57 protein-coding genes and 1 riboswitch (2 of these 58 only partly in view) are annotated in these 57,413 nt (G+C 53.8%); of the genes, 27 read left to right on the top strand and 30 right to left on the bottom strand.

The window, feature by feature from the left end; all coding sequences use genetic code 11:
• Both J4G78_RS11890 and J4G78_RS11885 read right to left on the bottom strand, forming a co-directional pair.
• A protein-coding gene (locus tag J4G78_RS11890; RefSeq protein ID WP_207986770.1) for a RelA/SpoT family protein crosses the window boundary here: on the bottom strand, positions 1 to 1,255 show its 5' portion. 836 nt of this gene lie to the left of the window's left edge; the window shows 1,255 of its 2,091 coding nt (coding positions 1-1,255); the start codon lies at positions 1,253 to 1,255; its stop codon lies off the left edge, out of view.
• Between the two features lie 159 nt (positions 1,256 to 1,414).
• Complete coding sequence (locus J4G78_RS11885) at positions 1,415 to 1,783, bottom strand: CC_3452 family protein (RefSeq protein ID WP_207986769.1); 369 nt, start codon at positions 1,781 to 1,783, stop codon at positions 1,415 to 1,417.
• 171 nt (positions 1,784 to 1,954) lie between these two features.
• On the opposite strand from J4G78_RS11885, the gene J4G78_RS11880 reads away from it, so the two are divergent.
• Positions 1,955 to 2,506 carry a winged helix-turn-helix transcriptional regulator gene (locus tag J4G78_RS11880; RefSeq protein WP_207986768.1) on the top strand — a complete coding sequence of 184 codons (552 nt, stop codon included), beginning with the start codon at positions 1,955 to 1,957 and terminating at the stop codon, positions 2,504 to 2,506.
• A gap of 534 nt (positions 2,507 to 3,040) precedes the next feature.
• Here J4G78_RS11880 and J4G78_RS11875 read toward each other — a convergent pair.
• The 4 genes from J4G78_RS11875 to J4G78_RS11860 form a co-directional block, all read right to left on the bottom strand.
• Positions 3,041 to 3,241: a hypothetical protein gene (locus J4G78_RS11875; protein ID WP_207986767.1), complete on the bottom strand. Its 201-nt coding sequence runs from the start codon at positions 3,239 to 3,241 to the stop codon at positions 3,041 to 3,043.
• 39 nt (positions 3,242 to 3,280) lie between these two features.
• Positions 3,281 to 4,309, bottom strand: coding sequence for a hypothetical protein (locus J4G78_RS11870; RefSeq protein ID WP_207986766.1), 1,029 nt, complete (start codon positions 4,307 to 4,309; stop codon positions 3,281 to 3,283).
• A gap of 50 nt (positions 4,310 to 4,359) precedes the next feature.
• The gene (locus J4G78_RS11865) at positions 4,360 to 5,067 is read right to left on the bottom strand and encodes a helix-turn-helix transcriptional regulator (RefSeq protein WP_207986765.1); all 708 of its coding nucleotides are present in this window, start codon (positions 5,065 to 5,067) and stop codon (positions 4,360 to 4,362) included.
• Between the two features lie 136 nt (positions 5,068 to 5,203).
• Positions 5,204 to 5,785 carry an HD domain-containing protein gene (locus J4G78_RS11860; protein ID WP_207990661.1) on the bottom strand — a complete coding sequence of 194 codons (582 nt, stop codon included), beginning with the start codon at positions 5,783 to 5,785 and terminating at the stop codon, positions 5,204 to 5,206.
• A 109-nt stretch (positions 5,786 to 5,894) separates the two neighbouring features.
• Here J4G78_RS11860 and J4G78_RS11855 point away from each other — a divergent pair, with 109 nt between their 5' ends.
• Both J4G78_RS11855 and J4G78_RS11850 read left to right on the top strand, forming a co-directional pair.
• Positions 5,895 to 7,136, top strand: a complete 1,242-nt coding sequence (locus J4G78_RS11855) for a sensor histidine kinase (RefSeq protein WP_207990659.1) — start codon at positions 5,895 to 5,897, stop codon at positions 7,134 to 7,136.
• A complete protein-coding gene (locus J4G78_RS11850; protein WP_207986764.1) occupies positions 7,133 to 7,933 on the top strand; it encodes a LytR/AlgR family response regulator transcription factor in 801 nt (266 codons plus the stop codon). The genes J4G78_RS11855 and J4G78_RS11850 overlap by 4 nt, the downstream gene beginning before the upstream one ends.
• A 26-nt stretch (positions 7,934 to 7,959) precedes the next feature.
• Here J4G78_RS11850 and tadA read toward each other — a convergent pair whose 3' ends face one another.
• Positions 7,960 to 8,418, bottom strand: a complete 459-nt coding sequence (gene tadA / locus J4G78_RS11845; RefSeq protein WP_207986763.1) for a tRNA adenosine(34) deaminase TadA — start codon at positions 8,416 to 8,418, stop codon at positions 7,960 to 7,962.
• 69 nt (positions 8,419 to 8,487) lie between these two features.
• The gene (locus J4G78_RS11840) at positions 8,488 to 8,661 is read right to left on the bottom strand and encodes a YqaE/Pmp3 family membrane protein (protein WP_207986762.1); all 174 of its coding nucleotides are present in this window, start codon (positions 8,659 to 8,661) and stop codon (positions 8,488 to 8,490) included.
• Positions 8,662 to 8,826: 165 nt separating this feature from the next.
• On the opposite strand from J4G78_RS11840, the gene rpmB reads away from it, so the two are divergent.
• Positions 8,827 to 9,117, top strand: coding sequence for a 50S ribosomal protein L28 (rpmB, locus tag J4G78_RS11835; RefSeq protein WP_207986761.1), 291 nt, complete (start codon positions 8,827 to 8,829; stop codon positions 9,115 to 9,117).
• A 16-nt stretch (positions 9,118 to 9,133) separates the two neighbouring features.
• On the opposite strand, the gene J4G78_RS11830 is transcribed toward rpmB, so the two are convergent.
• Complete coding sequence (locus J4G78_RS11830; RefSeq protein WP_207986760.1) at positions 9,134 to 10,228, bottom strand: esterase-like activity of phytase family protein; 1,095 nt, start codon at positions 10,226 to 10,228, stop codon at positions 9,134 to 9,136.
• Positions 10,229 to 10,329: 101 nt separating this feature from the next.
• Here J4G78_RS11830 and J4G78_RS11825 point away from each other — a divergent pair, with 101 nt between their 5' ends.
• From J4G78_RS11825 to J4G78_RS11775, 11 genes are all read left to right on the top strand, one after another.
• The gene (locus J4G78_RS11825; protein WP_207986759.1) at positions 10,330 to 11,040 is read left to right on the top strand and encodes a CoA transferase subunit A; all 711 of its coding nucleotides are present in this window, start codon (positions 10,330 to 10,332) and stop codon (positions 11,038 to 11,040) included.
• Positions 11,037 to 11,669, top strand: a complete 633-nt coding sequence (locus J4G78_RS11820; RefSeq protein WP_207986758.1) for a CoA transferase subunit B — start codon at positions 11,037 to 11,039, stop codon at positions 11,667 to 11,669. The genes J4G78_RS11825 and J4G78_RS11820 overlap by 4 nt, the downstream gene beginning before the upstream one ends.
• Before the next feature lie 220 nt (positions 11,670 to 11,889).
• Positions 11,890 to 12,294 (top strand): Ros/MucR family transcriptional regulator, encoded by a 405-nt coding sequence (locus J4G78_RS11815; RefSeq protein ID WP_207986757.1) that lies wholly within the window; start codon positions 11,890 to 11,892, stop codon positions 12,292 to 12,294.
• 487 nt (positions 12,295 to 12,781) lie between these two features.
• Complete coding sequence (locus J4G78_RS11810) at positions 12,782 to 15,745, top strand: TonB-dependent receptor domain-containing protein (RefSeq protein WP_243457070.1); 2,964 nt, start codon at positions 12,782 to 12,784, stop codon at positions 15,743 to 15,745.
• 185 nt (positions 15,746 to 15,930) lie between these two features.
• A complete protein-coding gene (locus J4G78_RS11805; protein WP_207986755.1) occupies positions 15,931 to 17,118 on the top strand; it encodes an FAD-dependent monooxygenase in 1,188 nt (395 codons plus the stop codon).
• A 101-nt stretch (positions 17,119 to 17,219) separates the two neighbouring features.
• Entirely contained in the window at positions 17,220 to 18,506 is a 1,287-nt protein-coding gene (locus J4G78_RS11800; RefSeq protein WP_207986754.1) for an efflux RND transporter periplasmic adaptor subunit, read from the top strand.
• A gap of 1 nt (position 18,507) precedes the next feature.
• The gene (locus tag J4G78_RS11795; protein ID WP_207986753.1) at positions 18,508 to 19,215 is read left to right on the top strand and encodes an ABC transporter ATP-binding protein; all 708 of its coding nucleotides are present in this window, start codon (positions 18,508 to 18,510) and stop codon (positions 19,213 to 19,215) included.
• The gene (locus tag J4G78_RS11790; RefSeq protein ID WP_207986752.1) at positions 19,212 to 20,465 is read left to right on the top strand and encodes an ABC transporter permease; all 1,254 of its coding nucleotides are present in this window, start codon (positions 19,212 to 19,214) and stop codon (positions 20,463 to 20,465) included. Before J4G78_RS11795 ends, J4G78_RS11790 begins: the two co-directional genes overlap by 4 nt.
• Before the next feature lie 37 nt (positions 20,466 to 20,502).
• Positions 20,503 to 20,599: riboswitch (ZMP/ZTP riboswitch) on the top strand.
• Between the two features lie 20 nt (positions 20,600 to 20,619).
• Complete coding sequence (locus J4G78_RS11785) at positions 20,620 to 21,303, top strand: DJ-1/PfpI family protein (RefSeq protein WP_207986751.1); 684 nt, start codon at positions 20,620 to 20,622, stop codon at positions 21,301 to 21,303.
• 155 nt (positions 21,304 to 21,458) lie between these two features.
• Positions 21,459 to 22,592, top strand: coding sequence for an MFS transporter (locus J4G78_RS11780; RefSeq protein WP_207986750.1), 1,134 nt, complete (start codon positions 21,459 to 21,461; stop codon positions 22,590 to 22,592).
• Between the two features lie 52 nt (positions 22,593 to 22,644).
• Entirely contained in the window at positions 22,645 to 23,082 is a 438-nt protein-coding gene (locus J4G78_RS11775) for a nuclear transport factor 2 family protein (RefSeq protein ID WP_207986749.1), read from the top strand.
• Between the two features lie 3 nt (positions 23,083 to 23,085).
• On the opposite strand, the gene J4G78_RS11770 is transcribed toward J4G78_RS11775, so the two are convergent.
• The 5 genes from J4G78_RS11770 to J4G78_RS11750 form a co-directional block, all read right to left on the bottom strand.
• Complete coding sequence (locus J4G78_RS11770) at positions 23,086 to 24,090, bottom strand: NADP-dependent oxidoreductase (protein ID WP_207986748.1); 1,005 nt, start codon at positions 24,088 to 24,090, stop codon at positions 23,086 to 23,088.
• A gap of 93 nt (positions 24,091 to 24,183) precedes the next feature.
• On the bottom strand, positions 24,184 to 25,563 hold the full coding sequence (locus J4G78_RS11765) for an MATE family efflux transporter (protein ID WP_207986747.1): 1,380 nt from the start codon (positions 25,561 to 25,563) through the stop codon (positions 24,184 to 24,186).
• Positions 25,564 to 25,642: 79 nt separating this feature from the next.
• Positions 25,643 to 26,737, bottom strand: coding sequence for an MBL fold metallo-hydrolase (locus J4G78_RS11760; RefSeq protein WP_207986746.1), 1,095 nt, complete (start codon positions 26,735 to 26,737; stop codon positions 25,643 to 25,645).
• 20 nt (positions 26,738 to 26,757) lie between these two features.
• Positions 26,758 to 28,134: an L-serine ammonia-lyase gene (locus J4G78_RS11755; RefSeq protein WP_207986745.1), complete on the bottom strand. Its 1,377-nt coding sequence runs from the start codon at positions 28,132 to 28,134 to the stop codon at positions 26,758 to 26,760.
• Between the two features lie 6 nt (positions 28,135 to 28,140).
• A complete protein-coding gene (locus tag J4G78_RS11750) occupies positions 28,141 to 29,997 on the bottom strand; it encodes a DUF885 domain-containing protein (protein ID WP_207986744.1) in 1,857 nt (618 codons plus the stop codon).
• A 184-nt stretch (positions 29,998 to 30,181) separates the two neighbouring features.
• Between J4G78_RS11750 and J4G78_RS11745 the strand changes: the two genes are divergently transcribed.
• Positions 30,182 to 30,676 (top strand): ClbS/DfsB family four-helix bundle protein, encoded by a 495-nt coding sequence (locus J4G78_RS11745; RefSeq protein WP_207986743.1) that lies wholly within the window; start codon positions 30,182 to 30,184, stop codon positions 30,674 to 30,676.
• Positions 30,677 to 30,849: 173 nt separating this feature from the next.
• On the opposite strand, the gene groL is transcribed toward J4G78_RS11745, so the two are convergent.
• Entirely contained in the window at positions 30,850 to 32,505 is a 1,656-nt protein-coding gene (gene groL / locus J4G78_RS11740) for a chaperonin GroEL (protein ID WP_207986742.1), read from the bottom strand.
• A gap of 51 nt (positions 32,506 to 32,556) precedes the next feature.
• Positions 32,557 to 32,844 carry a co-chaperone GroES gene (locus J4G78_RS11735; protein ID WP_207986741.1) on the bottom strand — a complete coding sequence of 96 codons (288 nt, stop codon included), beginning with the start codon at positions 32,842 to 32,844 and terminating at the stop codon, positions 32,557 to 32,559.
• A gap of 121 nt (positions 32,845 to 32,965) precedes the next feature.
• Here J4G78_RS11735 and J4G78_RS18410 point away from each other — a divergent pair, with 121 nt between their 5' ends.
• The 7 genes from J4G78_RS18410 to sppA all read left to right on the top strand — a co-directional run bounded on the left by J4G78_RS18410 (position 32,966) and on the right by sppA (position 39,039).
• Entirely contained in the window at positions 32,966 to 33,484 is a 519-nt protein-coding gene (locus J4G78_RS18410; RefSeq protein ID WP_375140338.1) for a BufA1 family periplasmic bufferin-type metallophore, read from the top strand.
• Between the two features lie 224 nt (positions 33,485 to 33,708).
• Positions 33,709 to 34,581, top strand: coding sequence for an MNIO family bufferin maturase (bufB, locus tag J4G78_RS11725; protein ID WP_243457069.1), 873 nt, complete (start codon positions 33,709 to 33,711; stop codon positions 34,579 to 34,581).
• On the top strand, positions 34,565 to 35,287 hold the full coding sequence (locus J4G78_RS11720; RefSeq protein WP_207986739.1) for an HvfC/BufC family peptide modification chaperone: 723 nt from the start codon (positions 34,565 to 34,567) through the stop codon (positions 35,285 to 35,287). Before bufB ends, J4G78_RS11720 begins: the two co-directional genes overlap by 17 nt.
• A 26-nt stretch (positions 35,288 to 35,313) precedes the next feature.
• Positions 35,314 to 35,754 (top strand): DoxX family protein, encoded by a 441-nt coding sequence (locus J4G78_RS11715; RefSeq protein ID WP_207986738.1) that lies wholly within the window; start codon positions 35,314 to 35,316, stop codon positions 35,752 to 35,754.
• A gap of 124 nt (positions 35,755 to 35,878) precedes the next feature.
• Entirely contained in the window at positions 35,879 to 36,403 is a 525-nt protein-coding gene (locus J4G78_RS11710) for a sigma-70 family RNA polymerase sigma factor (protein WP_207986737.1), read from the top strand.
• A gap of 1 nt (position 36,404) precedes the next feature.
• The gene (locus J4G78_RS11705; RefSeq protein WP_207986736.1) at positions 36,405 to 37,058 is read left to right on the top strand and encodes an NrsF family protein; all 654 of its coding nucleotides are present in this window, start codon (positions 36,405 to 36,407) and stop codon (positions 37,056 to 37,058) included.
• Positions 37,059 to 37,149: 91 nt separating this feature from the next.
• The gene (gene sppA / locus J4G78_RS11700; RefSeq protein WP_207986735.1) at positions 37,150 to 39,039 is read left to right on the top strand and encodes a signal peptide peptidase SppA; all 1,890 of its coding nucleotides are present in this window, start codon (positions 37,150 to 37,152) and stop codon (positions 39,037 to 39,039) included.
• Between the two features lie 157 nt (positions 39,040 to 39,196).
• Here sppA and J4G78_RS11695 read toward each other — a convergent pair whose 3' ends face one another.
• The 11 genes from J4G78_RS11695 to mdh form a co-directional block, all read right to left on the bottom strand.
• Positions 39,197 to 39,835, bottom strand: a complete 639-nt coding sequence (locus J4G78_RS11695) for a trimeric intracellular cation channel family protein (RefSeq protein ID WP_243457068.1) — start codon at positions 39,833 to 39,835, stop codon at positions 39,197 to 39,199.
• A complete protein-coding gene (locus tag J4G78_RS11690) occupies positions 39,832 to 40,512 on the bottom strand; it encodes a PepSY domain-containing protein (protein ID WP_243457067.1) in 681 nt (226 codons plus the stop codon). The genes J4G78_RS11695 and J4G78_RS11690 overlap by 4 nt, the downstream gene beginning before the upstream one ends.
• Positions 40,509 to 41,084: a hypothetical protein gene (locus J4G78_RS11685; protein WP_207986734.1), complete on the bottom strand. Its 576-nt coding sequence runs from the start codon at positions 41,082 to 41,084 to the stop codon at positions 40,509 to 40,511. The genes J4G78_RS11690 and J4G78_RS11685 overlap by 4 nt, the downstream gene beginning before the upstream one ends.
• Before the next feature lie 18 nt (positions 41,085 to 41,102).
• Positions 41,103 to 42,509: a dihydrolipoyl dehydrogenase gene (gene lpdA, locus J4G78_RS11680; RefSeq protein ID WP_207986733.1), complete on the bottom strand. Its 1,407-nt coding sequence runs from the start codon at positions 42,507 to 42,509 to the stop codon at positions 41,103 to 41,105.
• A 47-nt stretch (positions 42,510 to 42,556) separates the two neighbouring features.
• On the bottom strand, positions 42,557 to 42,850 hold the full coding sequence (locus J4G78_RS11675; RefSeq protein WP_259371366.1) for a GIY-YIG nuclease family protein: 294 nt from the start codon (positions 42,848 to 42,850) through the stop codon (positions 42,557 to 42,559).
• 62 nt (positions 42,851 to 42,912) lie between these two features.
• On the bottom strand, positions 42,913 to 44,178 hold the full coding sequence (gene odhB / locus J4G78_RS11670) for a 2-oxoglutarate dehydrogenase complex dihydrolipoyllysine-residue succinyltransferase (protein ID WP_207986731.1): 1,266 nt from the start codon (positions 44,176 to 44,178) through the stop codon (positions 42,913 to 42,915).
• Positions 44,179 to 44,289: 111 nt separating this feature from the next.
• Positions 44,290 to 47,070 carry a 2-oxoglutarate dehydrogenase E1 component gene (locus tag J4G78_RS11665; protein WP_207986730.1) on the bottom strand — a complete coding sequence of 927 codons (2,781 nt, stop codon included), beginning with the start codon at positions 47,068 to 47,070 and terminating at the stop codon, positions 44,290 to 44,292.
• A gap of 93 nt (positions 47,071 to 47,163) precedes the next feature.
• Positions 47,164 to 47,463, bottom strand: coding sequence for a GIY-YIG nuclease family protein (locus J4G78_RS11660; RefSeq protein ID WP_375140337.1), 300 nt, complete (start codon positions 47,461 to 47,463; stop codon positions 47,164 to 47,166).
• A 94-nt stretch (positions 47,464 to 47,557) separates the two neighbouring features.
• Positions 47,558 to 48,448, bottom strand: a complete 891-nt coding sequence (gene sucD, locus J4G78_RS11655) for a succinate--CoA ligase subunit alpha (protein WP_207986729.1) — start codon at positions 48,446 to 48,448, stop codon at positions 47,558 to 47,560.
• Positions 48,445 to 48,951 (bottom strand): hypothetical protein, encoded by a 507-nt coding sequence (locus J4G78_RS11650; RefSeq protein WP_207986728.1) that lies wholly within the window; start codon positions 48,949 to 48,951, stop codon positions 48,445 to 48,447. The genes sucD and J4G78_RS11650 overlap by 4 nt, the downstream gene beginning before the upstream one ends.
• Before the next feature lie 3 nt (positions 48,952 to 48,954).
• Positions 48,955 to 49,917, bottom strand: coding sequence for a malate dehydrogenase (gene mdh, locus J4G78_RS11645; protein WP_207986727.1), 963 nt, complete (start codon positions 49,915 to 49,917; stop codon positions 48,955 to 48,957).
• 1,152 nt (positions 49,918 to 51,069) lie between these two features.
• Here mdh and J4G78_RS11640 point away from each other — a divergent pair.
• Positions 51,070 to 52,170, top strand: a complete 1,101-nt coding sequence (locus tag J4G78_RS11640) for an Rv3169 family protein (protein WP_207986726.1) — start codon at positions 51,070 to 51,072, stop codon at positions 52,168 to 52,170.
• Positions 52,167 to 53,231 carry a phosphotransferase gene (locus tag J4G78_RS11635; protein ID WP_207986725.1) on the top strand — a complete coding sequence of 355 codons (1,065 nt, stop codon included), beginning with the start codon at positions 52,167 to 52,169 and terminating at the stop codon, positions 53,229 to 53,231. Before J4G78_RS11640 ends, J4G78_RS11635 begins: the two co-directional genes overlap by 4 nt.
• A gap of 83 nt (positions 53,232 to 53,314) precedes the next feature.
• Here the strand turns inward: J4G78_RS11635 and zapE are convergent, their stop codons facing one another.
• The 3 genes from zapE to J4G78_RS11620 are packed head-to-tail and all read right to left on the bottom strand — an operon-like array spanning position 53,315 to position 55,734.
• Positions 53,315 to 54,442, bottom strand: a complete 1,128-nt coding sequence (gene zapE, locus J4G78_RS11630; protein WP_207986724.1) for a cell division protein ZapE — start codon at positions 54,440 to 54,442, stop codon at positions 53,315 to 53,317.
• Positions 54,439 to 54,930, bottom strand: a complete 492-nt coding sequence (locus tag J4G78_RS11625; RefSeq protein ID WP_207986723.1) for a PaaI family thioesterase — start codon at positions 54,928 to 54,930, stop codon at positions 54,439 to 54,441. Before J4G78_RS11625 ends, zapE begins: the two co-directional genes overlap by 4 nt.
• 21 nt (positions 54,931 to 54,951) lie before the next feature.
• A complete protein-coding gene (locus J4G78_RS11620; RefSeq protein ID WP_207986722.1) occupies positions 54,952 to 55,734 on the bottom strand; it encodes a succinate dehydrogenase iron-sulfur subunit in 783 nt (260 codons plus the stop codon).
• 305 nt (positions 55,735 to 56,039) lie between these two features.
• Here J4G78_RS11620 and J4G78_RS11615 point away from each other — a divergent pair, with 305 nt between their 5' ends.
• A complete protein-coding gene (locus J4G78_RS11615) occupies positions 56,040 to 57,140 on the top strand; it encodes a CDP-alcohol phosphatidyltransferase family protein (protein WP_207986721.1) in 1,101 nt (366 codons plus the stop codon).
• Positions 57,141 to 57,165: 25 nt separating this feature from the next.
• A protein-coding gene (locus tag J4G78_RS11610; RefSeq protein WP_207990651.1) for an HIT family protein crosses the window boundary here: on the top strand, positions 57,166 to 57,413 show its 5' portion. The gene runs 184 nt beyond the window's last position; only the first 248 of its 432 coding nucleotides appear in the window; the start codon lies at positions 57,166 to 57,168; its stop codon lies beyond the right edge, outside the window.

Genomic DNA, 57,413 nt, shown 5'->3' with positions numbered 1-57,413 from the left:
CGACCGCCTGATTGCCGAGATCCGTATGCACCGCATAGGCAAAATCGACGGTCGTCGATCCGCGCGGCATTTGCAGCAACGCGCCCTTGGGCGTGAAGGCAAATATCCTGTCCTGGTACATGGCGAGCTTTGTATTCTCAAGCAGCTCTTCGGCATCCTCGGCATGGTCGAGGATCTCGATCAGATCGCGGATCCAGCCCGCCTGCCCATCCGGCCCGCCGCCCTGCTTATAGGCCCAGTGCGCCGCCAGCCCATATTCATTGTCGCGGTGCATGCGCTCCGAACGGATCTGGATTTCCACGCGCATATTATTGCCGTGCATGATCGTGGTGTGCAGCGACTGATAGCCATTGCGCTTGGGCGTCGAGATATAATCCTTGAACCGCCCCGGCACGGTTTTCCATTTCTGGTGCAGGATGCCCAGCGCGCGATAACATTCCGCGCTATTATCGGTAATGACACGGAACGCCATGATATCGGTCAGTTGCTCAAAGCTGACATGGCGCTCCTGCATCTTGCGCCAGATCGAATAGGGGTGCTTTTCCCGCCCGCTGACCTCTGCGGCAAGACCGCCAGCCGCCAGCGCCTTTTCCAGCGACTTGGCAATTTTATGGACCTGGCCGTCATCGCCTTCCTTGATCGCGTTAAGACGCCCGGTAATGGTTTCATGGGCTTCCGGTTCCAGATGACTGAAGGCCAGCAGCTGCATCTCGCGCATATATTCATACATGCCGATCCGCTCGGCCAGCGGCGCATAAATATCCATCGTCTCATGGGCAATGCGCCGGCGCTTTTCTTCGCTTTTGATGAAATGCAGCGTGCGCATATTATGCAACCGGTCGGCTAGCTTGACCAGTAGCACCCGGATATCATCCGACATGGCGAGCAGGAATTTGCGGAGATTTTCCGCCGCGCGTTCATTGTCGGTCTGCGCCTCAATCTTCGACAATTTGGTCACGCCATCAACCAGCCGGGCGATATCGGCCCCGAACAGCTTTTCAATTTCTTCGGTGGTGGTCAACGTGTCTTCGACCGTATCATGCAGCAGCGCCGTGACGATGGTCTGCTGGTCGAGCTTGAGGTCGGTCATCAGCCCGGCGACTTCGATCGGATGGCTGAAATAGGGATCACCGCTCGCGCGTTTTTGACTGCCATGTTTCTGGACGGAGAACACATAGGCGCGGTTGATCAGATCCTCATCCGCATCCGGGTCATAGCTGCGCACCCGTTCCACCAGTTCATATTGCCGTAACATATTGGCAAACTGTCTGGCTTTCCGCGCAGGGGCAACAAAAAAATAGCGTTGAAGACATTGCCGTCGAGGGTCAGGGGCAATGCTTCAACGCTGGAGGTTAACCGGCCGGGCCATTTGCGTGGCCATAACGGGATTGAGTGGCCGGTCGTGAAGGTGTATTTATTTGCGGTTTGCGATCCGTTGCTTCGCGCCAACTTTGTCGCCATTGCAGCGCGCCAGAGTTTCAGCATCCACGGCTTCGCCTTTATAAGTAAATGATGCCAAAGGACCCACTTTGCGGGATAAACGCGCGCAGACTGTCTTGACCGATGACCCGCTTTTGGCACCTTTGCATTCCGTACCGGCACAATGCATTACCGTACCTTTGATGATATGGCGCGTTGCCTCAACCGGCTGTTGCAGCTCGGCAGTGTAGGCCACCGGCTTGCTGCGGGCCTCGGCTGCACTGGCGGTAAAGATTAACGTAGTGGTGAGGATGGCGACAAACAGCATGGCTATGTGGCGCAATGGGGTTTGGGAGATAAGCATTTTCTATTCCTTTCAAGTCATCTGAACCCTTGTTGTGCGCCGGTATCCTGGGGAGAAAAATCGGCTTGCAATTTAGGTTGCGAATCAGTACTTATATAGTTAGATTTTAAGTTGCAACTAAAAACTTATATTTTTTTTTGGGATTGTTCAAAACTGGTCTAGGTACAGCACATGGATAAATTGACGGAAAATCTCTCGGAACTCGGAACAGGCTGCTCTCTGCCCATTTCTTTAGAGGTAATTGGCGAGCGCTGGTGCTTCATGATTTTGCGCGCCTCGTTTAACGGCGTGCGCCATTTTGAGGATTTTCTTTCGGAAATCGGCATAGCCCGAAACATACTGGCCAACCGGCTGACCCGGCTAGTCGAAGCAGGCATCATGTCCCGCCGCCCCTGCGACCATGACAAACGCAAAGTCGAATATCGCCTTACCGACAAAGGGGCGGACCTACTCAGCGTGATTGTCGCCATTCGCCAGTGGGGCGAAAAATGGGAAACCGGCGTGCCATCCAATCCCATATTGGCCGATGCAAAAGATCGTAAGCCAATCAGCCGGATCACCATTCGCGCCCACGATGACAGAGTCTTGGGTCTTGATGACTTGTGCTGGATTGATGAGGAAGAATTACGCAACCACGGCTCCAGTGATGCCACTGGCGATACAGACCGCGGCGATATGGTGGTCCGCCATCTCAAGGAAATTGGCGAGCCTTCTGCTGCTTGAGGGCAGGATGACAGTTCAAACTATGTGTAGTGGCAACGGCTAGATTGGCTTTGGCGATCCACTAGGCTTATCTCGTCTCGGCGCTAATTTCCACGTTGGGCGCAAAGAACAAACAACTCTAGAAACTTACCTATCCAAGTGAAACTGATTATTTTGGGATCAAATTAGCGACAACCATACGGCGACAAGGATCGATAGGGCCATCATAATATTAGCGGTGCGCTCTATAGATGTTTTGGCCGAAACCTTCCGATAGCCGACCCTATCCAAAGCCACAAGAGATCGGCAACAATCATCACAAAAACACATATCAACCATTTGACGGTGGCATCTGCGGCAGAATCGTTTGGGATAAGCCGATTGGTTGTCATAAGGGAAACAAAGGCAATATATGCTTTAGGGTTAGTAATGCCTAGGAACAGTCCGTTTCGAGCCTGGCACAGCGCAGGTCGAGTATTGTTCGCCCACCCCTCTCGAAGACCGGAACTGAGGTAAGAACTACAAATATCTGAGAGTAGAGATAGATGACTTATATCAGGCGGTCGCGCATATCGCTGCAGCGAATGCCAGACCTATTTGCAATCCCAAAAGATAGCGCAAACCACTGGCTATGCCATATTGCCTGCCGATTGCGACTAGTGTTGCAATTGCCGGCCCTGGTGAGCCAAGCAGAATGATAGATGTGGTCAGGAAAAAGGTTGTTCTTTCGACATTAATATTTCTTAGCGAATCCACTGCTCTTCGCCTCTCTGAGGAATGATAGCTTCCGGAGCACTATGGAACCTTTCTATGCTCCGTATCTGCCTTAAGCGTAGCGAGCGCAGCATTCTGCAATCTATCAACCGGGACCCCTAAAAGGTCGGCGTCACTATTTAGCTTCAATTGATCACGGATGGCCAACAATACTCGTCTATTGGCATAACCATGGGTGGACTTTGGATTGTCGCTCTGACTTTTGGAAAAGCGCTTCAGCAGCTTTTCGCGCGTCGCGTTCGCTAGTGCGAGTTCAACCAGTTTAGCGCGATATTCCCATTCCCAGCCCTCGAGATCAGTGAAGCGATTTTTATCCAGAAAATGCTGCGCTTCATGGGCAAGAAAGCTAACTTTAAAGCGCTCGTCATCCAGGTTTATATAGGCGGGAACGACCAGATGGATCATGTCCTTGGTCGCCCAGCCTCCCGTTTTTGATCGCTCACAGCTATGATAGCCATACCAGCCAAAGCTGATAAAATTGTCCATCATCATGACCCGTGTGTCCTGGATGCCTTCCGGCAGTGTCACTTTATACGTTCGTTCTGTCTGCTCGGTCCAGACCATGAGTTCACGAAGCTGCCCGGTGCGCCCCTGTAGTGAGTGATAGCCCGCTTCGGACAAGAGCTCCTGTAAAATTGGTTCGATTTCTTCAATGGTCGCTAAATCGGGCCTGTTTACAGCTTTTTGCAAATTCTGGACCAGTATGTCGTGATAGGCGGCAATGCCGGAACTATCATTCATACTGGCCCGCCAATACATCATATAGGACCGGAATATTTGGCGGATGGTCGGTGAATCTATCTGCTCAGGTATGTCCACGGTTTTTTGACGATTTAGACGCTGCAAAATGCAGTTCCGCAACACTGTATCTTTGGTGTTGAAAGCCGACGCGGGGTGGGCGTTTAGCAGTTGCTCGACTCGAGGCCCATCGAGCACACCGATAGCGCCAGTGACTTCTGAAATTATTGCTTCAGGGTCAACTACTTGGTTCTCTGCCGCAACAGATTCGCTCACCAACAGCAACGTCAGCATTATAGTGGTTTTGATCATGGTCTCTAATCCGAATGCGGCAGCAAAAACATGCCATCAATCCGAACTTATCAACCAGCTGCATAACCGTATTGAACGGTTTTGACTTTTCGCCATGCTCGAGGCGTCGTTCCGGTCAATCCAACGACCGATCGAGTCAAATGTGCCTGATCTGCAAATCCGGTACGATAGGCAATATCCGCCAGAGCGCAATCACTGCATATGATTTCGCGAAGTGCGCGGCGTGTTTGTGCCTCCCGCCTGTAACGAGCTGGCGTCGTGCCATAGGCTTTGAAAAAACCGCGAGTAACCGTCTCTGGCCTGATACCCGCTTGATTGGCCCATCGGGTGAGATGCGTGGGTGCTTCCAAAAGATCTCGTGCAAGCATGTCAGGCCAGTCACCAATAACGGGTTGCTTTACCTGATGCGGGGCAAGGATAGCCATTATGTCTTCGTCGCAATTGACCAAAGACTTGAGGAGCAGGGCCTTGAGGAGATCGTCAGGATGCTCAACCTGAAACATTGGCGGCAAAGCAAGATAGCCCGGAACGGGAATATTGATGATAGAACAGGACGACGATACGCGGTTTGCATGCGCCTCTAGCTGGTGATGGTAGACGATATCTCCTGCTTCGGCCTGCCATCGGCCGGTATCACCAAGCTCCTCATATGTGCCGGACAATATGAATGCTGCATAGCCCGTCGAGTGCCGATGCCGCGGTTGTGGTCCCTTCTCCAAAAGCTGATAATGCATCCACGGCGCATATCTGCTGGCCAAAAATCTGTCCAGTTTTTGTCGTCCAAGAGGACTAAAACCCGATGGCCGTGTTCGGGATAAAGCAACCACAGCAATAAAGTCACTATTTGATCACATCTCAAACAATCTGATCAGCGAGAATTTCGGGTCAAAACACCTATTCGTTCACATAAATGCTGTTAATCGGCCTTTCCATGACGCGCTTCACAATCGGTTCGAAAAACTCCAGCGGGGCGCTGTCATAGTTGGCGTCAAAAGCCTTCTGGTCATATTTTTCGCAAAATTCCGCGCAATCTTCAAAATGTTCATGGCCGCGAAACTGCTCGCGCATGTCGCGGTCCTGGCCGAGATGGTGGAAGAAATAATAACCTTGGAAAATGCCGTGTTTTTCGGTGATCCAAAATAGTTTTTCGCTGACAAAGGGTTTTAGAATCGCTGCCGCGACGTCGGGATGATTAAACGTGCCGAGCGTATCGCCAATATCATGGAGCAAGGCCATGACGACATAGTCATCCGGCCGGCCGTCACGATGCGCGCGGGTTGCGGTTTGCAGGCTGTGCTCCAGCCGATCGACCGGAAAGCCGCCATAATCGCCGTCCAACAGCCGCAGATGATCGAGCACCCGGTCCGCAACCTTGCTGGCAAACGGCATGTAGTGACCCCCGATAATCTTCCAGTCTTCCTCCGTACCTTCTTCCATCGACGCAAATTTTGCTGTCACTTCATTGGGGCCGCCCATGTCATTCTCCTCAGGTTCACGCTTATCTTTGCGTGTTCTCTTTGCTTTTTCAGACATAATATTATGCGATTCTTTCCCAAACGGCAATGGCGCGCTATAGATGGGCAATATGGCCGTCATCGAAATTCGTCCCCAGCCCTTTTTTGGCAATAAAAACCGCGCATTCTGGAACCTGCAATCGGCTGGCTGGGCCGCGGTATTGGCGCTGCGCGGATTGTCGGGAATTTCCAACGGCCTGCCGCTCAGCTTTCTGATCCCGGCGATTATCGGGACGATTACCGGCTATTCGATATCGCTGCTGCTGTCGGTTATTTATCGCAACCTGATCAATCGAAAGCCGATTGTGACCTGGGGCGTCACGGCAGTCGCTCTTGCTGTCGCGGCTTCCCTTTATGCCTTTATCGATGCCTGGGTTTTCCAGATTCAGAATCCGAACACCGAAACCGCATTCGGCACGCTCTATCTCGGGGCCCTGTTTCTGGGTATCATGTTGCTCGGCGCATGGTCGGCTTTATATTATGCGATCAATTTTTTCCTGAGGGTTGAGGAACAGAATGACCAGCTTTTGCGCCTGGAAACGCAGGCGACACGGGCACAGCTGGCGATGCTGCGTTATCAGCTAAACCCCCATTTCCTATTCAACACGCTCAACAGCATTTCGACATTGGTGCTGCTGAAACAGACCGAGCCTGCCAATGCGATGTTATCCCGCTTGTCCTCATTTCTGCGCCATACATTGGTCAACGAAGTGCATAGCCGCGTGACATTGGCGCAGGAGGTGGAGACGCTGCACCTCTATCTCGATATCGAAAAAATGCGTTTTGAGGAACGGCTGCGACCCAGTTTTGATATCGATCCGGCTGTCCGTGATGCGCTGTTACCGTCATTGTTGCTGCAACCCTTGGTTGAAAATGCGATTAAATATGCGGTCACGCCCCTTGAAGAAGGGGCCGAAATTGCCGTCGCTGCATGGCTTAACAAAGGCGTTGACCAGGATATGGTCAAGATTACCGTGTCGGATACTGGTCCGGGGAAAAGTGGCCCGATACCAAAAACAACTGACTCTACTGGCGTTGGATTGGGAAATATTCAGGAGCGATTAAACCAAGCTTATGGAGAAGCGCATCAGTTCGAGATTAAGTCATCAGCAGGAGGCGGTTTTTCTGTGATCATTTCATTGCCATTTGAAACCAGAGAACTGATTGAGAAAGAGGCTGCGCAGCATAGCACAACACTCGACCAGATCAGGAACGAAGCCATATTTGGGGAGCATGCATCCGATAAAAGCCATGGGGGTCTCGTCACCGCCCCCGCAATGGCTTCATCGCACCAAAAGGACATAAATCCATGACGATAAAGACGATATTAGTCGACGACGAAAAACTGGCCATTCAGGGCCTGCAAATCCGTCTGGAAAAATATGAAGATATCGAAATCATCGATACTTGCAGCAACGGCCGTGAGGCGATCCGCAAAATCAAGACGTTAAAGCCAGACCTGGTGTTTCTCGACATTCAGATGCCGGGCTTTGACGGCTTTTCAGTTGTTCAGGGCATTATGGAAATAGAACCACCCTTGTTCATTTTCGTAACCGCCTTTGCTGACCATGCCGTCCGTGCGTTTGAAGCAGAAGCCGTCGATTATCTGGTCAAACCGGTTGAGCCCGACCGGCTGGCCGATGCCTTGGAACGTGTACGAAACCGCCTGACCGAAAAGCGCGGCGCGGAAGAGATTGAAAAACTCAAAAATGTGCTCAGCGAAGTCGCGCCAGCGGCAATGGCGGATTTGGAAAATGCCGAAGAGCCCGCCGCAGCCAGCCGCTATGAGAAGCTGATCAACGTGAAAGATCGTGGACAGATTTTCCGCGTTGATGTTGATACGATCGAGCGCATCGATGCGGCAGGCGACTATATGTGTATTTATACCGCCGATAACTCGCTGATCCTGCGCGAAACTATGAAAGATCTCGAAAAACGCCTCGATCCGCGCAATTTTCAGCGGGTGCACCGGTCGACCATCGTCAATCTGGGCCAAGTGCGGGAAGTGAAACCGCATACAAACGGCGAGTGCTTCCTGATTCTGGGATCAGGTGCGCAAGTTAAAGTGAGCCGCAGCTACCGTGACGTTGTCGCGCGCTTTGTGCACTAGTTCAGGATAATAATTAAGGCGGACCTTCAAAGACGGCGGTTTTTGAAAAAATCACGGAGTAATGCAGCGGATTCGGTTTCGCCGAATCCAGCGTAAACTTCTGGTGCATGATGGCAGGTGGCGGCGGCGAAGAAATTCACGCCGCTGTCCACCGCGCCACCTTTTGGGTCTGTCGCCCCATAATAGAGCCGCTTGATTCGCGCATGAGAAATGGCGCCTGCACACATAGTGCAAGGCTCCAACGTGACCCACAGGTCGCAATCGGTCAGTTTTTCTTGGCCCAGTTTTGCAGCGGCCGCTCGCAAGGCGACGATTTCTGCATGCGCCGTCGGATCACCGGTGGCGCGCGGTTGATTTCGGCCTTCGGCAATAATCTCTCCACCACGCACGACGACCGCGCCAACCGGCACTTCGCCATCATCGGCAGCTTTTTGAGCCAATTGGAGCGCTTCGCGCATATATGTCCGGGCCTGATCCATCACCATGTTTGGCGATGCTTAGTCCGGTTTGGCGGCCAAGGCCAATTATTCCGCCATATACAGCAAACTATGCCGTTATGCGAGAGAGCCTCGCTTGGCCAGCAAGATATAGAGCGCAAAGACGATACCGGGAACATAGCCTAGCAATGTCAGCAGGACACTGATCCAGAAATTACTGTTCAGTCCTTCTTGAACGAAAACGCCGAGCGGCGGCAAAATGATGGCGAGCAAAATTTTCAAAATGATCATGGTTTATCCCTTCGTTATCATGCTCTAGTAACGAGGGACGGGCCAGTTGGTTGCCATAAAGGTCAAAAATCCCGCCGGCCTGCGCTTGACGAACCGGCGATTTGCGGTTAGGTGCGCTGTCTTTCCCACGGGAATCACTCAATAACAAGAAATTGGACACAAAACATGTCGCGGATTTGCGAACTGACAGGTAAGACTCGGCTGGTAGGCAATAATGTATCGCACGCCAAAAACCGTACCAAAAAAACTTTTTTGCCGAACTTGCAAAATGTGACCTTGTTGTCCGACGCTCTCGGTAAGGGCGTGAAGCTGCGCGTTTCGACCCACGGCCTGCGTTCGGTTGAGCATGTTGGCGGGCTGGATAACTGGCTGTTGAAAACATCCGATGACAAATTGAGCCTACGCGTGCGCCGTCTCAAAAAAGAAATTGCCAAAAAGCAGGCTACTGCCGCTTAATAACTGTATTTGCAGTTTATTTTGGAATTGACGAAAAGCCGGGGCTCGCCTCGGCTTTGTCATTTGGAGCCTTGTTTGCTGGAGCCTTATCCTTCTTCCGCTTAAACTTGCCTGGTAACAACCGGAACTTCATCAATATGGATTCTTGAACCGGATTGAAATTATCATCCGAAGCCATCCATATGATGGCATCGCCATCTTCCAGAGTGACCGCCAGGGCTTCCATATTGTCCACCTTCATCGGCGGCTTGAGCGTCGCGATCCGCTGAGAGCTCCAGATCTTGCCCTCGGCAATCTCCGATAAATCGCCAATGGAAAGAATCGCAGAGACGCCATCCAACGGGGTGAATCGGCGATGCAATAACAGCGCCCGGCCATCAGGCAGCAAGGTCGCATCGGTTATCTTATAGCCTCTGGGCGGCCGGTAACCGAAAAGCTTCGGCTTGTTTTTCTCTTCGGCTGGATCACCATCAAATATCAGCGCTTGATAACCGCCTTTGCTAAATTCAGCGGATTCGGAGAAAACCAGAAAATGGTCCGCTTCACCGTCGTGCCCGGGTAGGCGCAGCATCGCTTCAGCGCCGCTATTAAGCGGCCATTGTTGCATCGCCTTGACCTTATGTTCAGCCTCTTTGTGCGCAAAAGACGGGCTATAGCGCCAGACGCTGTGATAGCGTTCATATCCGACCCAATATTGGCCCGTTCCTGGGTCAAGGACCAATGACTCTGCATCCCAGTTCTGTTTGGCAAATTCATTTGCCACCGGTGGCCCGTCCGGCAACGGCGCAATGGATGCCTGTTTAGCAAGATCGTTTTGTTGATCCAATGTAAAACCGATCAGGACGCCGGCATCACTCAACATCAAAAACCGGTCATCGGGCAAAGCCAACATCGCGGAGATTCCACCAAAATCATCATTGTCACTGGTCATTTTCCAGCCAGCCAGAAATTCAAGTCGCCCGGTTTTCAAGCGATCAGGCTCCTCAGCATTAAAGCTGATCGATTGCAGCTGAATAACCTGGCTATCATTTTTTGGCGGCGGCGGCCCGTGAACATAGGTCACTGGCACCAGAAAGAAAAACAGGGACAGGCAGGCTATTATCCGGGTCACAAACCGGCCCATAACCGATCTGCAGATGCAAATATATTCTAATCTGGACGATAAGCCAAAACTTGCGCTAGGAGCCAATTATACTAGCGAAAAGGCTCGATATGAAGAAGATTTATTCTGACGCGGCAACCGCTTTGGACGGGTTGTTATTTGATGGCATGCATTTATGCGTCGGTGGTTTTGGATTATGCGGGATACCGGAGCGGCTGATTGATGCGATTCAGGCAGACGGGGTGAAGGATCTCACCATTGCCTCCAACAATGCCGGGATTGATAATGAAGGCTTGGGCAAATTGCTGCGGTCCAAGCAAGTTAAAAAGATGATCTCATCCTATGTCGGCGAGAATAAGGAGTTTGAAAGACAATATTTGTCCGGAGAGCTGGAAGTGGAATTCTGCCCGCAAGGAACCTTGGCCGAGCGCTGCCGCGCTGGCGGCGCCGGGATACCCGGCTTCTATACCAAGACGGGTGTCGGCACGCAGGTGGCAGACGGCAAGGAAGTCAAAAGCTTCGACGGCGAAGATTATATTCTTGAACGCGGGATTTTTGCCGACCTTTGCCTGATAAAAGGCTGGAAGGCAGACAAGGCGGGCAATTTGATTTTCCGCAAAACCGCCCGCAATTTCAATGCACCAATGGCAACAGCAGGGAAGATATGCGTCGCAGAAGTCGAGGAAATTGTCGAAGTTGGCGAGCTGGACCCCGATGCGATCCACTTACCAAGCATCTATGTCAAACGCCTGATTGACGGCTCACCCTATGACAAGAAGATAGAATTTCGCATGACCCGCGAACGGGAGACCGCATCATGAGCTGGGACCGCAATCAAATGGCCGCGCGTGCGGCGCAAGAACTGCAAGACGGCTATTATGTCAATCTTGGCATTGGCATCCCTACCCTGGTGGCCAATCACATACCCGGTGGTGTCGAAGTGACGTTGCAAAGCGAGAATGGCATGTTGGGCATTGGTCCGTTTCCTTATGAAGACGAGATTGATGCCGATCTGATCAACGCGGGCAAACAAACGATCAGCGCATTACCCTCGTCCAGCTACTTTGGCAGCGCCGATAGTTTTGCGATGATCCGCGGCGGGCATATTGACCTGACCGTATTGGGCGCCATGGAAGTGGCCCAAAATGGCGATATCGCCAACTGGATGATTCCCGGGAAAATGATCAAGGGCATGGGCGGTGCCATGGATCTGGTTGCAGGCGTCAAGAAAATCATCGTGGTCATGGACCACTGCGCGAAAGACGGCAGCCCCAAGTTCATTCCGCAATGCACATTACCATTAACCGGCACCAACGTCGTGGATATGATTATCACCGACCTCGCCGTTTTTCACCGTCCCGACCATGACAGCCCGTTCAAACTGATCGAATTAGCGCCTGACGTGACCGCAGATGAAGTCTCGGCAAAAACCACTGCATCCTATATTTAAATATTATTGCTCCCATTTTGGTACACTGGCTTGCTGACAATTCGGTCAAATCGGGCCAATGACTGAATATGGCCGTGGTTTATTCAAAACAATAGTCAAAGAACACTTGATTTATCGTTCTGTGGCGGACATCACTAATTTATATCCAAAATGGATGTAAATGACTTATCAGTTGAAAAATTTGAGGTATTTGGGGAAATATCGGGATCGGGGAATGAATATGCCAGAAGTTGATAATCGAATGGACGAAACATTGATCGCTTTGACATCACAAATTGTTGTGGCGCATGTTAACAATAATAATGTTGCTGTTTCAGATTTGCCAATATTGATAAACAGTGTGCATAGCGCGTTGTCGGATCTTAACGGCGAGCCGGGGTCATCAAAAACAAAACAAGAGCCAGCAGTTCCAATCGAAGAGTCGATCAAGCCAGACCATATTATCTGCTTGGAAGACGGCAAGAAATTCAAGATGCTGAAACGGCACTTGATGACACGTTACAATATGACACCGGAAGAATATCGGGCAAAATGGGGCCTTCCACCCGATTATCCAATGGTATCTTCGAACTATTCGAAAGTTCGTAGCGGTTTGGCCACGAAAATTGGGCTGGGTCGGAAATAGGGTTCAGATGATTGCGCGCTTTTTGAAGTTAAAAGGCGCGCGTCTGGCTTTGGCGGCAGTTTTCATATTTGATATCTAAAATAGTTTGTGACGGTATGGCCGTATGTCACAACGGCCTTACAGCACTCTTGTCCCACGAGACCCTGACCGCCAATAGTCGCGCAGTGGTTGATCGCCCGCTGCTGGGTGAGCGAAACGTGTTATCGCCTCTCTAACCGACTATATTTAACAAAAGCAACCTCCACAATCTCAAATACCTCTTTATAAACAAACAATATATTACCTCAATTTCAAAATTTACAATATTGTGAAGTCACCGTTGCAGTGAAACTTCATACAGCTCACAATATTGAAAATATTGTGTTATTTTATTGCTGATCAGCTCCTTATATTATTTGGTTGCCTCCGTAACCAAACAGGGGAATCCAAAATGCGATCCAATTTCAAAACCAAAAACCTACGTCAATTTTGTGCGTCAGCAGCTATTATGGCGTTGGCCATTTCTGCTACAACAGCAAAGGCCCAAGATCAGCAATCAGCAGAAGCAACCCAAGAAACAGAGGAAAGCGACGACCTCATCGTGGTAACCGGTTCGCGTATTGCGTCACCCACAGTTGAATCTGCAGCACCTTTGCAGATTTTGGATGATGCGGCGATAGATGAATCTGGTGTAACAAACGTTCAAGAACTACTCTTGGAAAATCCAGCCTTCGGTACCCCTGCACTAAGCCGCACGAACTCCGCATTTCTAACATCAGGTACGGGTGTTGCCAGCATCGACCTTCGCGACCTTGGCTCTAATCGAACGTTGGTATTGGCCAATGGCCGCCGTGTTGTGGCTGGCATTCCTGGGACTTCCATCGTCGATCTTAACGTCATTCCAACACAATTTCTTGAGCGCGTGGATATTCTGACAGGTGGCGCATCATCGCTATATGGCTCGGATGCTGTCGCTGGCGTCGTGAACTTTGTGTACAAGAAAGATTTTGAAGGCATTGAGGCCAATGGCCAGATTGGCCTAACCGAACAGGGAGACGATCTGCGTTATCAGGCTAATTTGACTTATGGAACGAATGTCGCCGATGGCCGCGGCAACGTCATGGTTCATTTCGGTTATTCAAATGAAAACGGCCTTCTATCGCGTGAACGGTCAAATACCCAAGTTGATGCCATTTCGGATATTTTCTTCGGCGGTGACGTAAACGCGGAGCGAGACGGTCCCTTTTTCTCCAGCTTCCCCCCTCAAGGCCGGTTTGATGTCGCTGGTACTCCGAACGTCGGCGACGACTTCACCTTTGATCCAGATGGCAATCTTCAGCCATGCTTTACCACCAATGGCACAACGTGCCCTGGTGGGGTTGGGCCGAACGGATTTAATCGTCAAGCCTTCCGTACGCTGGCTGTTCCGGTTGAACGATATTTATTCGCGACTGCTGGCAGTTACGAAATTTCAGACTACGTCAATCTATTTTTTGAAGGGACTTACAGCCGCACCGAGTCGTCGCGCATTATCGAACCATTTGCACTGGAATCTGGCGGCGGCACCGGCATTTATCCGGGGACCGGCCGTATGCCGATCGAAAACGAAGTCAATGGAACGGTTTTGGTAAACCCCTTGGTTCCGGCAGAAATTGTCGCGGCGGCTCAGGATACCGATGGTGATGGCCTGAGAGACATCGGATTTCAGCGCCGTTTGACCGAATTTGGTCCGCGGTCAGGTGATACGACCCGCGATTTTTATCGTTTCGTTGTCGGCTTTGATGGTGCCATATTTGACGACAAGTTCAATTGGGATGTCAGTTACAATTTTGGCCAGACTTCTGAAAATCAGACATCTAGCGGGCAAGTCAACATTCAGAGTTTTCAGCAGGCATTGGCCGCTCAAGCTGATATCGACGATATTGATGGCGACGGTGATGTTACTGAGGCCATCTGCATCAATGCAGATGCGCGGGCCAGTGGTTGTGTGCCGGTGAATATTTTTGGCGAAGGCAATATTTCGCAAGACGCCATCGCCTATATTGACGCCCAAGCAACTTTTCAGACGAAAATTACCCAGCAAGTGATCCAAGGTAATATTTATGGTTCTCTTTTCGAGCTACCGGCTGGGCCGCTGGGCATCGCCGCTGGTGTAGAATATCGCCGGGAAGAAAGTGAGGAAGATAACGACGCCCTTACCAATGCTGGTTTAAATGGTGGTAACAAGCTGGGCGATTCCTTCGGTGAATTTGACGTGTTGGAGGGCTATTTAGAGGTTAAAGTTCCTATTCTTGCTGACACACCGGGCTTTCAATTGTTAGAGGCCGGTGGTGCCGTCCGGGTCGCAGACTATTCCACGGTCGGAACTGTTGTTAGCTATAATGGTACTTTGACGTGGCAACCAATTGATGACATCCGGTTACGTGGCACCTATTCGCGTGCAGTTCGGGCGCCAAATATCGATGAGCTGTTTGCAGGTGCTGGACAGACATTCCCATCTGGCCTGCAGGATCCTTGTGCAAATGACGGCAGCGGCCCCAATGGTGGCGTTACAGCAACTGAGACCAGCGCTCTGGCAACAGCTTGCCGGGCGTTTGCAGGGGTGAATGAAAATATTGCGGCTAATGGCGGCGAGTTTCAGTTAGTACAGGCGGATATTCAAGGCATTAGCGGGTTCAATCTGTCCAACCCTGATCTGGAGGAAGAAAAGGCAGATAGCTGGACCGTTGGTGTGGTCATCAATCCACGTTCCATTGATGCCCTTCGCAATCTTACTATCACTGTTGACTATTATAATATCGATGTGAGCAATGTAATCGCCGCCCCAGGACGAGCATTTACGCTGGATCAATGCTATAATAACGCCGATGCTCAGTCTTGTTCGTTTGTCACTAGACGTGCAAATCAGACGTCAACAAATAGCGCTGGTTCTATTGAATTCATCGATGCTCAGCAGCTGAATGGTGCCAGCCTGAAAACTGAAGGCATTGACGTAACCGCGTCTTATAATACTAGTCTTGAAGCCCTAGGCTTGGATGGAAGGTTGAGTGCTAGAGTCGCCTACACCCACCTGATCAAAAATGACTTCAAACAGAGAGTTGATCTAGATGCAGACCCATCTGCTGGTGAAATCGGCACTTCTCAAGATCGCTTTACTGCAAATCTGGGATATTCCGATGGGCCATTCCGTATCGGATTTACGGGTACTTATATTAGCTCTGCTGTGACAGATGACCAGTTCTGTGTTGATTGCGGTGATGCTGTGGATGCTGAATTCTACTTGGATACCCAGTTAAATTATAAAGTGACGGAAGAGTTTGAATTCTACCTTGGTGTAGATAACTTGCTCGATAACGATGCTCCGTTGATCCCGACGTCTGCACCATTCAATGTCACTGGCTCGGACACAGCAGCCGATGTCTATGACATATTCGGTCGGCGCTATTATACCGGTGTCAGAATGCGGTTCTAACGGCCAAGAATAAAAAGAAGGCCGCAATTTTGCGGCCTTCTTTTTATGTAAATTTGCGGTGATAGCCATCATCTCACCAACATCACCTCCGCTTTAGATTTTCATCCCGCCCAATCTCTGATACCGAGGCTTCGATGCCCTATTTCGGCATAAGGCACGCGTAATTCCAAGCAGGGACGTAGTCCATGAAAGCGATAATCGTTGGCGGCGGGATTGGTGGATTAAACGCTGCGCTATGCTTCAACCACTTCGGCTGGGATGTCGAGATATTGGAACAGGCCGCGCAGCTGGAAGATATTGGCGCCGGCATACAAATCAGCCCCAATGGGATGCATGTGCTGCGCGCGCTGGATATTGACGGGCAGGTTGCGGCAACCGGTTGTTGCCCGCGCGCGACACAATTCCGGATGGGGCAATCCGGCCGGGTGATCATGACCCAGGACATGGGCCAGCGGCTTGAGGAAAAATGGGGTGCGCCCTATCTTCACATTCATCGTGCTGATCTCATTTCCGCCATGGCGGACGCGCTTAGTAAACGTTGTTCCGGCGCTCTGCGGATGGCGACACCTGTCGCCGGCTATGGTCAGAATGATCACAAGGCTTGGGCAATACTGAGCGATGGTTCTGTGGTCGAAGGCGATATCATCGTTGGCGCCGACGGGATCAAATCACCCATTCGCACACAAATGCTTGGGCAGGAAAAGCCGCGCTTCACCGGCAATGTGGCTTGGCGCGCGGTTGTGCCAGTCGCCAAACTGGGCCGGAACGCACCTTTGCCCGTTGCCAGCGTCTGGCTTGGCGAGGGCAAACATGCCGTCACCTATTTGCTGCGCGGCGGCAAGCTGGCCAATCTGGTCGGCGTGGTCGAACGCGATGACTGGCAACAGGAAAGCTGGACCGAAAAAGGTACGCGCGAACAGGCCCTGGCCGATTTTGCAGGTTGGCATCCGACGATCACAACCTTGCTGGAACAGGCCGATCACCATTATCGCTGGGCCTTGTTTGACCGTGATCCGCTGGACCAATGGATCGATGGCCGAGCGGTCCTCATCGGTGACGCGGCTCATCCGATGTTGCCGTTTATGGCGCAAGGTGCCGTGCAAGCGATTGAGGATGGCTATGTGCTGGCCCGCTTACTGGCAGAACATGATGATCATGAAACGGCCCTCACCCTTTTTTTCCAAGCGCGGCGCGCTCGAACAGCCAGCGTTCAGGAAGCCGCTCGGCGCAATATGAATATTTTCCACCAGCGCACAACAAGCGGCAAGTTAAGCACCTATGCCCCCATATGGCTGGCCGGAAAAATACCTGGGCAGGAAGCTTTTGATGCGCAGATGGAATGGCTCTACGGCCATGATGTCACAGCGAATTGAACGAAGCCGGCTTACAGGCAAACCAATAATTGTAATCGCTGCATATTGCCTACATCGGATACGCCTGCCATAGTGCTTTATATAGCTAAGACAGGGGAAAGTTGATTATTACACGGTCTCTGGCGTGGATTCGTCTCCACCCCGTCATTTCGGGCCTGATTGCCCTCGTCGTGATCGCCATTCTTTACAAGGTCATTATTCCATCACCCGCGACATATGAATATGTCACCGAACCCGTGTCCCGTGGTGAGGTTGCTCGCATAGTGTCGGCCAGTGGTAAATTAAGGGCACTTAACACCATCAACGTCGGGTCGGAAATTTCGGGACAGGTCACTGACGTTTATGTAGATTTCAACTCACCCGTCACTGCCGGGCAAGTACTTGCGCAGATTGATCCCACTCGTATCGAAGCCCGCGTCACCCAGGCACGGGCGCAGGTGGCCTCGGCACGTGCAACGCTGGCACAGGCCGAAGCATCAATCATCCGCGCGCAAACCGATTATGAAGTGCAGAGCCGCGAATTTGAACGGCAGCAGCAGTTGGCAGATAAAGGCTTCGTCTCGAAAGCCGGTATTGATCAGGCGCGCAATGCGTTGGCCAATGCGCGGGCCTCCCTAAGCACCGCAAAAGCGCAAGCGCAAAGCGGGCGCGCGGGAATTGCCCAAAGCGAAGCCGAACTCTCCTCGGCTCAGCTGGACCTCAACCGCACGCGGATCGTCGCTCCAACCAGCGGCGTTGTTATCAACAAGTTGGTCGAGCCCGGAACAACCGTGGCCGCCAGTTTCCAGACGCCGAACCTGTTCGAAATCGCTGCCGATACCAGTCGCATGCAGGTCGAGGCCTCCGTCGACGAAGCGGATATCGGACAGGTCCGGGTGGATCAGCTGGTGCGCTTTACTGTCGACAGTTATCCCGATGATACGTTTGTCGCAAAAGTTGGCCAAATTCGGAAATCGGCGACCGAAGAACAGAATGTGGTGAGCTATTTGGTGATTCTCGATGTCGACAACAAAGAAGGCAAATTGCTCACCGGTATGACAGCCAATGTTGAAATTGTTACCGGTACAAGAACCAATGTGCTGCGTATTCCCGCGCCTGCCATCCGTTTTCGTCCCCGCAAAGATGATCGGCCCGAAGAGGAAACGAAAGACCCGGTCAAACCAGCTGACGAAAAATCCAAGAAAACAAACACAGCCCAGATTTGGGTCGCTGGCGATGATCCCTATGAACCGGTTCGCCGCACGGTAACTATCGGCCTTGCCGGAGAGGATTTTGTCGAGATCATCAAAGGCGTAAAGGAAAAAGAGAAAATCCTCGTCCGCTCCAAAAGTCTCGAAAATGAGGAGGACGAAGAAGACGAGGACGAATTTGCCCGCGGGAACACCTGAGATGATGGCGTTAGTCGAAACACAGGATCTGGTAAAAAATTATGAGATGGGCGGCGAAACGGTGCGCGCCGTGGACGGCGTTTCGCTGTCCATCGACCGCGGCGAATATGTAGCTATCATGGGTGCCAGCGGATCGGGCAAATCGACCTTCATGAACATGATCGGCTGTCTGGATATCCCTACATCCGGCATTGTGCGCATAGATGGCATGGCCACAAGCGACCGTGATGGCGATGCCCTGGCCGAGTTACGCAATCAGAAAATCGGCTTTGTCTTTCAGCAGTTTAACCTGCTTGCTCGCACGACCGCTCTCGACAATGTTGCGGTTCCGCTCATCTATGCCGGGCTTGGCGGCGAGGACCGCAGAGCAAAGGCGCAGGCGAAGCTCGAGGCCATGGGGCTGGGCGACCGGCTCGACCATAGTCCGGCCAAATTATCCGGCGGACAACAGCAACGCGTCGCTATTGCCCGGGCGCTGGTCACCGAACCGTTGATTTTGCTGGCCGACGAACCCACCGGCGCGCTCGATAGCAAGACGTCGGAAGATATAATGGAGATTTTCCAAAGCCTGAACGATCAAGGCATCACGATCATCGTGGTCACCCATGAGGCAGAAATTGCCGACCATGCCAAACGCCGGATCGAATTCCGTGACGGTAAGGTGATTGAGGATATCGCGGTCAAAAAACGGCGAAAGGTCGGCGCATGATCGGCAATATGGGACAAAAGGTTTCTGGCTGGCTGGTTAACATCGCAATCGCGATAACGGCGCTGCGCACGAATTTGATGCGCTCGATATTAACGACCTTGGGCGTGATGATCGGAGTTTTTGCTGTGACACTCGCTGTAGCAGTCGGCTCCGGTGCGCAGGTGTCGGTGATGCAGTCCATTAATGCGCTTGGTTCCAACATGGCACTCATCTTTCCGCAGCCCGATACAGGTGAAGGCGGGCGGCGTTCTTTTGACCGCGGTCGGCTGACGATGCGCGACGCGCGGGCAATCGAAAAACAGATTGGCGGAATTGATGACATCGCACCGCAACTGCGCACCAATATACAACTGGTCGTTGCCGGACGTAATGCTTCGACCAATGCTGTCGGCACTACACCCGGCTATGGAAAAGTATCCAATCTTGTCGCCGAGAACGGCCGCTTCATTAGCGAAGCCGATGTCCGGTCTGCCGCGCGCGTTGTGGTGCTTGGCCCAACGGTCGCGCGAAAACTATTCGGCGATTTTGATCCGGTCGGGGAAACCATCCGCATCAACCGCGCGCCGTTTAATGTCATAGGCGTCACCGAATCCAAGGGTTCCAGCTTTGGCAATGATAATGACGATATTGCACTGATGCCGATCAGCACGATGCGACAGCGGTTTTCCGGCGACTCGCTTGCTGGCCCGGATGACTTGCAGGTGCTGTTTGTCGGCTTTCAAGATGGGATATCGCTGCCAGAGGCGAAGCGCGAGATGACCAAATTGCTGCGCGAGCGCTATCGGGTGCGCGGCAAGGATATCAATCCCTTCACGATCCGCACGACCGAAGAATTTATGAAAGAATCGGCACAGGTGACCGGCATATTCCAAATCGTGCTGGTCGCTATCGCATCCATTTCGCTGCTGGTCGGCGGCATTGGCATCATGAATATCATGCTGGTCAGCGTTACCGAGCGTACGCGTGAAATCGGCCTGCGCATGGCGCTGGGCGCGAAACGCAGCGATATTCGTAACCAGTTTCTCGTCGAGGCAGCCGTGCTTTGCGTGATTGGCGGTGCGATGGGGTTGATACTGGCCATTGCGGGCGGAACAGCACTGACCGTTTATGCTGATTTTCCGGTCCCGATCGGGGTCGGGGTCAGCATTGGCGCGATTATATTTTCTGCTGTCATCGGATTGTTGTTCGGCGGTTACCCCGCCGTTCGCGCTTCACGCCTGTCGCCGATTGAAGCATTGCGCAGCGAGTAAAACCAGTTTGCCTTTAGTGGCCCAGGGATGATATAATCTCGATGTTCGCAACTGGCGCGATAGGGTGGTTCACCATCGGGGAGCGGGCGCATCTTTCATGATGCAATTTTCAGTCGGGCGCCTGGGCATTTCTTGAACCAAAGGAGACATGCTCATGACTGACACACAAAAGCCTTTCCACATTGTTTTTCTCTTATTCAACGGCATTACGCAGCTTGATTTTACCGGGCCAGCGCAATTTTTGGCGCGGATGCCGGGAGCGGCCGTGCATACGGCTGCAAAGCACGTCCAGCCTGTCCAGACCGACAGCGGCTTTGCAATGCTGCCGAGCACGAGCCTGGCCGATTGTCCGCAAGCCGATTTGCTCTGCATCCCGGGCGGCTTTGGCACGCGCGATGTGATACAAGATGAAGAGACGTTGCAGTTTCTGCGAGATCAGGCCGCGGAAGCGCAATATGTCACATCGGTGTGCACCGGATCCCTGGCCCTAGGCGCAGCAGGATTACTGCAAGGCAGGCGCGCGACCAGCCATTGGGCCTATGTTTCGTTACTGGAGAAATTCGGTGCAACTTATGAAGCGGCGCGTGTCGTCAAGGACGGCAATGTGATTACGGCGGGTGGGGTAACCTCTGGCATTGATTTCGCCCTGACCGTTATTGCGGAGATCGCCGGACAATCTTTTGCAGAGGCGGTACAGTTGGGACTGGAATATGATCCCCATCCGCCTTTTGACAGCGGCAGTCCTGCCGTTGCCGATCCCAAGCTAGTGACATTGCTGAATGATCGCACCTATGGCGATGTTCTGAAAGAGTTGCAAAAAGTGATCGACGCTAGCTAAACAGGTAGAGGACTTGGGGCTCCGCTTTCGTCATGGGCAGTGCACGCCCGATATAGAAAGCCGATATACTGACCGACGCCGCCACTCCTTCGACCAAGACTGCACCGCGCCGGATTAGCGAAACAAAGCTGTTTCTCTTTTCCATGGCCTGTGCGGTGGCAGTCGCGAATGGCTATTATATTCACCCGCTCATAGCCCCGGTTGGCAATGATTTTGGCGTGAGCGGAACTCTGTTGGGGCTGGTGCCCGCGTTAAATCAGATCGCGCTGGCCCTCGGCATTTTATTGCTGCTGCCGCTTGGCGATCGGATCAACAATCGCAAGCTGGTCATCACCTTTGTCGCCGGTCAGTTTCTGGCTTTGCTTGCCATGGCCACAGCACAGGATTTCCGATTGTTTGTGGCCGCATCCTCGTTGCTGGGTTTTGCGACCATCACACCCTATTTGCTGCCCGCCTATGTCACCAAGCGGGTGCGCCCCGACCGCATTGGCCATGTTACCGGGATCATGACCGCTGGTATCACTGTTGGATTGCTTGGCAGCCGCGCGGGCGCCGGCGTGCTGGGGCATTATTTTGGTTGGCGATCGGCTTATTGGGTCGGCACCGCGCTGACCCTGTTGCTGCTCGTCATCCTGCCGCTGATCATGGAGAAAGATGAGAAACTGCGTGACGATAACGAACCTCAGCAAAGCTATGGCGCGCTGATCGCGTCGCTTTGGCCGATCATCAGGACTATGCCGGACGTGCTGCTGGCCGGATTGCTGCAAGCCCTGTCCTTCGGATTTTTTCTGGCGCTATGGCTGGGTATCGGGCTGCATGTTACCAGCCCGCAGATGGGATATGGTGTCGATATGGTCGGCTATCTTGCGCTGCTCGCTGGAACCAATGTGTTTATTGCGCCTTGGTCGGGGCGATTGGCAGACCGGATCGGTGCGGAAAGGGCGCGTATGCTATTTGCCATCGCTCAGTTAATCGGCGCGATCCTGTTGATATTCGCTGGCAACAGCTTGTGGATATTGATCCTGCCAATCCTGTTCAGCAATTTCGGCGGCGCGTCGATGGATGTTGCCAATCGCACAATCCTGTTCGGCCGCGCCCCGGAAATTCGCACCCGCCTGATGACCATCTATATTGTCATCATGTTTGTCGGTGGCGGCCTGTCGAGTTGGCTTGGCACAACCGCCTATGCTTGGGGCGGATGGGACGCGATTGTCGCTATCTCACTGATCTTCTCAGCCTTGATCATGGGCTTTTCGCTCTTGGGTTTACGATTGAAGCCTACAACTTGACAGAAACTCCAGTTTTGCCGAGTGTCAAAAAACCGCTTTGAGGGAGGATAGGATGCCAAAGCTGTTGATGATGATGCTTATGCTGCTGCCGGTTTCGGTTGCTGCTGAGACAACCGCTCCACCGTCCGACCATCAGCAGCTGGTCGAAAGATATACAGCTGCGTTCAATGCCAGAGACGTTAACGCTATGGCCGCGCTGATGCATCCCGGCATTCAATGGATCACGATCAGCGGGGACCAGTCCAAGGTCACGACCGATGGAAAAGAGCGGATGGTCAGCGAGATGGAATCCTATTTCAAAAGCCCGACCCGCATTAGCAGCAGTCTCGGCGGCTGGTCGGTCAACGGAGATTATGTCACCGTGATCGAGACCGCATCCTGGTCGGACAGCAAGGGGGAGCGCCAGGCGCAGAGTGCCACTGCGGTCTACCAGATTGCAGATCGGTTGATCCGCCGGGTCTGGTATTTTCCGGAACAGAAAACGCAATAGCGCTCAAATACGAACGAGTACCTTGCCGATATTGCCGCCAGTAAACAGCTTGTCATAGGCGGTCAGCACATTCTCGATTCCATCCGTCACATCAAACGGCGTATCGATCCGTCCCTGTTCCAGCCATTCCTTGAGCTGCTGCGTAAGTCGCTCTCCTTGATCCATGAAATCGGGCGAGAAAAAGCCTTCGACGCGCAGGCGCTTCATCAGGATCTGGTCGAAATGCTCCGGCCCCTGCCCGCGTCCATCGCCCTTATACTGAGCCAGCAATCCGCATAGAGCCACCCGGCCATAGAGCGCCATATTGGGCAGCACATCATCCAGGATCGGACCGCCGACATTATCGAAATAGGCATCAATCCCGCCTTCCACTTTCGCCAACTCTGCCGCGATGTCGTCATTCTTATAATCAATCGCTTGGGCGATCCCGAGTTGGCTCTCCAGCCAACGGCATTTGTCCGGGCCGCCTGCCAGGCCATAAATATTGGCGCCCAATATCTTGGCAATCTGGCAAGCCAGCACACCGGTCGCGCCTGCCGCCGCTGAGACCAAAACATTGTGCCCTGCCTCAACACCGGCCGTTTCCTGCAAGCCCCAAAGGGCCGTCCAACCGTTAAACCCAAGCACACCGAAATGCTGTTTGATATCGCTGATACCCGTATCAACCTTCACCAACCCAGACAGTTCCGGCTCAATCACTGCATGTTCCGCCCATTGACCAAAACCGCGCACAAGATCGCCCTCGGCAAATCCGGCATGGCGGGAAGCAGCGATATGCCCGAGCACCAGTCCCACCATTTTTGTACCGAGTTCGAGCGGCGGCTGATAGCTATCCTCACGCTCCGTCATCCACATGCGCGTGCCAGCATCCATCGAAAGATAAACGGCTTTCACCAGCACTTGACCGTCCGCCAGTTCCGGCATGGCTTCAGTTTCCAGCGAAAGCGCACCGGAAACGTCGTCGTCTACCGGGCGTCTGTTCAACTGCCAAAATCGGTTACTCGCCATGCTTATCTCCCCTGCAGTGCAATGGCAATTTAAAGCAGTTGGTCCTCTTCGATACTATTCTTATTGGCGGTCAGTTTTGTAATTCTCGCCATGTCAATTTTGCCGAAAGATGCGCCAGGCGACAAATCCACTGATCACGCCGCCTAACAGATTGGCGGCCAATTCCCCGGCATAAATCGTCGACGCGCCCCATTCGTCACCAGCCAGCGCAGTTCTGCTGAGCAAGGCAATCGGCACCATGATCAGGAAAACCCGGCTAAGCGACAAAGCGAGTGCCGTTCCCGCCCTGTCAATCGCATTGAAAGCGCCATTGGCGACAATGAACAAACCATAGCCACCGAAGCCCCAAGCCGCGATCGTCAGATAAGTTTCGATCGCCGCCAGCACCGCATCTTTTTCGGTAAAGAAGGAACCAATCCAGCGGCTCGCCAACACTAAAGCTGTAGCAATGAGCAATCCGTAGAGGATACAGAATATACCCGATAGCCAAAGCGCACGTCGCGCCCGCTCCGCCTTGCCTGCTCCCCAGTTTTGGCCAACAACCGCGCCGATCGAACTCGACAGGGCAAGCAAGGGTACCACCGCCAGACTTTGCAAGCGTCCAGCGGCTCCAAAACCGGCAACCTCATCCTGACCATAGCCGGCAAGCAGCGCGGTCAGGATCGAAAGACCTATGGGATTGATCGCATTGGAACCCGCCGCCGGTCCGCCCACCCGCAACAGAGACACCACGCCTTTGCGCCAATCGGTCGCCGTCAAACAGGCCGGGTTCATCTTGATGGCACTGGATTGAACCAGCACAAACCCCAATCCGGTTCCCACTGCCCACCCGCCAATCGTGGCATAGGCCGCGCCTTCAATACCGAAACCTTCAAACGAACCGATGCCCGTGATCAATAGCGGGTCGAGCACCCAATTGGTTGCTGCAAAGGCGAATAATATCGTCGAGGCGCGCTTCGCCGCGCCCTGTCCACGCAATACGCCGTTCATCCCCATATTGGTCAGCAACAGCGGAAAACCGAGAGCATAGGGCGTCATATAGGCCTGGATTAACGGCAGGAGGTCATCCTCCGCCTGCATCAGGTCGAATAGCGGTGTCTTCACCAGATAAAGGGTCACTGCAATGCAAAGGCCGAATATGATGGCCAGAGCAATGCCGAGATTGCCGAGTTGCTGCGCTTTTGCCTCATCCCCACTGCCAAGCGCGCGGGATACAACAGAGCTGATCGCAGCGATAACACCGACGCCCATGCTGGACAGCGCTACGGTGACCGGAAAAATGAAGCTGACCGCTGCCAGCTCCTTTGCGCCCAGCTGACCAATAAAATAGGCATCGATAATGCCAATCGACATGATGCTGGCAATGCCCAGCAGCATAGGCGCAGTTTGCGAGACCAGATGTCCAACTATTGAGCCGTTGGTCAGTTTTGCGCTTTTGCTGGAGCTTTTGCTGTTGTTTGGATCGTCCGACATTGGCTGGTCTTTGATAGACCATCCCGGCTTGCGTCAACACCTGCCAAAGGCCGTAGTGTAACGATGTCGCAACAATTGTTTAGAGTAGGTCGGATCGCCCAATATGATCGCTATCGGCGGGGAGGCTGAACAGCATGCCGTCTTTGCCCATGACTATTTTCCCGCGAAAACCCGCCGTCACATCTTTCAGATAATAGGGTTCCAAAAGGCTGTTCGGCACCGCCGGAACGATATGAGAGAAAACCAGCATTTTTGCTTTGGCAGCCTTGGCCGATTCCGCCACCTCGGCAGGCGTCGCGTGATAATCGGGAATATCCGCCATGATCTTCTCAAGCCTTGGCCGTCCCGCTTTTTTCATCGCTGCTTCGGTAAGCGCAACCATCTCGGCATTCAGCACTTCATGCACCAATATGTCGCAACCGTTGCAGGCCCTTTCGACCGCTACGTTTCGTGTGGTGTCACCGCTAAACACGATCGACCGGCCTTTATAGTCAAAGCGATATCCGACCGCTGGCACAACCGGTTCGTGATTGACCGCAAAGGCTGTGATTTTCAGGCCATCCTGATCATAGACAATTTGCTCGGCTTCATCCGTGGGTAAAGCGAAAGGCCGAGCGGTACCGCCGATACCGGATGGCGGCATGATATCTTCGCCATGATGTGCCACGCGGTAACTCGCATCGGCAGCGTAGGCGGCGTTTATTCCGTCAACAATTGGGGTCACACCCTCTGGCGCGATCACCGGCAAGGGCTCTGCATGACCGCCGCCAGCCCAGCGCTGCAGCAATAGCTCGCCCATGCCATCAATATGATCGCTGTGAAAATGAGTCAGCAGCAAGGCTTCGATCCGGCCCGGGCTCAGTCCCATTTCACCCAGTCGGCGCACCGCTCCACCGCCTATGTCCACAATGAACATTTTGCCGTCGATAATCACCGCGGAACAAGGCCCAGCGCGACTGGGGTCGGGCAAGGGCGATCCGGTTCCACACAAAGCGAGATGCATGCCTTCGGGCAAATCGCCAATCACGTCGCGGTTGACAGCGGTTTCAACGGCATTGGCAAAAAGCCACGCACCAATGGCTGGACGAAGAAGCCATGTCGCGCTCACGAGAACGCCAATTCCCATGGCGACACCCAATAGCAGACGCTTGCTAAAAAATTTTGACCGGCCCATGCGCTCCTCAGGTTTTTGCTCTAACATTCCACCAGATTGACGGCCAGACCGCCCTGCGAGGTTTCCTTGTAGCGTTCGCTCATATCCAGACCGGTTTTGCGCATGGTCTCAATGACTTCATCCAGACTCACCCGGTGGGTGCCATCGCCCATGATCGACAGGCGTGCCGCTTCAATTGCCTTGACCGCGCCGACGGCATTGCGTTCAATACAGGGCACTTGCACGAGACCTGCGACCGGATCACAGGTCAGTCCGAGATTATGTTCCATGCCAATCTCGGCGGCATTCTCGACCTGTAACGGCGTCCCGCCCCACGCCGCCGTCAGTCCGGCCGCTGCCATCGAACAGGCGACACCGACTTCGCCCTGACAACCGACTTCTGCGCCTGAGATGGAGGCGTTTTCTTTGAACAGAGAACCGATGGCGGCGGCGGTCAGCAAGAATGTCTCGATCCCGGCGACATCGGCCTTGGGCGAAAACCGTTCGTAGAAACGAAGTACCGACGGCACAATTCCAGCCGCACCATTGGTCGGCGCAGTCACCACTTTGCCGCCGGCCGCATTTTCTTCATTCACCGCGAGTGCCCAAAGGTTGACCCAATCGAGCACCGTCAGCGGATCGGACAAGGCCCGCTCCTGCCGCTCCATCAAGCGCGCATGGATCAACGGCGCGCGGCGCTTTACACGCAGGCCACCAGGCAGGATCCCGCCTGACTTGATGCCGCGGTCAATACAGGCAGACATTGCATCGGATATCTCTCTTATGGTCGCGCTAATCTCCTCATCGGTTTTACCGACACGCTCGTTATTGCGCATGATATCGGCGATCGAGAGCCCCTTTTCTTCAGCGATACGCAGCAAGTCTGCGCCAGAGCAAAACGGATGCGGAACATCCCACAGACCGCTTTCGGGGTCATTCGCGCCAATCTGATCTTCGTCGAGGATCGCGCCGCCGCCGACCGAATAATAGACCCGCGTCACCAGTTCGTCTGCGCCGTTAAAGGCCGTGAACCGCATCGCGTTGGAATGGAAATCCAGACGCTTGCGCTGATCGAAGATGACATCGGTGTCCTCGTCAAAGACAATGTCGTGGGTGCCGTTCAAGTGAATGCGCTTTGCGTTTCTGATCTGGTCCACCAGCGCATCGGCCGCATCCGGCTCAATATTTTCCGGCACCCGTCCGGACAGACCTAACAATACCGCCCGGTCGGTCGCGTGCCCCTTGCCCGTCAGCGCAAGCGAACCGAATAATTTGGTCTCCATCCGGGTGACTTGACCCAAAATCCCTTGCTCCGCGACTCGCATAGCAAAGGTAGCCGCGGCCAACATCGGTCCCATCGTATGGGAACTCGATGGCCCGACACCGATTTTGAACAATTCAAAGGTACTGGCAACCATAGCGGCTTACGATTTTTTTGTCGCAGCGATCCATTGATTGACCTGCTTTTCCAATATGTTCAGCGGCACCGAACCGCCGCCCAATACCGTATCGTGGAAACCTCTAATATCGAAATCATCACCCAGCTCTTTTTCCGCCTTGGCGCGCAGTTCCTGGATTTTCAGCATGCCGATCTTGTAGCTCGTCGCCTGTGCCGGCATCACCAGATAACGGCGGACTTCGCTGCGCACAGCGGTTTCAGGGATTGGCGAATTGGCGAGGAAATATTCCACCGCTCTTTCTTCACTCCAGCCCTTTGCATGCAAGCCGGTATCAACCACCAAGCGGATGGCGCGCCAGATTTCCGTCGTGAGACGCCCAAAGTCAGAATAGGGGTCTTCATAGGCCCCCATTTCTTTCGACAATAGTTCCGAATAGAGCGCCCATCCTTCGCCAAAGGCTGGAATATAGGCGCCCTGCGCTCGGAATTTCGGAATGCCAGTCAGTTCCTGCGCAATCGAGCTTTGCATATGGTGGCCGGGATTGCCTTCATGATAAGCGATTACCTCCAGACTATGGATTGGCATCGCGCGCATGTCCGACAGATGCGCATAATAGGTTCCGGGGCGTGTTCCGTCCGGTGTACCGGGCCGGTAATGCTGAGCCGCACCGTCTTGTTCGCGAAACGGCTCCACCCGCTTCACCACCAAATCGGCTTTTGGCAGGGTTCCGAAAAAGTCCGGCAGGCGTGTGTTGATAAACGCAAGATGCTTTTCAGCGGTATCAATATAATCTTGCGCGCCCTTGTCATCGTTTGAGAAATAGAATTGATCATCCTCACGCAAGAAGGTGAAAAAGGCCTGCAGATCACCGTCAAAGTTCACTTTGTCCTTGATCGCTTCCATCTCGCTGCGAATGCGTGCGACTTCGGACAGGCCCATGGTGTGAATCGCATCCGCCGTCAGATCGGTCGTCGTCTGATTGGCGAGGCGATAGTTATAAAAGGCTTCGCCATTAGGCAGTTCGGAAACACCAAAGGGCGCTTCTTTTGTATTGGGTAGATCTTGTTTGAACCAGGTAATGATGCGCTCATAGGCTGGCTTTAACGATCCGGTGAGTGCCAGACGCGCTTGCTCTTTCAGCTCATCCGACCTTCCCTGCGTAATCGTACCCGCTTTCACCAGAGCGGCTAATTTGCCCTCAGTCGCCTCCCATAGAGCTGACGGAGTGCCGGTATCAAATGGCGCACCGGTTGTGATTTTCTCGGACTGCTCAATCACCCCTTCATAGGCAAAGCGGGGCGGGCGGGTGCCAGTTTCGGCATTGGCCTGTGCCCGCGTGAGGAGCTGATCTAACGCCCGTGCACTGCCTTTCAACCGTTCAATAAAGGCGACCATGTCAGATTCGCTAGCGACGCGATGCTGATTGATCAAAAAGGTCGGGAAGAAGGACTGCTGACCGTTAAACTGGTGGAGTATATAGCCATTCTGACGAAACGGCACGCCCGATTCCGCCTGCTCCAACCGGAACAGCCACATGTCCCAAGATATCTGCGCATCCGGCGTTAGCTTGTCATAGTCAAAATCACGTTTCATTTCCGCTGTCGCCACACGCATCCAAGCGAGTTGACGGTCTGCAGCTTCCACAGAATAATCGTCAATCTGGTCATAAGCCGTTCTGCGGCCCAATAAGGTCTGGCGGATCGGACTAAAGGCAAGCTGTTCTTCAAATTTTTTGTCGAACCAGATGTTGAGACGATCCGTCTCTGTCTCCATCGCATCCGCGACTGCCGGCGCAGTATTTTGCGCATGAACCGGGGAAGCGGCAACCGCCAGCCCCGCCATTGTGGTGGAAGCCAATATTAACTTAAGAAACCTGGTCATGCGGTCTGATCCCTTTGTAAGAAGTTACAATGGCAACTGCATGGCACAGTCCGAGCGCTTTGGGAATATCCGGGAGTATCGGTACTTGCTATCCACCCAAAGATGTTGCGTGTTTGAGAGTTGATTTGGATCAACGCTTTATGTCACCGCATGGACCATATTTTACCTGAAAGGTAGGTCGGTCATGGCGGCGGAGAACAAGTCTGAATTGCATCAAATCACGCGAGCAGAATATCAGAAACTGGAACGGCTGATATCTGCAATCGATAGCCAAACCGCATTGCATAAAGACGAGGAAAACACCTCTATTAAAGATGTTATTTCGCATCGAGCACATTGGATTGCGCTATTTTTCAATTGGTATTCCGACGGAATGGCTGGGAAAACCGTATATTTCCCGGCCAAGGGTTATAAATGGAATGACCTAAAGCGCTACAACGCTGAATTGAGAAAAAAGCAGGCTGATATCAGCTGGGACGAAGCTGTTCTGGCATTGAAGAAGAGTTACGAAAAGCTCTTGGATTTTATTGAGACGCATTCAGATCGTGATCTGTATGATGGCCCGATGAAGGGCGCGAACAATAAATGGACCCCTGGTCGCTGGGCAGAGGCGGCAGGTGCTAGTCATTTCCGATCAGCATCAAAATATGTGCGAGTCCGGCTGCGCGAGCTCAAATAAGGATGATGCACCAGAAATTCCCGCCAGCATAAAAAAGGGGCCGGAAGTTTCCTTCCAGCCCCTCGAATGTTTTCGTCATTCCAGCGAAAGCTGGAATCTCTTTCAAGGGAGAGCGAGACGGATGGAGACCCCAGCTCCATAAATCTTTGGCGCTGGGGTGACGCCTTAGAGCGTCAGAAGCCCATGCCGCCCATGCCGCCGCCCATGCCGCCCATGTCAGGCATTGCAGGAGCGCCGCCAGCGCTGTCGTCTGGTGCGTCGGAGACAGCAGCTTCGGTGGTGATCAAGAGACCTGCAACCGAGCTGGCATCCTGCAGAGCAGCGCGCACAACTTTGGTTGGGTCGATCACACCAGATTTGACGAGATCTTCGTATTTATCGCTAAACGCGTTAAAGCCGTAGTTCTTGTCTTTCTGGTCCAGCAATTTGCCAGCGACAACCGCGCCGTCAAAACCGGCATTTTCAGCAATCTGACGAACCGGAGACTGCAGCGCTTTACGAACAATGTCGATGCCGCGGGTCTGGTCGTCATTATGGCCTTCGAGACCTTTCAGAGCAGATGTTGCATAAAGAAGCGCGGTTCCGCCGCCAGGGACAATACCTTCTTCAACAGCAGCACGCGTTGCATGCAAGGCATCGTCAACACGGTCTTTCTTCTCTTTCACTTCCACTTCGGTAGCACCGCCGACTTTGATCACGGCAACACCGCCGGCGAGTTTCGCCAGACGCTCTTGCAGTTTTTCTTTGTCATAGTCGGATGTGGTGTTTTCGATCTGTGAACGGATCGCTTCAACACGCGCCTTGATGTCTTTCGACTTGCCAGCACCGTCCACAATGGTGGTGTTGTCTTTGTCGATCGTGACATTTTTCGCTTCACCGAGCATGCCCAGCGTAACGCTTTCCAGCTTGATGCCGAGATCTTCGGAGATCATTTCACCTTTGGTGAGGATCGCGATGTCTTCGAGCATCGCTTTACGGCGATCACCGAAGCCAGGCGCTTTCACGGCTGCGATTTTCAGACCACCGCGCAATTTGTTGACTACGAGAGTAGCCAGCGCTTCGCCTTCAATATCTTCGGCAATGATCAAAAGCGGACGTCCGGCTTGCACAACAGCTTCCAAAATTGGGAGCATAGGCTGCAAGTTGGTCAGCTTTTTCTCGTGGATCAGGATGTAGGGATTTTCGAGGTCCGCAATCATCTTGTCCGGGTTGGTGATGAAGTAAGGAGACAGGTAACCGCGGTCAAACTGCATGCCTTCCACGACGTCGAGTTCAAAGTCGAGGCCCTTGGCTTCTTCAACCGTGATAACGCCTTCTTTGCCGACTTTTTCCATCGCTTCTGCGATTTTCTGGCCAACTTCTTCGTCGCCGTTGGCAGAGATAATGCCTACCTGGCTGATTTCCTGGCTGCCTTTGACAGCTTTCGAACGCTTTTGCAGATCAGCAACAACTTTATCAACCGCCTGGTCGATACCGCGCTTCAGATCCATTGGGTTCATGCCAGCGGATACTGATTTCATGCCTTCACGAACAATCGCCTGGGCAAGAACAGTCGCTGTGGTGGTGCCGTCGCCAGCAACATCATTGGTTTTCGATGCCACTTCGCGGAGCATCTGGGCGCCCATATTTTCGAACTTGTCTTTCAGTTCGATTTCTTTGGCAACTGACACACCATCTTTGGTGATGCGCGGTGCGCCGAAGCTTTTGTCGAGAACCACGTTCCGGCCTTTAGGACCGAGGGTTACTTTCACAGCATCAGCAAGAATGTCGACACCTTTAAGAATACGTTCGCGTGCGTCGCGACCAAATTTTACGTCTTTAGCAGCCATGTTATTTTCCTCTGCTTATGAGAATTAAATGATGAGTAGAATGAAATGCGATTATTCGACGATGCCGAGAATATCGCTTTCTTTCATGATGATCAGGTCTTTGCCTTCAACGGTAACTTCCGTGCCGGACCATTTGCCGAACAGGATCTTGTCACCTTTTTTGACATCAAGTGGCGTCGCTTTGCCATTGTCGTCTTTCAGGCCGCCGCCAACAGCAACCACTTTGCCCTCGGATGGCTTTTCCTGTGCGCTGTCTGGAATGATGATACCGCCAGCGGTTTTCGTGTCCGCTTCTACGCGGCTAACCAGTACACGATCATGTAGTGGACGAAATTTCATAAGTTTGCCTTTCTTGTCCAAATTATCCTTCCTGCGGGCTGCGCTCCTTTAGCTTCAGCCATCAAGAATATAGTCAATGGAGGATTAGCACTCAGTCGAGTCGAGTGCTAACGCAGCTCATATGGGCGATCTGCGCCCAGCGTCAAGAGTTTGTAGGAAAAAAAGCGGAATCTTTTTTCTATCTGTATCCGCCAGAAAAAGGCCGTTTCCGAAAAGCATCAACTCAGTTTTTCATCCATCTGAAAAAAGAAATGTAACCAGACGGGGATTGGCTGCGAAACCCATCATGAGCCTGCAAGGCAAGCTCGCCCTTATTAGCCAATTTCCAAGAGAGGAAAACCAAATGTCCAACTCCATGATTAAAGCCACCGCCGCTGCCGCTGCCCTCGCCGCTGCTGCAACTATAGCTATTTCGCCAACCACTGCCGTGGCCGCTGGCGCTAAAGAAAAATGCTTCGGCATCGCGTTAAAGGGCAAGAATGACTGTGCCGCTGGGCCAGGTACAAGCTGCGCCGGCACATCAACTGCTGATTATCAGGGCAATGCCTGGAAATACACGGCCAAGGGTGCCTGCGTTAAAGCCGGTGGTTCGCTGACCGCGAAAAAAGGCAATAGCAAGCCGGTTCCACAAAAGGGGTAAGGTAAGAATGGCATCATATTCCTGCGCAGGCAGGAATCCATCTCTCAAGCTGGCGCCTAGACGCAGCGGCAGGAGATGGGCCGTGAAGCGAGTCACTTGCCTCGCTTCACCCTTCGCAGGGGCGCGGCGCTTCTATTTCCCTTTGCACGAAAAATACGCTAAGTTTTGCGGATGTTACTGATACTCAAGCCTCAAATTTTGATCTGTCCGTTATGAAAACGCCTATGTCTCACTCCCTCCCTCCATCAGGTGGCATAGGTCTGAAGTCGGTACATTATAATGATGTATTGTCTGAGGAAGTCGGATCAAAAAAACCCGGATGGGTCGAGGTGCATCCGCAGAATTACTTCGGTGATGGTGGTCCGCTGCATCGTTGGTTGACCGCCATCGCCGAAGACTATCCTTTGAGCTTTCACAGCGTTGGGCTTTCCCTCGGCTCCGCTGAAGGCCTCAATCAATATGATCTCGATAAAATTGCCGATCTTTGTGATCGTTATGAGCCAGCCATGGTGTCTGACCATCTGAGCTGGAGCGGCAATGCCCATGATCGCTATCCCGATCTGCTCCCCATTCCCTACACGCAGGAAGCGCTCGATCATTTTGCCGCCCAGATTGGCAAAGTACAGGATCGGCTGAAACGGCCTATGCTGATCGAAAATCCGTCGCGTTATCTCAGCTACCGGGATGACGAGATGAGCGAAACCGATTTTATCTCTGCGCTGTGCAAACAGGCAGGCTGCGGACTATTGTTCGATATCAACAATGTCGAGGTTACCGCGACCAATGTCGGATTGGATATGGAAGCTTATATAGACGCGATTGACCCCGATATTGTCGGGGAAATGCATCTGGCCGGCCATGCCCGTGAGGATCATGAATCTGGTCCACTCCTCATTGATGATCATGGCTCGATTGTCAGTGACATGACTTGGCGGCTGTATGAACGCTTCATCACGCGCGCGGGCCCCAAACCGACATTGATCGAATGGGACACCGATATTCCCGCCTATGATGTGCTGATGGCCGAAGTTTCGAAAGTGGAAACCGTGCTTGGCAGCCATGTTTTGGACGAGAGCCAGCATGCCCTCGCTAGCTGAAGGCCAATCACGCTTCATTGCCTGCCTGCAAAAAGGGCCAGCGCATTTTCCTGACGATCTGTTTACGGAAGAGCCCAGCCGAGCGCTGCTGGGGCTCAAAGCTCATGCCAATACCGTTTCCCATGCACGGCTCGTGGCGCTCGAAAACGCTTATCCCAAATTGCATGAGCATATGGGCCACGAGCCCTTTCACGCCATTTCGCGCGATTATATCGAGCAGGATCACATATTGACCTGCGATATGAACAGCATCGCAGCAGATTTTGCCGACTTTCTGTCCAAACGCGGATTTAGCGAAACAGAAGTAGATCTGGCCCGGATCGAATGGGCCTGGATTAAAAGCTATCATAGCGCTGAAGCCGAACCGCTGGCGCTCCAAGATATTGCAACATTGGATGAGGCGGGTCTGCTCGGCCTTGAGATTGAAGTGCATCCAGCGATGCGGCTGATCCGTCTGACCGGCGCGCTGTCTTCTCAGCTAGCGGAACTGGGCGAGAACACCCCCGATGCGCTGATGGTTGCAAGGCCGGAAGCCGAAGTTCTGTTTCATCCACTATCGGGCTTAGAGCATGATATTGCGGAAAAAATTGCAAATATTTCCACAATGGGTAACCTTTTGGCCACTGCCATCGAACTGGGAGGAGAGGACGCTGCAATGCAACGGATTATCAAGTTGATCCAAGCAGGCGTCATAACAAGAATATAATATCTAATTCTAGCGGGGTAACCGAAATGATGAACCTGATAAAAAAAGCAATTGGTCTAGTAAGCGGCGCTTTCCCAGAAGCTATCGCATTGTTATTTGCCCGTGTGGCATTGGCCGGAATTTTCTGGCGGTCTGCACGGACCAAAGTCGAAGATGGCAGCTTTCTGACGATGAAAGAGCTAACCGTTGATCTGTTCCGCGATGAATATGGGATGCCATTTCCCGAAATTACCGGATTGATCGCGACCTATGCCGAGCATTTCTTCCCGATCCTTTTGGTATTGGGTCTCGCAACCCGCTTTGGCGCGGCCGGACTGCTCGTCATGACCTTGGTTATTCAGTTTTTCGTCTATCCTGAAGCGTGGTGGTCTGTGCATATTGTGTGGGTAGCTCTGGCAGCGATCCTGATTACCCGTGGCGGCGGTCTGTTTTCGGTGGACCGGCTGTTCGGAAACAAGTTCGGCTGATGGAGCGCTACGCTTCATATCTGTATTCCCGCGCAGGCGGGAATCTGATGCCGGAACCTCTGGCCCGAGAGCGCAGCACCAGCAGGCTCCCGCCTACGCGGGAGCACAGATACGGGAATCAACCATGATCGCAAACGAAGAAACATTGCGCCATTTAATGGTCAAGGCGCAGGGCGGGGACAAGCAATGCTATGCCAGCCTGCTGACCGAGTGCGAAAAATGGCTGCGGCGCTACTATGCGCGCAAGATCAACCCGGCGGAAGTCGATGATCTGGTGCAGGAAACGCTAATCTCGCTCCATAGAAAACGGGCGAGCTATGATCCGACCAAAGCGTTCCTGCCCTGGCTGGCGGCCATCGGACGTTATCGCTGGATTGACGGCCTGCGCAAAATCTACCGCCACGAACATGGCGAGCTCAACGAAGAACTGGTTGCTGATCCACAAGATGAGGACGTGACCGCCAAGGTGAGCTTGGAACGGTTGCTGGGCATGATCCCCGACAAACAAGCCGACGTTATCGCCATGGTCAAGATCGAAGGATTAAGTATTGCCGAAGCCGCGGCAAAAACCGGCCAGTCGGAATCACTGGTGAAAGTAAATATCCATCGGGGGCTCAAAAAAATGAGCGCCCTTATCGAGAGTGAATAGCATGAGTAACGTTACAAAAAATGTAGCAAATAGCCTGATCGACGATCTGGTCGATGATCTGGCGCCAGTTCGTACCCTAAAGCCTTCCGGCGGTATGGCGGTGACGGCGATCCTGACAATAGCAGCCTGTTCGAGCGTCGCCTATTTCCTTGGCGTGCGTGGTGATCTGGCCATGGGCATGGCGCATGAGATGTTCTTCCTGCGCAGCGGTGTCCTGTTGATGCTGGGCGTCGCGACTGCCTTTGCTGCGGCCAATATGGCACGGCCCGGTGTCGGCAATCTCAACCGCGGGTGGATTTGGGCGCTGGTCACCGCGGGCCTATTTCCGCTGACCGCTGCAATCATGAGCGCGATCAATATGCCACCGGTGGAAGCTTTACGCCCCTCGGAAGGTCTGCGCTGCCTGACCGTCAGCACGATGTCAGCGCTGGTCATTGGCGGCGGCCTGACCACTTGGCTGCGGCAAGGGGCTCCTACCTCTCCGGAACGCGCGGGCTGGCTTGTCGGCATTGCATCGGGCGCTTTGGGGGCGGCGGCTTACAACATCTTCTGCCCGTTTAACGACATTTATTATATCGGATTGTGGTTCACCCTGCCGATATTGATCAGTGCCATCGCAGGACGGATTGTCGTACCGCACCTTATCCGCTGGTAATTTTATCCGCTGGTAATTTGTAAACAGCATAACCATATAGAAGGCGGCGTTCAGCAATGATCAGCCGCCTTTTTTATGGAGAATGACGACAATGCAATTTGCACGAGCCGCTTGGAAGTTCCTGGTAGCGATTAAAGACGGCCTGGTGCTGATAGCCATGTTATTGTTTTTCGCTGCACTTTATGCTGCCTTGTCCTCCCGCCCCAATGTCGCGGCAATTGGCGATGGGGCGCTGTTGCTCGATCTGAAAGGCGTTATTGTCGAACAACCTGCGCAGCAGGACTTCACCGCGATGTTCACCCGCAATGAAAATACGATCCGCGAATATCGGCTGCGTGATGTGGTCCGCGCGATTGACGCCGCCGCCGAGGATGACCGGGTCAAAGCCGTGGTCTTGGACCTCAGCACATTCATGGGCGGGGGACAAACGAGCCTGAGCGCCGTTGGGGAAGCGCTGGCGCGCGTCAAACAATCCAACAAGCCCATATATGCTTTTTCCAGCTTCTACAGCGATGACGGCTATCAACTCGCCGCTCATGCCGATGAAATCTGGATGGACCCGATGGGCGGCGTTGTCTTTGCCGGACCGGGCGGCAACCGGCTTTATTACAAAAATCTGATTGATCAGCTTGGCATTACGGCAAATATCTATCGGGTTGGAACTTATAAAAGTGCGGTCGAACCGTTTATGCGCGACAACCAGTCGCCTGAAGCCAAGGAAGCATCGGCAGCACTTTATTCGGTTCTCTGGGATAGTTGGCTAGCCGAAGTCAAAAAAGCGCGGCCGCAAGCCGTGATCAAGCCCTATGCCGATGATCCGGCTCGTTTTATCCAGATAGCCGGCGGCGATTATACCAAGATTGCGGCCGAACAGAAACTGGTCGATAAAATCGGTGATCGCGTTGCCTTTGGTCGCTATGTCGCCGAAAAAGTAGGCGAAGACACAACCCCGTCCCCCGACAGCTTCAAAAGCATCGCTTATGATAATTTTGTTGCCGCCAATCCGGTGAAAAGCGATGGAGATCCGATTGGCGTGATCACTGTCGCCGGCGAAATCGTGAGCGGCAAAGCAGGCCCCGGCATTGCCGCCAGCGGACGGATTGCTGAACAAATTTACAAGGCTCTGGAAGAAGAGCAGATCAAAGCACTGGTTGTGCGAGTCAATTCCCCCGGCGGTTCCGCCTTTGCCAGCGAAGAAATCCGCTTGGCCCTTGCAGACTTCAAAAAGGCCGAAATTCCGATTGTTATTTCAATGGGCGATGTCGCAGCCAGCGGCGGATACTGGATTGCCGCAGCAGGTGACCACATCATGGCGGAACCTGATACCATCACCGGCTCCATCGGTGTGTTCGCGGTTTTGCCGAGCTTTGAAAAAGCCTTGAGCAAATGGGGTGTGACCGCCGACGGCGTCCAAACCACGCCGCTTTCCGGAGAACCCGATTTTGTTGGTGGATTTAGCGATGACCTGAATACTGTCCTGCAATCCGGGGTTGAGCATAGCTATGAAGATTTTCTCAGCCTGGTCGGCAAGGCGCGCGGCAAGACCAATGCCGAAGTGGACACGATTGGTCAGGGCCGCGTGTGGGACGGCGGCACCGCCCGGCAACTGGGGCTGGTCGATAGCTTTGGCGGCATGAAAGAAGCGTTGGCGGAGGCGGCGAAACGCGCCGGTCTGGAAGAAGGCGCTTATCACGCGAAATATCTCGAAGCGACACCAACGTTTAATTGGTTACCGCTTGGCGGGACGCCCTTTGCGCAGGCCGAAGCCACACCGGTAACAGGCATGGTCGGCTGGATTGCGCGGCAGCAAAAGGCAAGTTTTGCCGAAGCATTGAACACGGCTCGCGGCCTTATGGCACGGGAAGATGTGCAGGCGCTCTGTCTGGAATGCGGCGGGTTGCGGCGGCCGGCTCAGAACAATGCGGTGCCAAACCTGTTTGACCTGCTCAAAAGCTATTCGCTCTCTTCGGCTGCGCAATAAATTCGTGCTCCCGCGCAGGCGGGAGCCTATCTTCAGAAAGATATTCAAGGCATTACAGTGCAAAAGAAGCGGTATATTTTCGCCGCTCATCTAGCAGTTGCAATAGACTATGGGTTAGGAGATGGGCTCCCGCCTGCGCGGGAGCACAAGACCTATATCAAGCACTGTCGTTTTCCTCAGCCCCGCGATAGGTAGGCAAAGCCAAGCCCTTTACAATCGCCAAAGCCCGCAGGGCAAAGCCGGCGGCGAAGGCGATAAGCGCTGCAACAATACCCGGCATCCCCGTCTGGGCCAGTCCGACAAAGGCAAAAGCCGATAGCGCGCCAGCGGTCACATAAAGCTCTGGCTTAACGATGATCGACGGCTCTCCCGCGACCAGATCGCGGATTACCCCGCCGACACTGGCAGTAACAATGCCCATGATCGCTGCCGGCACGGGATCAATGCCAAGCTGCAAGGCTTTGGCCGCACCAAAGACGGAATAAGCCGCCAGACCGATAGCATCAAACCAATCGACTGCGCCTGCTTTCCACCAGCGCACCGGCGTGATCCATACCAGCAGCGCAATCCCCAAACACAAGACCGGCACCCGGCTATCTTGCACCCAGAAAACCGGCGCATCAATCAACAGGTCTCGCACCGTCCCGCCGCCCACACCCGTCACCAGCGCGAAAAAAGCAAAGGTGACCAGTGTTTGCCCATTGCGGGCGGCCATCAGCGCCCCGGAAGCTGCAAAAACGGCGATCCCGAACAGGTCGAGCCAGCCGAGCGCGCTATAGAGAAGCTCGCTATTCAATCGTCTCTCCGCCGCTTGCGGGAGCCGCGTGTGAACAGCATGACAAAGCCTAATATCGATCCGAGTAAAGCAATCGCGGCTGACCCAATCAATATCGGATGACTGGTATCTTCCCGCGTCTGCAAATCCATGATGTGGAGACCCCACATGAAATCAAAGGCGCGCCAGAATTGGGTGCGAACCGCCAGTAGCTCGCCGGTATCCGCGTCGATATAAAAGCGTGCTTCATCTTCAAAAATAACCTGCCATGAGGGGCGATTCCGCCGCAAATCGGAAGGCGACTGATCTGCGGAAAAACGCTGCACTGACCGGATTGCAGCATCATCCGACCGCGCCGCTATGGCCAGTGCGCTGGCATCGGGAGCAGCGATAGGCGGCAACAATTTTCCCGTAGTCGGATCAGCCCGTCTTTTGCCGCCGTCAGCATAAGCAATCACCCAAAACGGCCCTTTTGCATTTTGCTGCAGCGTCAGGCTTTTGGTTTCGCGACCTTCCAGAACAGGCGCGACCGGTAGGATCGGATCAAGCCCAACCGGTTCGCTCCGCAAATGATTACCGCGCACATTTTCAATCGGTTGCGCCACCATCAACAACCCCGAGGCCGTCCACAAGATAATCGGAACGCCGATAAGCCAGCCGAGCCACACATGCCAGCGTATCAGCGTGCGGTGCTTCACGGTCGCTTCGCGAGCAAGTTTTTTCGCTCGGTAAGAAGAGCGCGATTATCAAATTCCGGATCGGCAATCTCGGTCGTCGCGATGATCTGAATGGCAGCATCCAGCTCCGCATTCGCCTTGTCATTGGACCCACGGGATTCAAAAACCAGCGACCGGATAAGATGCACCTGGACAATGGCGACATCAGCCGCCGGATATTGTCTGCCACCAGCCAGCGCAAAAAAGGCGTCCGAATTTTTTGCGAAAGCCTTGCTCACCAAGCTTTTGGGATCGGGCAAATATCCCCTGGTCATCGTGTTAAAACGCAGCGGCTCGACCGCGCTGAATATTTCCAATAAGGGTGTGCAGCTATAAAGCGCACGACCCATTTCCCGCCCGGTTACCGACTGACAACTTTCGGCATCCACCTGGTGAGAAGATGTGCGCGTGATCAAACTTGCATCCGTACGCGCCAATTTACCGATAGGGCCGTCCCATGCGGCATAGATATCCATCAAATTGCTCAACAGCTTTGGTGCTGGAGATGCCGCACATAAGAACGGCAGAAAAAGAAAAGCAAAGAAACGTTGCATATACTCGCCTCTCAAATCCTACATGTGGATGGGTTTGCCTTGCACTGCCATCGCCGCTTCCTTCACCGCTTCGCTGTGGGTCGGGTGCGCGTGACAGGTATAGGCGATATCTTCACTGGTCGTGCCAAATTCCATCGCCTGTGTGACCTGCGCGACTAGGGTTCCGGCCAGCGATGAAATGATATGTGCGCCCAGAACGCGGTCGGTTTCTGCGTCCGCAATCACCTTTACATAGCCATCGGTATCGCGGTTGGTCTTGGCGCGGCTGTTACCCGCAAAGGGGAATTTGCCGACCTTATAATCGACACCGCTTTCCTTGACCTCTTCCTCGGTCTTACCAATGCTGGCAATTTCCGGATAGGTATAGACCACACCGGGAATCAAATCATGGTTCACGATACCCTGCTGACCCGCGACAAATTCGGCTGCGGCAATGCCTTCGTCTTCGGCTTTGTGGGCAAGCATAGGACCGGGGGTGACATCGCCAATGGCGTAGACGCCTTTGACAGCGGTCTGGAAATCGTGGCCGACCTCAATCTGACCGTGTTTGTTGGTTTCAAGACCCGCCTTGTCGAGCGCCAGACCATCGGTATTGGGTTTGCGGCCAATAGCCACCAGCACGGCATCCGCTTCAATCGTCTCCGCATCACCGCCCTTGGCTGGCTCGACGGTGAGGGTGGCTTTCTTGCCTTTCACGGTACAGCCGGTCACCTTGGTGCTGGTCTTGATGTCAAAGCCCTGTTTTTTGAAAATGCGCGCCGCATCCTTGCGAATATCGCCATCCATGCCGGGCAGGATCTTGTCGAGATACTCCACGACGGTCACCTTGGCGCCAAGCCGAAGCCAGACACTGCCCAGCTCCAGGCCAATGACACCGCCGCCAATGACGACCATATGGTTGGGCACTTTCGGCAGTTCGAGCGCACCGGTGCTGTCAACAACGACATGCTTGCTATTGTCGATATCGACGCCCGGCAGCGGGGTGACCGAAGACCCCGTCGCGATGATGATATTTTTCGCGGTGACCGTCTTGTTGCCGACCTTGACGCTATTCGCACTTTCAAACGCGCCGCGCCCTTTCAGCCATTCGACCTTGTTCTTCTTGAACAGAAATTCGATACCGCCGGTGAGTTCGTCAACGGCCTTGGATTTTTCCGCATGCATCTGTTTGAGATCCAGTTTCGCGCCGGTCAGCTTGATACCAAATTTCTCCAGCGCGCCGGAATGCGCTTCATGATAGAGCTCCGATGCGTGCAGCATCGCTTTGGACGGGATGCACCCAACGTTAAGGCAGGTGCCGCCGAGTGTCTCGCGGCTCTCCACACAAGCGGTTTTCAGGCCGAGCTGCGCGGCGCGAATAGCCGCGACATAACCGCCCGGGCCAGAGCCGATTACCAATACATCATAGTCGAAATTGTCGGTCATTACTTACTCCTTCGTGCTCCGGGCGAAGACCCGGAGCCCAGGGTGGTTTAAAGCAACGTATCAAAAAGATCTTTCCATTGCGGATTGTTCTTTTCAATCAGTTCCAGTTTCCATTCCCTTTTCCATTTCTTCATTTGCCGTTCCCGGCGTCTTGCTTCTTCCAAATCATCATAGGCTTCGTACCAGACAAGCATTTTGCATTCATTGTCTTTTGAGAAGCCCTCTATCAATCCGTTTCTATGCTGATAGGCGCGCTGGACTAGATTGCTGGTAACACCCAAATAAGTGGTCCCGTTCCGCTTTTTTGCCATCAGGTAAACAAATCCCGGTTTCGTATTTATTCTCCGTTATCCTGATCCATCCTGGGCTCCGGGTCTTCGCCCGGAGCACATTTCGCCAAAACTTACAAATCAATCAAAAGCCGCGTGGGGTCTTCAATTGCTTCCTTGATCCGCACCAGGAAGGTCACCGCCTCCCGGCCATCGATCAGACGGTGATCATAGCTCAGCGCGAGATACATCATCGGACGCGCTTCGATCGAGCCATCCGGCATCACAACCGGGCGTTGCTCGATCCGGTGCAAACCAAGCACTGCCGACTGCGGCGGGTTGATAATCGGGGTCGACATCAGCGATCCGAATACGCCGCCGTTCGAGATTGTGAACGTGCCACCTTTCATATCCGCCATGGTCAGCGTGCCGTCTTTGGCGCGCTTGCCGAAATCGCCGATTGTGTTCTCGACATCGGCAAAGCTCATCGTTTCGGCATTGCGGATCACGGGAACCACCAGACCATTGGGCGCGCTCACCGCAACCGAAATATCGACATAGTCATGATAGACAATCTCATCGCCATCAATCTGCGCGTTGACCGACGGCACATCTTTCAGCGCGAGGCATGCGGCTTTGGCGAAGAAACCCATGAAGCCCAGCTTCACACCATGTTTTTTGGCAAACAGCTCTTTATATTTGCTGCGTGTTTCCATCACCGCAGTCATGTCGACATCGTTAAAGGTCGTCAGCAGGGCCGCCGTATCCTGCGCTTCTTTGAGACGCTTGGCGACGGTCTGGCGCAGACGGGTCATCCGCACGCGCTCTTCATTACGAGTGCCGCCGGCTGCTGGCGCGGTGGTCGGAACCTCGGCGCCTTTGGCCGTGCCCTTCTCAACCAACGGCGCCTCGGCACCATTTTTCACATATTGCTCGACATCATCTTTGGTCAGGCGGCCATCTTTGCCGGTGCCTTTAATCTTGCTGGGGTCGACGCCATGCTCAAGCACCAGACGGCGGACTGCTGGTGACAATGTGATCGACGATGCCGGATCGTCCTGGCGTTCTTTCGCAGCATCGGCGCTGTCTGCGGTTTTTGTCGGCGGATCGGTGGGTTCGGTGCTTTTCTTGGGATCGGTTCCAGCGGCTTTTGCTTTTCCACCGCCCGCTTCAATCTTCGCGATAATAGCGCCGACTTCCACGGTGTCACCCACTGCAACAAGATGCTCGCCCAGCGTTCCCGCTTCAGGCGCTGGCACTTCGAGAGCTACCTTGTCGGTTTCCAGGCTCGCAATGGGCTCGTCTGCATCGACCGCATCACCGGGCTGCTTGAGCCATTCACCCAAGGTCGCTTCGGTAATCGATTCGCCCAATACGGGGACTTTTACATCTGTTGCCATTTTTCAATCCTATTAACGCTGTGCTCCGCACTTGATGCGGAGCTTAGGGTGGCTGTCACGCCGTTCCATACTGGGCTCCGCATCAAGTGCGGAGCACGTTGCTCTGTTTTATCAACCATGCCCCAAAGCCTCGGCAATCAATCTGTCCTGCTGCTCTTTATGCCGCGAAGCCAATCCTGTAGCGGGCGAGGCAGATGCCACGCGCCCAGCATAAACGGGATCACTTGGTCCGACCTTCGCTTCGGCCAGACAATCCTCCAAATAAGGCCGGACAAAGTCCCAGCTGCCATTATTTTTTGGCTCTTCCTGTGCCCAAACCAGAGTTTCGAGATTTTTCATCCGCTTGAGGCGCACCACGAGGGGTTCGGCCGGGAAGGGATAAAGCTGCTCGATCCGCACAATCGCCGTATTCTTATCCTTGGCGGCATCACGCGCTTCGATCAGGTCATAAGCGACCTTGCCGGAGCACAATACGAGCCGTTTGATATCCTTGTCCGCGGGCGGATTGGTGTCCGACTTGATCCGCATGAAATGATGGTCGCCCTGAAATTCCTCGGCGCTCGACACGGCCATCTTGTGGCGGAGCAGCGATTTGGGCGTCATGATGACCAAAGGCTTGCGGAAACTGCGCAGCATCTGGCGGCGCAATACGTGGAAATAATTGGCCGGGGTGGTGATATTCGCGACCTGAATATTATCCTGCGCGCACAGTTGCAGGAAGCGTTCCAGCCGCGCGCTGCTATGCTCAGGGCCCTGCCCTTCATAGCCATGCGGAAGCAGCATCACGAGGCCATTGGCGCGCAGCCATTTGGCTTCGCCCGACGCGATAAACTGATCGATCATGATCTGTGCGCCATTGGCGAAATCACCAAATTGCGCTTCCCATAGCACCAGTGTTTTCGGGTCGGCACCGGCATAGCCATATTCAAAACCGAGCACGCCATATTCGGACAGCGGGCTGTCGAGCACTTCAAACCGGCCATGCGGCACAGTGCTGAGCGGCACATATTTTTCTTCCGTTTCCTGATCGACCCAGACGGCATGGCGCTGTGAAAATGTTCCGCGACCACTATCCTGACCGGACAGGCGGACATTATAGCCCTCGGCAACCAATGAACCATAAGCCAACGCTTCACCAGTCGCCCAGTCGAAATTTTCGCCCGTTCCAAACATCTTGGCTTTCGCACTAAGGACGCGGCCCAGTGTTTTGTGAATCTTGTGGCTGTCGGGAACCGTCGTCAATGTCCGTCCCAAACTTTCGAACAATTTGGGATCAATCGCCGTTTCGACGTTGCGCCGTGCTGTTTCCGGGTCCGCGGGAATATGCAGGCCCTGCCATCGGCCACCAAACCAGTCGGCTTTATCCGGTTCATAATCATCCGCCGCCTTGAATTCGCCTTCGAGATGGTCAGCAAAAGCCTTGCGGGTCTTGGTTCCCCAATCCGCATCGATCACGCCTTCCTCAATCAGCCGCGCTTCGTAAAGCTTGCTGACCTTCGGATGCTTCTTAATCGCGGCATACATAATCGGTTGCGTGAAACTGGGTTCGTCGCCCTCATTATGGCCGAAGCGGCGATAACACCACATGTCGATGACGATATCGCGGCCAAAGCGCTGACGGAATTCGATTGCGATTTTGCAGGCAAAGGTCACCGCTTCGGGATCATCGCCGTTGACGTGGAAAATCGGCGCCTGCACGCCTTTCGCCACGTCGCTTGGATAAGGCGAGCTGCGCGCAAATTGCGGGCTGGTCGTGAAACCGATCTGGTTGTTGATCACGAAATGGATGCACCCGCCGGTATTATAGCCGCGAATGCCGGAAAAGCCGAGACATTCCCAGACTATGCCCTGCCCTGCAAAGGCCGCATCGCCATGGATGAGCACGGGCAAGACCTGCTCATGCTTGGTCAGGTCATCGCGCGCCACTTGCTGCGCGCGAACCTTGCCGAGCACCACCGGGTCCACCGCCTCGAGATGCGATGGATTGGGCACAAGGCTCATGTGTACGTTGATGCCATCAAATTCGCGGTCAGTGGAGGTGCCGAGATGATATTTCACATCGCCAGAGCCGCCCACTTCATCCGGGTTGGCCGAGCCGCCGTGAAATTCGTGAAAGATGACCTTGTAAGGCTTGGCCATCACATTGGCCAAGATGTTCAAACGCCCGCGATGGGCCATGCCATAGACAATATCGCGCACACCCGACTGGCCGCCATATTTGATGACATTTTCCAGCGCCGGCAGCATCGCTTCGCCGCCATCGAGGCCGAAACGCTTGGTCCCGACATATTTCTTGCCGAGGAAATTTTCATATTCCTCGCCCTCGATCACCTTGTTGAGGATCGCTTTCTTGCCTTCCGGCGTAAACTGGATCGCGGCGTCCTTGCCCTCCATCCGGTCCTGCAGGAAGCGGCGTTCGTCGGTGTCGGAAATATGCATATATTCCAGACCAACCGAACCGCAATAATTGGCGCGTAGCACCGCTTCGATTTCCTTGATCGAGGCGGTATCAAAACCCAATACGCCCCCCAGATAGACGGGCTTGTCGAGCTCATCCGCCTTGAAGCCATGAAATTCGGGGGTCAGGTCAGCGGGCTCTTCCAGCTTTGACAGGCCAAGCGGATCGAGATTGGCGCCGAGATGCCCGCGCACCCGATAGGTGCGGATCAGCATCATCGCGCGGATCGATTTCTCCGCCGCGAGGGCTACTTCGGCATCGGACATGGACTTGCCGGATTTCGTCGCAGCCGCCTTGATCTCGATCCCCATTTGCGTGGGATCAAGCGCGCTGTTCAGCTCATCGGCGTCATCAATCGGCCAATGTTTCTTTTGCCAGCTGGGGCCTTGTTCTGGTTCAGAACCAACGCCGAATTCCTGATTTTCAAAACCCATAATCTTGATCCGCTTTATCTTGCTTGTATTCCCGCGAAGGCGGGAATCTTTTACCGGTCAACGCAACAAATTCCCACCTTTGCGGGAATATAGCTACGCAATAATATCAGGCCAAAGATCTCGCCAATCTGGATTTCCATTCTCAATCCGCTTTATCTTCCAAGGCCTGTTCCACTTTTTCATTCGCCGCTCTGCATCTCGCGCTTCTTGAATATCGTCATATGCTTTGAACCAAACCAGCAAGCAGCAATGATATGTCTTCGTAAACCCTTCGATCAAACGGTTACGATGTTGATAAACCCTTTGGATCAGATCGCTGGTAGAACCAATGTAGATCGGACCGTTTCTTCGATTTGCCATCATGTAGACAAATCCGGGTTTTAACATTGCCATCCCGCCTTCCTGTGTTCCCGCGAAGGCGGGAATCTTTGCTCCGATTTCGAGGAGGTCCCCGCCTGCGCGGGGACACAATTATTTTCCAAATATTCTAGACCGTTTCCTTCAGCATCGCGTCGAGCGTCGTGCCCAATTCGCTTGGTGATGGGGACACGCGAATGCCGGCCGCTTCCATCGCTGCGATCTTGTCTTCCGCGCCGCCCTGACCGCCGGAAACAATCGCGCCTGCGTGGCCCATGCGGCGGCCCGGAGGCGCCGTGAGGCCAGCGATAAAGCCAACCATCGGCTTGCTGCGGCCTTTTTTGGCTTCGTCCGCGATAAACTGCGCGGCTTCTTCTTCCGCGCTGCCGCCAATTTCGCCGATCATGATGATCGACTTGGTGTCGTCATCCGCGAGGAAAAGCTCGAGCACGTCGATAAAGTTGGTGCCGTTGACCGGGTCACCGCCAATGCCGACCGCTGTGGTCTGGCCAAGGCCAACCGCCGTCGTCTGATGCACCGCTTCATAGGTGAGCGTACCGGACCGCGAAACAACGCCGACCGAGCCTTTCTTGAAAATGCTGCCGGGCATGATGCCGATCTTGCATTCATCAGGGGTCAAAACGCCGGGGCAGTTCGGGCCGATCAGACGCGACTTGGAACCTTGTAGCGCCCGCTTCACCCGCACCATGTCGAGCACCGGAACGCCTTCGGTAATCGCAACGATCAGTTCAATCTCGGCATCAATCGCTTCGAGAATGGAGTCCGCAGCAAATGGCGGCGGCACATAAACCACTGAGGCAGTCGCACCGGTTGCGTCTTTGGCTTCAGCCACCGTGTCGTAGTTCGGCAGACCAATATGGGTCGTCCCGCCCTTGCCGGGGGTCACACCTGCGACCATTTGTGTTCCATAAGCCAAAGCCTGTTCGGTATGGAATGTGCCGGTATTGCCGGTCATGCCTTGGGTGATAACTTTGGTGTTTTTGTCGATTAAAATACTCATTTTTTTCTCCTAAAGAAGTCGAAAAAACTTCTCTTAACTTTATCATCCGACTGTTGGGTCGCTTGAAATTCCGAAGATATCTGTCTCCAAGCTCCTCCCGACGGATCTCTTAATTTATCGCCCGGAAAGTATATTTCGCCGTCGCCTTCATCTCCGCTAACATCGTAAAACCCCACTTTGTGATTCACCACTAGCTGACGAACCAACGGATATGCTTCTTCAGCCTCAGACCACGCAAATGCTGCGTAAATGACGTCCTTACCGATGCTGTAGTCCGATAACTTTGCATTACCCAAATCATCGTCCGAAATATCTGGACCATTCATATTCGGATATTCCGCAGTGATTGCAGCATACCATTCTTGAAGACATGGACTGGTAACTAAAGAATCAGAATAGCCGTGTGACTCAGACCATTCAGTTTGAGCCTGAAACCATTCAAGAAAATCACTGCGCTCTCGAGGAGCGACTGTTTCTTCAAATACCATCAGATCATAGCTCATTAGTTAAGCCAGACTCGAATCCAGTCCCTTACACGCTTCCAGCAATTCCTTCACCGCATCGACCGACACGTTGAAATTGCCCTGCGCTTCTTCGCTCAGTTCAATCTCGATGACTTTCTCGACACCGTCTTTGCCGATAATCACCGGCACGCCGACATATAGATCATCCACGCCATATTGGCCGGTCAGATGCGCAGCGGCAGGGAGCACGCGGCGTTTATCCTTGAGATAGCTTTCCGCCATCATGATCGCCGAAGTCGCTGGCGCATAATAAGCCGAGCCATTGCCGAGCAGGCCGACAATCTCGCCGCCGCCGCCGCGGGTCCGCTTCACGATCGCGTCGATATTTTCCTGTGTGGTCCAGCCCATTTTGATCAGGTCAGGGATCGGGATACCGGCCACTGTGGAGTAAGCCGGCACCGGAACCATCGTATCGCCGTGGCCGCCGAGAACGAAGGCGGTGACATCTTCAACCGAAACATTAAATTCGTCGGCAAGAAAGTGACGGAAGCGCGCACTGTCTAGAACGCCCGCCATGCCGACCACTTTATTGTGCGGCAGTCCAGAAAATTCCCGCAAGGCCCAGACCATGGCGTCGAGCGGGTTGGTGATGCAGATAACAAAAGCGTCCGGTGCATTGGCCTTAATGCCGTCACCCACTGCCTTCATGACTTTCAGATTGATGCCGAGCAAATCATCGCGGCTCATGCCGGGTTTGCGCGGAACGCCTGCGGTCACGATGATGACATCGGCGCCCGCAATATCGGCATAATCGTTCGTGCCTTTCAGGTTGGAATCGAACCCGTCAACTGGCGCGGCCTGGCTGAGGTCGAGCGCCTTACCGGCGGGCATACCCTCGGCAATATCAAACAGGACGACATCGCCCATTTCCTTGGAAGCAGCGAGATGGGCAAGCGTGCCACCAATCATGCCAGCGCCGATCAGCGCGATTTTGTTACGGGCCATGGGAAAAATTCTCCTGAAATCAGAGTCGTAAAAAGGATATGGAGTCGGATTAGGCTTATCCACAGGCAATTTCAACCGCAGAAAGCACCAATATACGGGCTTTCTTTGCAACTGGTTTGCAATAGCAATAGCGGTGGTGAAGATGGCCAAGAAACGGCGCTCAATGAACCCAATCCTTGACCTGCGCTTACTCTGAGCCTGTCGAAGGGAGTATGGAATGACCAGCTTGGCAAACAATCCTTCGACAAGCTCAGGTTGAGCGCCATGGGGATTGGCAATATCAGACTGGACAGCTTTCCTACACGCATCTGTTTATGATAAATTACCGACTTTATCCCTCAGCTTTTTGAACAGGATCAGTGCTCATGTTTGACCACGTGGCGTGCGGCGAAAAGAAACCAAAGCTCTTGCAAAAATGCATGCGTAGGGGCTGTGATATGTGTGAACTTTGGACCCCGTTGTCAGCGCGAGGATGCCAAATGTCCTCCCCGTTTTGTGCTCCGCACTTGATGCGGAGCCTAGGATGGCTGTCGCGCCCGTCTACACTGGACTCCGCATCAACTGCGGAGCACGGCGGTGGCTGCAAACACCCTGTGATATGTGTGAACTTTGAAATCCCGCGACGCGAGAATTCTCCCTCAAATTCCATCGTCATCCCAGCGCAAGCTGGGATCTCCTCAAGGCCGGGCGCGCATTACAGAGAGATCCCAGCTTGCGCTGGGATGACGGCAGGTTAGAAAGGATTGGACGAACATGGGTAGCGAAAACCCCCTTTTTTCTCCGTCGCTTAGTGCGAAAATCTGGACCAGCCGGCCGCCTTCGACACCCCGTGATGTGTGTGAACTTTGGCCCCCGTTTTCAGCGCGAGGATGCCAAATGTCGCTGCCGTTTTGTGCTCCGCACTTGATGCGGAGCCTAGGTTGGCTGTCGCGCCTGTCTACACTGGGCTCCGCATCAAGTGCGGAGCACGGCGGTGGCTGCAAACACCCTGTGAATTGTGTGAACTTTGGCCGTACCTGCCTCCGACTTAACAACCCAACAGGACCCTGTGCACTTTGCAAACTTCGCCTCCTGTCCAAGCATCTTTTGCTTTGCCAAGAACGGGATGGCGCGCCATGATGGCAAGAAAAGAAATCAGGAGAGAATAGGCCCATGCTGAGCAAAGGCGACGATTATCCGCTGCACCAGACGCCGGAGCCGATGGCGGTGTCCGGCGACAACCGAAATTTCTACGACCGCTATTTCTTCAACGGTTATAGCGCAGACGGCAGTATCTTCTTTGCCGCTGCCCTGGGCGTCTATCCGCAGCTCGATATCATGGATGCCGCCTTTTGCGTGTCGATAGACGGCCAGCAGCATAATCTGCGCGCCTCCAAACGCATGGGCAGCGAGCGGCTGGATTTGAGCGTCGGACCAATCACGGTGGAGATTGTCGAGCCATTGCAGGAACTGCGCCTGATCGTTACCGATAACGATAGCCCGATCACAGCCGATATCCGCTTCACCGCGCGCCATACACCGATTGAAGAACCGCGTTTCATCCGCCGCGAGGGACCGCGCATGGTCATGGACTATACCCGCCTGACCCAAAATGGCGGCTGGTCCGGGACATTGCATGTTGCTGGCCAGGAGATAGTATTTTCACCAGAAACCCATCGCGGTACGCGGGATCGCAGCTGGGGCATCCGCCCGGTCGGCTCACCGGAATCGCAGCCCCCATCTGCCGGAGCCTTACCGCAATTCTGGTGGCTGTGGACGCCGCTCAATTTCAATAATCACGCCTGTTTCTTTCACAGCAATGATGACGGCGATGGCCTGCCGTGGAACCGGCGCGGCGTGGTTGATGCCATAGACGGTGCGCGACAGGAATTCGAACCAGCCAGCTTTGACCTTAGCTATCATTCAGGCACCCGGCGCGTGAAGCAGATTGATCTGCCGGCCGCCGACGGAACGCTGTCGATCACACCGCGCACCGGTGATGCGACGCGAACCTTCTATATGTCCGGCCTCGGCTATATGCATCCGGTCTGGGGACATGGCATGGATCACGGGCCGCTGGAGACCGCTTATGATGTAATCGATCTCGCCAATGTGCCGGATCATGACATGCTTTACATCCATATTCAGGCGCTCAGTGACGCGGTCCTGACCAGCGGCGGTCACAGCCATGAAGGCTTAGGGATTGTCGAACAATTGTTCGTCGGGCCTCACAAGACCAGCGGGCTGACCGACCTGCTGCACCCCGCACCATGAGCGCGGAATTCCCGCTCCGGCCGGAAGATTTTGGAAAAGCCTTTGTCGAGAAGGTTTTCGGTGCGCCCGCAGGCGCTCTAACATCTCTTACCTACAAACCGGTTGGAACGGGGCAAGTGTGTGACAGCTATCGCTTTCGTTGCGAGTGGACGGAAGGCTATGATGCGTTAACGCGGCCGCCGACGTTCATCGCCAAATGTCCAAGCGCCGACGAGATCAGCCGCAGTGCGGCCGCCATTTTCCATCTCTATGATATGGAGGTGGGTTGGTACCGCGATGTGGCTGGCGGCTCTGGTGTCAAATGCCCGAAATGCTACCACGCTGCGATTGCCGACAACGAACAGGAATTTGTCCTGATGCTGGAAGACATGGCACCGGCGGAGCAAGGCGATCAATTGGCAGGAGCAACACTTGTCCAGGTTGAAACGACTCTGAAAGAAGCTGCTGACCTCCACAGCTTCAGGCCAGATGGTGGTTTTGAGAAATTCGCATGGCTGCACCATGCCGCCAAGAATGTGGCGTTTACCGAGCAGACCCTGACCAATGGCTATCCCGTTTTCAAAGAGCGATTTGCCGATCTCCTCTCGCCTGAGATACTGGATATTGGCCAGCAACTGGTGGATCGGATCGGGTCCTATGTCGGACAGGAACCTCTCGAACAGACCATTACCCATGGTGATATGCGGCTGGATAACATTCTCTTTTATGAAGATGGACAATTGGCTGCCTTAGTGGACTGGCAGACTTGCACATTCGGTAACCCTGCCAATGATGTTGCCTATATGATCGGGACCAGCTTTGCGGATCCAGCGATGCGTCGCCAGCATGAGGAAAAATTGGTGAAAGACTATCTCTATCGGCGTGAAGAGGAATGGGGCATGCCGTTTGATTTTGAGTCATTCTGGCAGGAATATCGCCGTCATGCCTTTGCCGGCTTCATCATGGCGATCAACGCATCGCTGCATGTCGAGCAAACGGATCGCGGGGACCGGATGTTCGCAGTTATGGCCGAACGCCCCGCGCAAATGGCGCTCGATCTCGACAGTTTGAGTCTGTTGTAATTACCCTCTGCGCTCATGCTGAGCTCGTCGAAGCATGGTGGCAGTCACCCTTCGACAGGCTCTGGGTGAGCGCACGAGCATATTTATTGGGAGAGCGCTTCGCCCGTGCCATGACCCAGAGCGAGATAGTCATCCGACTGCATCTCGACCAGCCGGGAGGCGGTGCGGACAAATTCGAATGACCCGTCGCCCTCGGGATAGAGCGCATCGGGTTCCGCGTCAGCGCTCGCCAGCAGCTTGACCCGATATTCGTAGAGCGCATCGATGAGGGTCACAAATCGCGCCGCTTCATTGCGGTTCTCTTTGGACAGGATAGGAATACCGACGATGATAACACTGTGAAAATGCCGGGCAATCGCCAGATAATCCGGGGCTCCCCGGGCTTCGGCACAGAGCCGTTTGAACGAGAAAACACCGACGCCCTTCAAGGCCTTAGGAACATGCATCGACCGGCCGCCCTGCACCGGCAGTTCTTCGGAGGGGACATGGGCCCGATCTTCCGGTGGATAGTCGGTCAGGCGAAAGAAAGCCTCGCTCAACGCCTTGGTCGCTGCATCGCCATTGGGCACATGCCAGAGGTCAACCCCGCCTAGTCGTTCACGGCGATAGTCGGTCGGGCCGTTGAGCGAGATGACATCGAGCCGGTTTTCCAGCAAATCAATGAAAGGTAAAAAATGCTCGCGATTAAGGCCATCTTTATACAAATCAACCGGTGGTCGATTGGAGGTAGCGATCAACGTAACGCCAGCTTCAACGAGACCGGTGAACAAGCGCGACATAATCATCGCGTCGGCGCTATTGTTGACCACCATTTCGTCAAAGGCCAGAAAGCGTGCTTCCTCCGCCAAAGCTGCAACGACCGGAAGGATCGGATCACCTTGTTCCTTCTTGCGTTCAACATTCAATCGCGCATGCACATCCAGCATGAACTCATGGAAATGCGCGCGTTTCTTGCGGTGAATCTGAAGGCTGTCGTAAAACAGATCCATCAGCATCGACTTACCGCGCCCGACGCCGCCCCACATATAGACGCCGCGCGGCGGCTTGGGTTTCTTGGAAAACATGCGCCACAGCACGCTGCCGCGCGGCGGCACCGCTTCCAGCTCTTTCTGCAGCGTGGCGAGACGTTTGGCACAGCTGTCCTGATCTGCATCCGGCCGCAACTCGCCATTTGTTATCAACGCCTGATACGCCGCATAAAAGTCTGTCATTTGGGTGTCTTTTTGGCCGGCGGTGCTTTTTTGACGATGGCTGTATAAGAGGCCATATTTTCCTGACCGTCGCCTTGCACCACCAGACCGCGAAGGAACAGGAAACGACCGGTTTCACGGGCAACTTCCACCTGCGCTTCCAGCGGCTCATGCAGCCGCGCGGCCCCGATAAAATGGGTCTGCAACTCCAATGTCACGGCAAAACCAGATGGTCCAATATCCAGCACCCGCATCGCGGCAAACAGAGCGCAGTCGATAAAGCCCATCATGGTGCCGCCATGCACCACATCGCCCAGGTTGCGATGCTGACGCTCGGGAAACATGCGAACCCGTGCAGTCGTGTCGGGGATACCATCGCCGCCTCGCCTAACGATCATGGGGCCCAAAAAGCTGTTATAACATTCGGGGTCTTTCAATTTCCACTGGAACCAACCCGGATGATCCGGATCAGGGTCGCTGGTAAAAAATTCTGGGTCGGCGTCAGCCATCAGCTTGTCGCCAGCCAATTGTCAAACCTCGCGAGCCGCTGTCATCTTCTTGATCTCGGCAATCGCTTTGGCAGGTGACAGGCCTTTCGGGCAGGCATTGGCGCAGTTCATGATGGTGTGACAGCGATAGAGACGGAACGGATCTTCCAGTTCATCGAGCCGCTCACCGGTCATTTCATCACGGCTGTCGGCCAGCCAGCGATAGGCTTGCAGCAGGATAGCAGGGCCGAGAAACTTGTCGCTATTCCACCAATAGCTCGGGCAGCTGGTCTGACAACAGGCGCACAAAATGCACTCATAGAGGCCATCAAGTTTCGCCCGATCTTCGGGGGACTGCAGCCGCTCTTTACCCGATGGCGTCGGCGTAACCGTTTTCAGCCACGGCTGAATCGAGGCATATTGCGCGTAGAAATGGGTGAAGTCGGGAACGAGGTCCTTGATCACTTCCATATGCGGCAGCGGCGTGATTTTTACTTCTTTGCTGCAATCTTCAATTGCAGTGGTGCAAGCCAAACCGTTTTTGCCGTCAATATTCATCGCGCAGGATCCGCAAATCCCTTCGCGGCAAGACCGACGGAACGTGAGGGTAGAATCCTGTTCGCTTTTCATCTTGATCAAAGCATCGAGCACCATAGGCCCGCAATCATCCGTATCGATCTTGAACGTATCATAGCTCGGGTTTTTGCCGCTGTCCGGATCATAGCGATAGACTTTGAACGCCCGGGTTTTGCCCCCGCTAAGCGCTTCATGCACTTCACCGGTCTTGCGGATTTTGCTGTTTTTTGGAAGCGTGAACGTTGCCATCGATAATCTCTTGTCTTGGCGAAATAGTAGGTGTCGCGTTAAAAATTACGTTTGAACACTGGATATAGCCAGTTTTTGCCTGATTTCAATGCCTGAAATAGCCGGTTATATGCTTGAAAAGCACTGAAAAACCAGGAAAACTGAAGTCGCTCACATTTTTGATAATCCCGGTATCTCGACGGGATTCGATTCTTTTGCCTCATTTTCGATACCAAAATGTCCAATTTGCTTGTTAATCGGTTGTCTCTGTTGATATTAGCGACCATCAGCCCCGTCATTCGAAAAGCACTACAGGAATATCTTATATGCAGACCGCAAACGGTGTGACTCTTTTACTGTATGGCGAAAATGATACATTAATCTGGGGCATGACAAATGCGGAGCGCGCGAGGCGCCTTGCGGCCAAATTGGAAAGCGCCGCCGCCCGGATTTGGGTTAATCTTGACTATGTCTTTGACCCGCTCTGGATGCGCCATATCCAGCGACATCCCGGTATGGTGATAACCGTTGCGGGAGTACCGGTTCTCGGGCATGTTCAAAACGATGACGATGCTGAAAGACTGGCTGGATTGAGCGTGCCCGCCGAAGCTGAAGTCGTCGAATATACTGAAAACCCGCGTGTTTATAATCACCAACTGCGCAAATTGGAGACACCCTTTGTTCGTCAGCTGACCACGGAAACGGTGAAGGACATCGAGCGGCAAAGCTATTTTGGTGCTTATAAAGGCGTCACTGATATCTTGACCAAATATCTTTGGCCTGAACTGGCATTGGTCCTGACACGCTTTGCTGCGCGCCTTGGAATGACCCCCAATATGGTAACCGCCATCGGTGCGGTGGGCTGCATAGCGGCACCATTCCTGTTCTATTACGGCTATTTCTGGAGCGGCATGGCCGCGGGATTTGTCTTCATGGTGCTCGACACGGTCGACGGCAAATTGGCGCGCTGTACTATTACGTCTTCCTTTTGGGGTAATATTTTCGATCATGGCCTGGACCTTGTTCATCCGCCTTTCTGGTGGGTCGCTTGGGCCCTGGGCCTCGGCGCTGTGGGATTGGCTTTGCCCGAAGACCAGCTGGGCCTGGCCCTGATTGTGATCATCGGCGGCTATGTCCTGCAACGGATTATCGAGGGCATATTCATGCGCGCATTCGATCAGCACATCCATGTCTGGCGGCCATGGGATAGCTGGTTCCGGCTGATCACCGCGCGGCGGAACCCCAATATGGTATTGCTGTTTGCTTCGATGATCTTTGGCCGCCCCGATATCGGTTTGCTGGCGGTCGCTTGGTGGACATTAATTTCCCTTGCTGTTCACATGGTTCAGATATTCCAGGCGGCCTTGATAAAAATGCGCGGCGGTGAGATTATATCGTGGTTGGAGCAGGAACAGGGCCAAGAATAGGACCAGCAATAGGAAAAGCGACATGATCAACGACACCATCAAGAAATTCGGCTATCCGGCGACATTGGTCCGCGACTATGACCACTGGGTCGTCCTGCTTCGCCCCGCGCAAGTAACATTGGGTTCGCTTATCGTCGCCGCCAAATCCGATGCGCAGGATTTCGGCGACCTGTCCCCCGCCCATTTTACCGAGCTCAAGACTGTTACAGCCGACGTTGCAGGCGTGTTGACCAATCTGGTTTCGCATCAAAAACTCAACTGGCTCATGCTGAT

It is taken from the genome of Parasphingorhabdus cellanae (assembly GCF_017498565.1).
GTDB classification, from domain to species: Bacteria; Pseudomonadota; Alphaproteobacteria; order Sphingomonadales; family Sphingomonadaceae; genus Parasphingorhabdus; species Parasphingorhabdus cellanae.
The sequence above is the reverse complement of the archived record's forward strand: the minus strand, read 5'-3'. Positions and strand labels throughout refer to the sequence as shown.

Coding starts and splice junctions, on each gene's coding strand:
- J4G78_RS11885 (WP_207986769.1), bottom strand. CDS start 1,783: ATGCTTATCTCCCAAACCCCATTGCGCCACATAGCCATGCTGTTTGTC.
- J4G78_RS11880 (WP_207986768.1), top strand. CDS start 1,955: ATGGATAAATTGACGGAAAATCTCTCGGAACTCGGAACAGGCTGCTCT.
- J4G78_RS11870 (WP_207986766.1), bottom strand. CDS start 4,309: ATGATCAAAACCACTATAATGCTGACGTTGCTGTTGGTGAGCGAATCT.
- J4G78_RS11860 (WP_207990661.1), bottom strand. CDS start 5,785: ATGGGCGGCCCCAATGAAGTGACAGCAAAATTTGCGTCGATGGAAGAA.
- J4G78_RS11855 (WP_207990659.1), top strand. CDS start 5,895: ATGGCCGTCATCGAAATTCGTCCCCAGCCCTTTTTTGGCAATAAAAAC.
- J4G78_RS11850 (WP_207986764.1), top strand. CDS start 7,133: ATGACGATAAAGACGATATTAGTCGACGACGAAAAACTGGCCATTCAG.
- tadA (WP_207986763.1), bottom strand. CDS start 8,418: ATGGTGATGGATCAGGCCCGGACATATATGCGCGAAGCGCTCCAATTG.
- J4G78_RS11840 (WP_207986762.1), bottom strand. CDS start 8,661: ATGATCATTTTGAAAATTTTGCTCGCCATCATTTTGCCGCCGCTCGGC.
- rpmB (WP_207986761.1), top strand. CDS start 8,827: ATGTCGCGGATTTGCGAACTGACAGGTAAGACTCGGCTGGTAGGCAAT.
- J4G78_RS11825 (WP_207986759.1), top strand. CDS start 10,330: ATGAAGAAGATTTATTCTGACGCGGCAACCGCTTTGGACGGGTTGTTA.
- J4G78_RS11820 (WP_207986758.1), top strand. CDS start 11,037: ATGAGCTGGGACCGCAATCAAATGGCCGCGCGTGCGGCGCAAGAACTG.
- J4G78_RS11815 (WP_207986757.1), top strand. CDS start 11,890: ATGCCAGAAGTTGATAATCGAATGGACGAAACATTGATCGCTTTGACA.
- J4G78_RS11810 (WP_243457070.1), top strand. CDS start 12,782: ATGGCGTTGGCCATTTCTGCTACAACAGCAAAGGCCCAAGATCAGCAA.
- J4G78_RS11805 (WP_207986755.1), top strand. CDS start 15,931: ATGAAAGCGATAATCGTTGGCGGCGGGATTGGTGGATTAAACGCTGCG.
- J4G78_RS11795 (WP_207986753.1), top strand. CDS start 18,508: ATGATGGCGTTAGTCGAAACACAGGATCTGGTAAAAAATTATGAGATG.
- J4G78_RS11790 (WP_207986752.1), top strand. CDS start 19,212: ATGATCGGCAATATGGGACAAAAGGTTTCTGGCTGGCTGGTTAACATC.
- J4G78_RS11785 (WP_207986751.1), top strand. CDS start 20,620: ATGACTGACACACAAAAGCCTTTCCACATTGTTTTTCTCTTATTCAAC.
- J4G78_RS11775 (WP_207986749.1), top strand. CDS start 22,645: ATGCCAAAGCTGTTGATGATGATGCTTATGCTGCTGCCGGTTTCGGTT.
- J4G78_RS11770 (WP_207986748.1), bottom strand. CDS start 24,090: ATGGCGAGTAACCGATTTTGGCAGTTGAACAGACGCCCGGTAGACGAC.
- J4G78_RS11765 (WP_207986747.1), bottom strand. CDS start 25,563: ATGTCGGACGATCCAAACAACAGCAAAAGCTCCAGCAAAAGCGCAAAA.
- J4G78_RS11760 (WP_207986746.1), bottom strand. CDS start 26,737: ATGGGCCGGTCAAAATTTTTTAGCAAGCGTCTGCTATTGGGTGTCGCC.
- J4G78_RS11755 (WP_207986745.1), bottom strand. CDS start 28,134: ATGGTTGCCAGTACCTTTGAATTGTTCAAAATCGGTGTCGGGCCATCG.
- J4G78_RS11750 (WP_207986744.1), bottom strand. CDS start 29,997: ATGACCAGGTTTCTTAAGTTAATATTGGCTTCCACCACAATGGCGGGG.
- J4G78_RS11745 (WP_207986743.1), top strand. CDS start 30,182: ATGGCGGCGGAGAACAAGTCTGAATTGCATCAAATCACGCGAGCAGAA.
- groL (WP_207986742.1), bottom strand. CDS start 32,505: ATGGCTGCTAAAGACGTAAAATTTGGTCGCGACGCACGCGAACGTATT.
- J4G78_RS11735 (WP_207986741.1), bottom strand. CDS start 32,844: ATGAAATTTCGTCCACTACATGATCGTGTACTGGTTAGCCGCGTAGAA.
- J4G78_RS18410 (WP_375140338.1), top strand. CDS start 32,966: ATGGGCGATCTGCGCCCAGCGTCAAGAGTTTGTAGGAAAAAAAGCGGA.
- bufB (WP_243457069.1), top strand. CDS start 33,709: ATGTCTCACTCCCTCCCTCCATCAGGTGGCATAGGTCTGAAGTCGGTA.
- J4G78_RS11720 (WP_207986739.1), top strand. CDS start 34,565: ATGCCCTCGCTAGCTGAAGGCCAATCACGCTTCATTGCCTGCCTGCAA.
- J4G78_RS11715 (WP_207986738.1), top strand. CDS start 35,314: ATGATGAACCTGATAAAAAAAGCAATTGGTCTAGTAAGCGGCGCTTTC.
- J4G78_RS11710 (WP_207986737.1), top strand. CDS start 35,879: ATGATCGCAAACGAAGAAACATTGCGCCATTTAATGGTCAAGGCGCAG.
- J4G78_RS11705 (WP_207986736.1), top strand. CDS start 36,405: ATGAGTAACGTTACAAAAAATGTAGCAAATAGCCTGATCGACGATCTG.
- sppA (WP_207986735.1), top strand. CDS start 37,150: ATGCAATTTGCACGAGCCGCTTGGAAGTTCCTGGTAGCGATTAAAGAC.
- J4G78_RS11685 (WP_207986734.1), bottom strand. CDS start 41,084: ATGCAACGTTTCTTTGCTTTTCTTTTTCTGCCGTTCTTATGTGCGGCA.
- lpdA (WP_207986733.1), bottom strand. CDS start 42,509: ATGACCGACAATTTCGACTATGATGTATTGGTAATCGGCTCTGGCCCG.
- odhB (WP_207986731.1), bottom strand. CDS start 44,178: ATGGCAACAGATGTAAAAGTCCCCGTATTGGGCGAATCGATTACCGAA.
- J4G78_RS11665 (WP_207986730.1), bottom strand. CDS start 47,070: ATGGGTTTTGAAAATCAGGAATTCGGCGTTGGTTCTGAACCAGAACAA.
- J4G78_RS11660 (WP_375140337.1), bottom strand. CDS start 47,463: ATGGCAATGTTAAAACCCGGATTTGTCTACATGATGGCAAATCGAAGA.
- sucD (WP_207986729.1), bottom strand. CDS start 48,448: ATGAGTATTTTAATCGACAAAAACACCAAAGTTATCACCCAAGGCATG.
- J4G78_RS11650 (WP_207986728.1), bottom strand. CDS start 48,951: ATGAGCTATGATCTGATGGTATTTGAAGAAACAGTCGCTCCTCGAGAG.
- mdh (WP_207986727.1), bottom strand. CDS start 49,917: ATGGCCCGTAACAAAATCGCGCTGATCGGCGCTGGCATGATTGGTGGC.
- J4G78_RS11640 (WP_207986726.1), top strand. CDS start 51,070: ATGCTGAGCAAAGGCGACGATTATCCGCTGCACCAGACGCCGGAGCCG.
- J4G78_RS11635 (WP_207986725.1), top strand. CDS start 52,167: ATGAGCGCGGAATTCCCGCTCCGGCCGGAAGATTTTGGAAAAGCCTTT.
- zapE (WP_207986724.1), bottom strand. CDS start 54,442: ATGACAGACTTTTATGCGGCGTATCAGGCGTTGATAACAAATGGCGAG.
- J4G78_RS11625 (WP_207986723.1), bottom strand. CDS start 54,930: ATGGCTGACGCCGACCCAGAATTTTTTACCAGCGACCCTGATCCGGAT.
- J4G78_RS11620 (WP_207986722.1), bottom strand. CDS start 55,734: ATGGCAACGTTCACGCTTCCAAAAAACAGCAAAATCCGCAAGACCGGT.
- J4G78_RS11615 (WP_207986721.1), top strand. CDS start 56,040: ATGCAGACCGCAAACGGTGTGACTCTTTTACTGTATGGCGAAAATGAT.